Genomic DNA, 43,304 nt, shown 5'->3' with positions numbered 1-43,304 from the left:
TCGCGTTCGCGTTGATCACGGTGGACATCCGCGGTGGGGAGGACTCGCCCGTCGACGGTGCGCGGCAGGCCGCGGCCACGGTCTTCGGCCCGATCGAGAGCGGTGTGTCGGCCGCGGTCGACCCGGTCGGCAACGCGGTCTCCGCCATCCGTGACTCCGGCGAGCGGCACGACCGGCTCGCCGTGCTGGAGGAGGAGAACGCGGCCCTGAAGGCGCGGCTCGGCAGTGACGACCGCAGCCGCAGCCGCCTCAAGCAGCTCGACAAGATGCTGAAGGTCGCCGGGCAGGGCCAGTACGGCATCAAGGGCGCCGAGGTCATCGCCATAGGAGCGGCGCAGGGCTTCTCCTGGACCATCACGATCGATGTCGGCGCCAACGACGGCATCAAGCGCGACATGACCGTCCTGAACGGGGACGGGCTGGTCGGCCGGGTCACCACGGTGGGGCCCAACACCGCGACGGTCCTGCTGGCCAGCGACCCCGACTTCACGGTCGGCACCCGGATGGAGTCCAGCGACGAACTGGGCTTCGCCTCCGGGCAGGGCGACCGCCCGCTGCGCGTCGAACTCCTCAACGGCAAGGCCGAGGTGAAGAAGGGCGACCGCCTCGTCACCTTCGGCTCGCAGGCCGACCGGCCCTTCGTGCCCGGCGTGCCCGTCGGCGTGGTCTCCCGCGTCGACCCCTCCGGCGGCGGCCTGACCCGCACGCTGTACGTCACGCCGTACGCGAGCTTCACCAAGCTCGACATCGTCGGTGTCGTCGTCGACGCCCCGAAGAAGGACCCGCGCGACACGGTGCTCCCGCCCAAGCCCAAGCCCACCCCGAGGCCGACGGTGACGGTGACCGTGACGCCGTCCGCCGAGGCACCCGCAGACGGCCAGAACCAGCAAGAGCAGTAGGAGCTGTCACCCCATGCGCGTCAACCGGATCCTGCTCTCGTCCGCCCTGGTCGTCGTCGCCCTGGTGATCCAGGTGAGCGTCCTCGCCCGCCTCCATCTCCCGGGCGCGGTGCCCGACCTGATGCTGCTGACCGTCCTCGGCCTCGCGCTGGTCTACGGGCACGTCGGCGGCGCCCTCGTCGGCTTCGGCGCGGGCCTGCTCGCCGACCTGGCCCCGCCCGCCGACCACGCCGCCGGGCGGTACGCCCTCGTGCTGTGCGTCATCGGCTACCTCGCCGGCCTGGTCAAGCCGGAGACGGGCCAGCTGAAGTCCGCCACCGGCCCCATGGTCGTGGTGGTCGCCGCCGCGGTCGGCTCCACCCTGCTGTACGCCGGTGTCGGCGCCCTCGTCGGCGACACCGCCGCCCGCCATGTGGGCCTGGGCAGCCTGCTGTTCACGGCCGCCCTGTACGACCTGCTGCTCGCCCCGTTCGTCGTGCCGGGGATCATGGCCCTGGCACGGCGCGCCGAGAACGATCCGCTCGCCGAGACGGGCTCCGCCGCCAAGGCCACGGACATCTCCTCGGGCTGGCTCTCCGGCGGCACCGGCCTGAGGATCGGCAGCCAGCGCAACGGCCTGCGGGTGAAGGCGGCCCGGGCCCGGATGGCGCGGGCCGGGCGCATCAAGGGGGTCAAGCGGCTGTGAACGCGGCGAAGTTCACCCGAACGGAGCGGTCCGGTCGGAACGCCGGCTCGTGGGCCGACCGTTCACCACTCGTCACCGCCCGTCGACCACCCGTCGTCATCACTCATCCGAACGCGCACTGAGAGGGGGAGGCAGCCGCAGTGACCAACATTCCCGAGACCGGCCGGAACCCACGGGTCCAGATCCGGCTCGTCGTCATCCAGGTCCTCGTCCTCTCCCTGCTCCTCACCCTGGGCGGACGCCTGTGGTACCTGCAGATCCGTGAGGGCGCCGCGTACGCCAAGGAAGCGTCGGGGAACCACGTCCAGCAGGTCGTCCAGCCGGCCGTCCGCGGCTCGATCCTGGACGCGCGGGGAGTGGCCCTCGCCGACAACGAGACCCGGCTGGTCGTCTCCGCGTCCCGCACCGACCTGCTGAAGATGCCGGACGACGGCAAGGACGTCCTCACCAAGCTCGCCGCGGTCCTGGGCATGACCCCCAAGGAGGTCATGGAGAAGGTCCGGCTGTGCGACGCCGAGACGCCCCAGCCCTGCTGGAACGGCTCGCCCTACCAGCCCATCCCCATCACCGACGAGGCCACCCCCAAGCAGGCCCTGCAGATCCGCGAGCGCGCCGAGGACTTCCCCGGCATCACCGCCGAGCCGGAGGCCGTACGCCGCTACCCGAGCCCGGGCAAGGCCAACACCGCCCAGGTCCTCGGCTACCTCTCGCCGGTCACCGACGAGGAGATCAAGCAGGCGCAGAACACCAACTCGCCGTACCTGCGCTCGGACCAGGTAGGCCGCTCCGGCCTTGAGCGCCAGTACGACAAGCAGCTGCGCGGCAAGGCCGGCGTCACGCGCTACGAGGTCGACAACCTCGGCCGTGTCATCGGCCAGGCCGAGGCCGACCCGGCCCACCCCGGCGACAACCTCGTCACCAGCATCGACGCCCGCGTCCAGCGGATCGCCGAGTACCAGCTGAACGAGGCCATGAAGGAAGCCCGCAAGCAGCACGACCGGAACACCGGCACCAACTACAAGGCGGACTCCGGCGCCGTCGTCGTCATGGAGGCCAAGACGGGCCGCGTCGTCGCCATGGCCTCGAACCCGACGTACGACCCGAACGCCTGGGTGGGCGGCATCTCCGCCAAGGACTACGCGCGGCTCACGGGCAAGAAGTCCAACTACCCGCTGCTCAACCGCGCGATCCAGGGCCAGTCGGCACCCGGCTCCATCTTCAAGGTCATCCCGACGGCCGCCGCGGTCAACGCGGGCTACTCCTTCGACGGCCCCTACCAGTGCTCAAGCTCGTACTCCATCGGCGGCCAGGTCTTCAAGAACTTCGAGTCCAAGGGCTACGGCCCGATCAGTCTCGGCCGCGCCCTGGAGGTCTCCTGCGACACGGTCTTCTACCGCCTCTCCCACGAGGAGTGGAAGAGGGACGGCGGCACCAAGCCGAAGAAGAACGCCAACGACTGGTTCTACAAGACCGCCCACCAGTTCGGCCTCGGCAAGGAGACCGGCATCGACCTGCCCAACGAGGTCACCGGCCGCGTCCCCGACCGCAAGTGGAAGCTGGACTACTGGAAGGCCAACAAGGACGCCTGGTGCCGCACCGGCAAGCGCAACGGCAGCTACGCCGAGAAGATCGCCTACGAGAACTGCCTCGAAGGCAACCGCATGCGCGCCGGTGACTCCGTCAACTACTCCATCGGCCAGGGCGACACACTCGTCACGCCCATCCAGATGGCCACCATCTACTCCGCCATCTCCAACGGCGGCACGATGTACACCCCCTCGGTCGGCAAGGCCGTCATCAGCGCCGACGGCAAGACCGTCACGCCCATCAAGCCCCAGGCGCACGGCAAGCTGCCGATGAGCCAGAAGACGCGCAACGAGATAAGCGATGCCCTCGCGGGAGTCGCCACCCGCGGTACGGCCGCCTGGAGGTTCGGCGGCTGGCCGCAGGACAAGATCCCGATGCACGCCAAGACGGGTACCGCCGAGGTCTACGGCAAGCAGACGACCTCCTGGTTCGCCACGTACACCAAGGACTACTCGATCGTCATGACGATCTCCCAGGGCGGTACGGGCTCCGGCGCCTCGGGCCCCGCCGTCCGCAACATCTACAACGCGCTGTACGGCGTCTCCGAGGACGGCGACATCGACCCGAAGAAGGCGCTGCTGCCCGCTCCGGAGAAGGCCCTGCCGAAGGTCAAGACGGACGGCACCATCGCCTCCCCGAAGATCTCCAAGGACCCCGCCAAGGACCAGCAGGCGAAGAAGAAGGACCCGAACGCCCCGGCCGACCCGCTCCAGCCGGCCACGGCACCCCCGCCGACCCCGGAGAACCGTGACACCCGAAGGCGACGGCGCCGGCGGGGAAGCCGGAGGTTGCCGACATGACCGGCGGTGTGAACAGCTTCCAGGTCTCCGGCTACGGGCCCGAGCGCACCGGCTGGATGCGGCTCCTCGCCCGCGACTCGGTCACGCGGCGGCTCGACTGGCCGATACTGCTGTCGGCTATGGCCCTGTCGCTGCTCGGCACGCTCCTCGTCTACTCGGCGACCCGCAACCGCACGGAGCTCAACCAGGGCGACCCGTACTACTTCCTCGTCCGGCACCTGCTGAACACCGGCATCGGCCTCGCCCTGATGGCCGGCACGATCTGGCTCGGCCACCGCGCCCTGCGCACGGCCGTGCCGATCCTCTACGGCGTCTCGGTCCTGCTGATCCTGCTGGTGCTCACACCACTCGGCTCCACCATCAACGGCGCCCACTCCTGGATCAAGCTCCCGGGCGGCTTCTCCCTCCAGCCCTCGGAGTTCGTGAAGGTCACGATCATCCTGGGCATGGCGATGCTGCTGGCGGCCCGGGTCGACGCGGGGGACAAGCAGTACCCCGACCACCGCACGGTCGTGCAGGCCCTGGGCCTGGCCGCCGTGCCCATGCTGATCGTGATGCTCATGCCCGACCTCGGGTCGGTCATGGTCATGGTCATCATCGTGCTCGGCGTCCTGCTCGCCTCCGGCGCCACCAACCGGTGGGTGTTCGGCCTGCTCGGCGCGGGCGCCGCCGGCGCGATCACCGTCTGGCAGCTCGGAGTGCTCGACGACTACCAGATCGCCCGCTTCGCCGCCTTCGCCAACCCCGAGCTGGACCCGGCGGGCGTCGGCTACAACACCAACCAGGCCCGCATCGCCATCGGCTCCGGCGGACTGACCGGCGCCGGCCTCTTCCACGGCTCGCAGACCACCGGCCAGTTCGTCCCCGAGCAGCAGACGGACTTCGTCTTCACCGTGGCGGGGGAGGAACTGGGCTTCCTCGGCGGCGGCCTGATCATCCTGCTGCTCGGCATCGTCCTGTGGCGGGCCTGCCGGATCGCCCGGGAGACCAGCGACCTGTACGGCACGATCGTGGCCGCCGGCATCGTCGCCTGGTTCGCCTTCCAGACGTTCGAGAACATCGGCATGACCCTCGGCATCATGCCGGTCACCGGCCTGCCGCTGCCGTTCGTGTCCTACGGCGGTTCATCGATGTTCGCCGTGTGGATAGCGGTCGGGCTGCTGCAGTCGATCCGGGTGCAGAGACCGATGTCGGCGTGAACATCGGGCGGGGCGGCCCCCTGCCGCCCCGCCTTCCGGCCGACTAGATTCGGCTCATGGCGGACACCAAGCGTGAGATCGAGCGGAAGTACGAGTCGAACGACAGCGGGCTTCCGGACCTGACCGGTGTCGCCGGGGTCGCGGACGTCGTCGACAAGGGCGTCGCCCACCTCGACGCCACCTACTACGACACCGCCGACGAACGCCTCGCCGCCTCCTCCGTCACCCTGCGCCGCCGCACCGGCGGCTCCGACGCGGGCTGGCATCTGAAGTTCCCGGTCGCCCCGGGCGTCCGCGACGAGATCCACGCCCCGCTGTCCGACACCCTGCCCGACGACCTCGCCGGACTGGTCCGCTCCCGGGTCCGCGACAGCGAGCTGCTGCCCCTGGTCCGGCTCCGCTCCGAGCGGGACGTACGCCACCTCGTCGACGCCGACGGCCGGCTGCTCGCCGAGGTCAGCGTCGACGCCGTGCACGCCGCGCGGCTCACGACCGGCGGCGAGGCGCAGTGGACCGAGATCGAGGTGGAACTCGCCGACGGGGGCGACCCGGCCTTCCTCGACCAGGTGGACAAACGGCTGCGCAAGGCGGGCGTACGGCCGTCGAAGTCGCCGTCCAAGCTCGCACGCGCCCTCGCGGAGACCGCGCCCGGAAAGCGACGCGCGGCCGCGACCGCGGGGAAGCCGGTGACCGCCGGAGACCACGTGCTCGCCTACCTGCGCGCACAGCGGGACGCCATCGTCGAACTCGACCCGGCCGTCCGCCGCGACACCGAGGACTCCGTGCACCGCATGCGGGTGGCCACCCGCCGGCTGCGCAGCACCCTCAAGTCGTTCGGCGAGGTCCTCGACCGGACCGTCACCGACCCGGTCGCCGACGAGCTGAAGTGGCTGGCCGGCGAGCTGGGCCTGGACCGCGACCGCGAGGTGCTGACCGAGCGGCTGACGTCGGCCCTCGGCGAGGTGCCCGCCCCCCTGGTCCGCGGCCCGGTCGAAGAGCGGCTGCGCACCTGGGCCGGCGCCGAGCACGGCGGGGCAAGCGGCCGGCTCGTCGGCGTCCTCGACTCCCGCCGCCACCTCGCCCTGCTCGACACCCTGGACGCGCTGATCGCCCACCCGCCGCTGCGGAAGGCGGCCGGCAGGAAACCCGGCAAGACGATCACCAAGGCCGTGCGGAAGGACTTCCGCAAGGTCTCCGGGCTCGTCGAGCGGGCCCTGGAACTCGAACCCGGCACCGACCGGGACGTCGCCCTGCACGAGGCCCGCAAGAAGGCCAAGCGCACCCGCTACGCCGCCGAGGCCGCCGCCCCCGCCCTCGGCAAGCCGGCCAAGACCATGGTCAAGTCCATGAAGGCGCTGCAGAACCTGCTGGGCGAGCACCAGGACAGCGTCATGGCCCGCCAGGCCCTGCGCGAGCTGTCCGCCGTCGCCCACGCGGCGGGGGAGAGCGCCTTCACCTACGGCCTGCTCCACGAGCGCGAGGAGCAGCGGGCCGTGCGCGTGGAGGCCGAGCTGCCCGGGTTCTGGGACGGGATCAGGAGCAGGGCGAAGGCCCTGTGATCCCCGGGGCGTACGGAGGGGTGCCGCGGGCGCGTTAGTCTGGATGGTCACCCCTGCCAGCACACGAAGGTTCCGTGAGATGCCTGCCGAAGCCGCCGAGTCTGTGTTCCCGCAGCTCGAAGCTCTGCTCCCGCATGTGCAGAAGCCGATCCAGTACGTCGGCGGAGAGCTCAACTCCACGGTCAAGGACTGGGATTCCTGCGATGTCCGCTGGGCCCTCATGTACCCGGACGCGTACGAGGTCGGTCTGCCCAACCAGGGCGTCATGATCCTCTACGAGGTACTGAACGAACAGCAGGGCGTCCTCGCCGAGCGCACCTACAGCGTGTGGCCGGACCTGGAGGAGCTGATGCGGGAGCACGGCGTCCCGCAGTTCACGGTCGACAGCCACCGGCCGGTGAAGGCGTTCGACGTGCTCGGACTCTCCTTCTCCACGGAGCTCGGCTACACGAACATGCTCGCCGCCCTGGACCTGTCCGGCATCCCGCTGGAGTCCAAGGACCGCGGCCTGGACGACCCGATCGTCCTGGCCGGCGGCCACGCCGCGTTCAACCCCGAACCGATCGCGGACTTCATCGACTGCGCCGTGATCGGCGACGGCGAGCAGGCCGTCCTGGAGATCACCGCGATCATCCGCGCCTGGAAGGCGGAGGGCCGCCCCGGCGGCCGCGAGGAGCTGCTGTTCCGCCTGGCGAAGACGGGCGGCGTGTACGTGCCCGGCTTCTACGACGTCGAGTACCTGCCGGACGGCCGGATCGCCCGTGTCGTGCCCAAGCGCAGCGGCGTGCCGTGGCGCGTGTCCAAGCACACGGTCATGGATCTGGACGAGTGGCCCTACCCCAAGCAGCCCCTCGTCCCGCTCGCCGAGACGGTCCACGAGCGCATGTCGGTGGAGATCTTCCGCGGCTGCACGCGCGGCTGCCGCTTCTGCCAGGCCGGCATGATCACCCGCCCGGTCCGCGAGCGCTCCATCACGGGCATCGGCGACATGGTCGAGCAGGGCCTGAAGGCGACCGGCTTCGAGGAGGTCGGCCTGCTGTCGCTGTCGTCCGCGGACCACAGCGAGATCGGCGACATCGCCAAGGGCCTCGCGGACCGCTACGAGGACGACAAGATCGGCCTGTCGCTGCCGTCGACCCGCGTGGACGCCTTCAACATCGACCTGGCCAACGAGCTGACCCGCAACGGCCGCCGCTCGGGCCTCACCTTCGCCCCCGAGGGCGGCTCGGAGCGCATCCGCAAGGTCATCAACAAGATGGTCTCGGAAGAGGACCTGATCCGCACGGTCGCGACGGCGTACGGCAACGGCTGGCGCCAGGTGAAGCTGTACTTCATGTGCGGCCTGCCGACGGAGACCGACGACGACGTCCTCCAGATCGCCGACATGGCGACGAAGGTCATCGCCAAGGGCCGCGAGGTGTCGAAGTCCAACGACATCCGCTGCACGGTCTCGATCGGCGGCTTCGTCCCCAAGCCGCACACGCCCTTCCAGTGGGCCCCGCAGCTCTCCGCCGAGGAGACGGACGCCCGGCTGCAGAAGCTGCGGGACAAGATCCGCGGCGACAAGAAGTACGGCCGCTCGATCGGCTTCCGCTACCACGACGGCAAGCCCGGCATCGTCGAGGGCCTGCTCTCCCGTGGCGACCGCCGCATCGGCGCGGTCATCCGCGCGGTCTACGACGACGGTGGCCGTTTCGACGGCTGGCGTGAGCACTTCTCGTACGACCGCTGGATGGCCTGCGCGGACAAGGCCCTGGAGCCGTTCGGCGTGGACGTCGACTGGTACACCACCCGCGAGCGCACCTACGAGGAGGTCCTCCCCTGGGACCACCTCGACTCGGGCCTCGACAAGGACTGGCTCTGGGAGGACTGGCAGGACGCCCTCGACGAGACGGAGGTCGAGGACTGCCGCTGGACGCCGTGCTTCGACTGCGGGGTGTGCCCGCAGATGGACACCCACATCCAGATCGGCCCGACGGGCAAGAAGCTCCTGCCCCTGACGGTCAAGAACGCGGCGCCGGCGCCGAGCGGGCACGCCCACTGAGGTGACCTTCATCCGAGCCCCCCTCCGCCGCGGAGGGGGGCTCGGTGCTGCCTCCGAACGAGTGGACTCCTCGGCGGGCGGGTCCGGAAGGGGGCTCCGCCCCGGGGCCGGGTGGTGATCTTCCTACCATCAGCTCACCCTCCGGAAGAGGCCTCCCATGCGCCGTACTCCCTCCCGCCGTGTGCTCGCCGCAGCGCTGCTCGTGGCGTCCGTGCCGGCCCCGATGGCGGCGATGCCCGCCACGGCCGCCCCCGCCGCCTCCGCCACCGCCGGCGTCGCCCGGCACGACCGGGACCACTGCCCGCACGGCGGGCTCGACGCCGCGCTCACCGCCCGGCTGGACAGGACCGTCGAGGACGTCCGCGAGCAGGCCGGCATCCCCGGCGCCGTCGTCGGGCTGTGGATGCACGGCAAGGGCTGCTACGTCCGCGCGACCGGTGTGGCCGACACCGTCACCCGCGAGCCGATGTCCGTCGACTCCTCCGTCCGGATCGGCAGCGAGACCAAGACCTTCACCGTCACCGCCCTGCTCGAACTCGTGGACGACGGTCTGATCGGGCTCGACGACCCGATCTCCCGGTACGTCAAGGGCGTGCCCGACGGCCACCGGATCACCCTGCGTCACCTCGCCGAGATGCGCAGCGGCCTGTTCCCGTACACCTCCGACCCCGAGTTCGACCACACGCTGCTGAGTGAGCCGTGGCGTCACTTCTCCCCGCGCGAGGTGCTCGCCTACGGCTTCCGGCATCCGAACACCTTCGCGCCCGGCGAGGAGTTCCAGTACTCGAACAGCAACCTCGTCCTGCTCGGCCTGGTGATCGAGAAGGTCAGCGGTCAGCGGCTCGCCGACTTCATCCACGAGCGGGTGCTCCACCCGGCCGGCCTGCACCACACCCTGTTCCCGCGGGGCGACGAGTTCCCCGAACCGCACCCGCGCGGCTACACCGACCAGAGTCCGAGCGGCGAGATCGTGGACGCCACCGACTGGAACCCCAGCTGGGCCTGGGCCGCCGGTGCGATGATCTCGAACCTGCACGACCTGCGTCGCTGGGCCGGGATCCTCGCCACCGGGAGGCTGCTCAGCCCCGAGACCCAGGCGCAGCGGCTCCGGACACTGCCGACCGGACACCCCGGCACGAGCTACGGCCTGGGCATCTTCGAGACCAACGGATGGATCGGGCACAACGGCTCGATCCCGGGCTACGAGACGGTGACCGTCCAGCTGCCCGAGCGGAAGGCCACGCTGGTGATCATGATCAACACGGATGCCGTGGTCCAGGGGCAGGAGCCGTCCACGCTCCTCGCCCGGGCGGTCACGGCGGTCGCCACTCCGGAGAACGTCTACGACGGCTCGGTGGTCGCCCGATAGCGGCGTGCCGAATGTGCGGCGGACCGAGAGGTGAGAGGCGGGTCCCCGGGGGGACCCGCTGAAGAGGCCGGTTCGGTTGCGCTCCCCCCGGGGGGCCGGCCCGGCCAGGTTCCCCCAGTTCGGAATGTGTGCTGGGGGAGCCGCTGTGGGGGCGTGGTCAGCCGAGGCGTCCGTGTTCGCAGACCCGCCGGGCGACCTCGCGGAGCTTGACGTTGTGCTCCTGGGAGAAGCGGCGCAGCACGTCGAAGGCCTGGTCCTCGGTGAGGCGGTGGCTGCCCATGAGGATGCCCATGGCCTCTCCGATGACGTGCCGGGTGGCGACGGCCTGCTCCATCTGGGCCTGGCTGCGGGCGCTGGAGAAGGCGACGGCCGCGTGCGAGGCCAGCAGCCAGCCGGCGGTCTCGCTGTCCTCGGTGAAGGAGCCGGGGTGGCGGGAGTAGAGGTCGAGCGCGCCGAGGTCCTCGTCCTCGGTGAACAGCAGGAAGCCCATCATGCTGCCCACCCCGAGGTCGCGGGCCCGGGAGGCGTAGGCGGGCCAGCGCGGTTGTTCCCGGGTGAAGTCGGCGATGCGGAAGACGCGCTCCCCGGTGTCGCCGCGTGCCGCGTCGAAGCAGGGGCCCTGTCCGAGGCGTTCCTGGAGCCGGTCGCTCTCGATGACCAGGTCGTGGGTCGGGGCGACGGTCTCCACCCGTTTGCCGTGCAGCAGGAGGATGCCGGACGCGTCGCATCCCGGTACGAGTTCGACGGCCGAGGCGGTGATGCGGGCGAGGGTGGCGTCGACCGTGTCCTGTGCGAGCAGGTCACGGGCCAAGGAAGCCATCTTCCGCGCGAACACGCGCCAGTCCACTGTCGTCCTCCCTGGTGCCGCTCTTGGCGTGTCTTCTGCCCACGGTGCCATGGTGTGCACATCGGGGCCCGGGGACGCCCGCGCTCGGAGTGCAAGGGGACCTGCCGATGTCACGGGCGGGACTGGATCCGGACGGGGCGCTGAGGCGTCTACGTCGGTATGGATCTGGAGAAACCGTCCCGCGAGGGTGCCGAGCCGCGGGTCGATCTGCGCAAGCCGCCGGCCGGAGCGCCCGTCCTGCGGGAGCCGGAGGTGCCCGAGGGGTGTCTCGCCGTCGCGATCCGGGTCCCGGTGCGGATCGTGGTGCTCGTGCTGGTCGTCCCGGTGCGGATGGTGTGGGACGCGCTGGTCGTGGCCGGGCGGTTCCTGAACGACGCGCTGTTCCGGCCGCTCGGGCGGGCGCTGCTGTGGCTCGGGCGGGCGGTGTTCGTCTGGCCGTTCGTGGGGCTGTGGCGGTACGTGGTCGTTCCGGTGGGCAAGGCCCTCGGGTGGCTGGGGTACGTCCTCGTCGTGGTGCCCGCGGTGTGGCTGTACCGGTACGTGCTCACGCCGGTGGGGCACGCGATCGCCTGGGTGGGGCGGGGGACCGGTGCCGCCCTCGGCTGGGTGTACTCGTACGCGCTTACGCCCGTCGGGCACGCCGTGATGTGGGTGCTGAGGGGGCTCGGCGCCGTGCTCGCCGCGCTCGGGACCGGCGTGTACACGGCCGTGGCGTGGCTCGCGAGGTACCTCGTCGTGGTGCCCGCCGTGTGGCTGTACACGTGGGTGCTCGCGCCCGTCGGCCGGGCTCTCGTCTGGTGCGGTGAGGGGCTCATGTGGCTGGTGAGCACGGTCGTCACCGGCATCGGCACGGCTCTGTACTGGATCGCCAGGATCCTGCTCGTCCTGCCCGCCCTCGCCCTCTGGCGCTGGGTCCTGACGCCGGTCGGGCGCGTCCTGGCCGTCGTCGGACGGGAGGTCCTGGACGCCCTCGGGCACGCCTGGCGGATCGCCGGGCACATCTCGCTCGCCGTCGGGCGGTTCCTCGGCACCCTCTTCCGGTGGATCTTCGTCGAGCCGGTGCGGTGGGTGTACCGCAGCGTGCTCACGCCCGTCGGACACGTCGTCCGGGACACCGTCCTGCGGCCCGCCGCCGAGGCCGCCCGCAGCGTGGGACGGGCCACCCGGCAGGCCCTGGCCACCGCCCGGGAGACCGTACGGCAGGCGCGTGCCGACTTCCGGCGGATGCTCTTCGGAGGGCCCGGGCAGCCGCGGCCGCTCGACCGGAGGGAACCTTCCGGCCGCGAGGCACGTACTCTTGGTAGCAGTACGACCGCTCTCACGAAGGACTGAACGACACTGGGCAAGCGACAGCCCGAAGGCCCGCCGCCCGCACCCGCGGTGCAGCGCATCCGACTGCGCTACACCAAGCGCGGCCGCCTCCGGTTCACCAGCCACCGTGACTTCCAGCGCGCCTTCGAGCGTGCGTTGCGCCGTGCCGAGGTGCCGATGGCCTACTCGGCGGGCTTCACACCGCACCCGAAGGTGTCGTACGCCAATGCCGCACCCACCGGCACGGGCAGTGAGGCGGAGTACCTGGAGATCGCGCTCACCGCGCCGCGCGACCCGGAGCAGCTCAGGAACCTCCTCGACGAGTCGCTGCCCACCGGGCTGGACATCGTCGAGGCGGTCGAGGCCCGCACCTCGGGCCTCGCCGACCGGCTGACCGCTTCCGTCTGGGAGCTGCGGCTGGACGGCGTGTCGCAGGAGGAGGCCCGCCGAGCGGTGGACGCCTTCAACGCGGCCGAGTCGGTCGAGGTCCAGCGCCTCGCCAAGAACGGCGTCCGCACTTTCGACGCCCGCTCCGCCGTCGTGAGCCTGGAGTGCCGCGACCTCTCGGAAACGCACAGTTCGCAGGCTGATAGGCCGACCGACCAGCCCTGTGCGATACTGCGGCTGGTTGTTCGGCACGTGACGCCTGCCGTACGACCCGACGACGTCCTGTCCGGTCTCCGCGCCGTGGCCGACCTGGCGCCGCCGGTCCCCGCAGCGGTGACCAGGCTGGCGCAGGGGCTGTTCGATGAAGAGACCGGCACGGTGACCGACCCGCTCGCGCCCGACCGCGAGGCAGCTCCGGCCCACTCAACGGCCGAATCGACTGCCGCCGCGACGGCGCCGGCGTAAGGAAGGTCCCGCGTAGGGACGGACGTCGTAGCGCCGCCCTCGGACTCGGGAGCCACCTGGGTCGGGCAGCGCACCGACCAGAAGACTTTCGCCAGGCCGTACGCATTCGGCGTACGGAACCGGCGAGACAGGACACAGAGAGCTCCCGTGCGGCGCCCGCGCCCCGGACGGCGGCGACGCGCACAGCGCGAGCCGCGGACGTCACCGGCATCGCCGGACCAGGCGCGGCGCCCGGGAGCCTGACGGGAGAAAAGCCCGCATGCTCGAACCGACCGAACCCACAGAGGGTTCCGAACAGAACACTCCCAGCGACACCCTGCCGCCTCGCCGGCGGCGCCGTGCCGCGTCCCGCCCGGCCGGTCCGCCCGCCGGTGCCTCCTCCGACGCGCCCGTGGAGACCGTCGCGCCGGCCATACCGGCCGCCGAGCCCGATGAACTCGCGGCCGGCCTCGCCGAGAGCGACGAGGCCGAGGACGCCGCCGCGGAGGAGACCGCCGCGGAGGCGGCGGTGACCCCCGAGGCCGCGGTGAGCGCCGAGGAGCCTGCCGAGGCCGTGGCCGAGCAGGCCGAGCCCGCCGGCCGCAAGCGGCGCCGTGTGGTGCGCCGCGCCTCCGCGCCCGCCGGTGCCCCGGCCGCCGCGGAAGCCGCCGAGACCGTGGTGCCCACCGCCGCTCCGGCCGCCCCCGAGGCGTCGGAGCAGGCCGAGGCCCCCGCGGAGGCCACCGCCGAGGTGACCGAGGACGCCGCTCCCCGGCGTACCCGACGCCGTGCGACACGCACCGTGACCTCGCCCGCCGCGGCTCCGGCCGAGGCGGAGACGGGACAGGCCGCGCCGAGCGGCACCGAGCCCGCTGCCGCCGACGAAGGCACCGCAGCCGCCGCCGAAGCCGCCGCCTCCGAGGACGCGGCTCCGCGCCGGACCCGCCGGCGTGCCTCGCGCAAGGTGTCCGCGCCCGCCGGGACGCCCGTGGACGCGCCCGAAGGGAGCGCCGAGGAGGCGAAGAGCCCGGTGACCGAGACCCCCGCCGCAGCCCCTGCCGAGGCCGCCACCGAGACCCCTGCAGAAGCCGCCCCCGCCGCTCAGGCCGCCGAGACGGCCGGTGCCGCCGAGACTGCCGAGCCTGGCGAGGAAGCCGCACCGCGTCGGCGCCGGCGGGTCGTCCGCAGGGCCGCCGCCGGTTTCGCCGAGCCCGCTCAGCCCGCTCAGCCCGCGCAGCGCTCCTCGCGCGGCGCCGGTGCGGCGGCCGGAGAGAGTGAGTCGTCGGCGCGTCCGGCGCGGCCCGCCGTCGCGCTGTTCCAGGCGCCCGTGTTCACCGAGCCCCAGTTCCAGACGCCGGAGCGGGCCGCCGCCGCTGCCGCCGCCGAGGCGGCCGAGACCGAGGAGCCCGAGGAACTCGCCCAGGCGGAGGACGTCCGCGAGGAGCAGCCGTCCGGGGCGCGCCGCCGCCGTCGGCGCCGGGGCGCCGGCGAGGAGGCCGAGGCCCAGGCCGCCGAGGCCCCCGCCGCCGCGACCGCCGTCGACGAGACGGATGACGAGGCCGAGGACTCCGCCGAGGACCAGGCCGACGGCGACGACCAGGAGGAAGCCGAGGGGGCCGGCTCGCGCCGCCGCCGTCGCCGGGGCGGCCGCCGCCGTCGGCGTGGCGAGTCCGCCGAGTCCGACACCGAGGCCGGCGAAGCCACGGACGCCGAGTCCGAGCAGGTCGCCACCGCCCAGGCCGCGCAGGACGCCGAGGACACCGCCGAGCAGACCGAGGAGGACCGGGAGGAGGCCGACGAGGCCGACGACCGTGACGAGTCGGCCGGGGGCGGCTCCAGCAGCAGCCGCAGGCGCCGTCGCCGCCGTCGCCGCGCCGGCGACACCGCCACCGACGCCGAGCCCTCCGACGACGACCCGGAGCGCACGGTCGTCAAGGTCCGCGAGCCCCGCCCGAAGGCCGAACCGTCCGACGAGGTGCAGTCCATCAAGGGCTCGACCCGTCTGGAGGCCAAGAAGCAGCGCCGCCGCGAGGGCCGCGAGCAGGGCCGCCGCCGCGTCCCGATCATCACCGAGGCCGAGTTCCTGGCCCGGCGCGAGGCCGTCGAGCGCGTGATGGTCGTCCGGCAGAACGGCGACCGTACGCAGATCGGCGTCCTCGAGGACAACGTGCTCGTCGAGCACTACGTCAACAAGGAGCAGTCGACCTCGTACGTCGGCAACGTCTACCTCGGCAAGGTGCAGAACGTGCTGCCGTCGATGGAGGCCGCCTTCATCGACATCGGCAAGGGCCGCAACGCCGTGCTGTACGCCGGTGAGGTCAACTTCGAGGCGCTCGGCATGGCCAACGGGCCGCGCCGCATCGAGTCCGCCCTGAAGTCCGGGCAGTCCGTGCTCGTCCAGGTGACGAAGGACCCCATCGGGCACAAGGGCGCCCGCCTGACCAGCCAGGTCTCCCTGCCCGGCCGCTACCTGGTCTACGTCCCCGAGGGGTCGATGACCGGCATCAGCCGCAAGCTGCCCGACACCGAGCGGGCCCGGCTGAAGACCATCCTCAAGAAGATCGTCCCCGAGGACGCGGGCGTCATCGTGCGCACCGCCGCCGAGGGAGCGAGCGAGGAAGAGCTGCGCCGGGACGTCGAGCGGCTGCAGCAGCAGTGGGAGGACATCCAGAAGAAGGCCAAGAACGGCAACGCGCCGACGCTGCTGTACGGCGAGCCGGACATGACCGTCCGGGTCGTGCGCGACATCTTCAACGAGGACTTCTCCAAGGTCGTCGTCAGCGGCGACGAGGCCTGGTCGACCATCCACGGGTACGTCTCGCACGTCGCGCCGGACCTCGCCGAGCGGCTGCAGAAGTGGACCAGCGAGGTCGACGTCTTCGCCACCTACCGGATCGACGAGCAGCTCGCCAAGGCCCTGGACCGCAAGGTCTGGCTGCCCAGCGGCGGCTCGCTGGTGATCGACCGGACCGAGGCGATGGTCGTCGTCGACGTCAACACCGGCAAGTTCACCGGCCAGGGCGGCAACCTCGAAGAGACCGTCACCAGGAACAACCTGGAGGCGGCCGAGGAGATCGTGCGCCAGCTGCGACTGCGCGACCTCGGCGGCATCATCGTCATCGACTTCATCGACATGGTGCTGGAGTCCAACCGGGACCTGGTGCTGCGGCGCCTGCTGGAGTGCCTGGGCCGGGACCGCACGAAGCACCAGGTCGCCGAGGTGACGTCGCTGGGCCTCGTGCAGATGACCCGCAAGCGGGTGGGCCAGGGTCTGCTGGAGTCCTTCTCCGAGACCTGCGTCCACTGCAACGGCCGCGGTGTCATCGTGCACATGGAGCAGCCGACGGCCCCCGGAGGCGGCGGCAAGCGCAAGAAGCGTGCCCGTGCCGGTGCCGCCGAGCAGCCGCACGTGCACGAGGCCGCCGTCGAGACCGCCGAGCAGGAGGCCGAGACCGAGGCCGAGGTCGTGGCCGAGGTCGCCGAGCCGATCGCGCTGCCCGAGCCGTCCTTCGAGCCGGACGAGGAGCTGTACAGCAGCGCCGCCGAGGCGGAGGCCGCGGCCACCCGCGGTCGGTCGCGGCGCCGGGCGAGCCGGCGGGCGTCGGCCCCGGCGGGTTCGCCGCGCGGTGAGGCGGCCGAGCCGCGCAGGGACAAGGCCGAGCGGGCCAAGGACAGGGCCGGGCAGGACGAGCGCGGGGCCGAGCAGGCCGAGGCCGGGGTTCCCACGGCTCAGGACGTCACGGCCGCGCAGGAGGCCGCTCGCCCGGTGCAGCCGGAGCCGGCCGCCGAGGCGCAGGCCGAGCCGGTGGCCGTGGAGGACCCGGTGGTCGAGGCGGCGCAGGCCGAACAGCCCGCGCAGCCCGAGCAGGCCGCCGTGGCCGAGGAGGCCGCGCCGAAGGGCCGCACCCGGCGGCGGGCCACCCGCAAGGTGTCCGCTCCGGCCGGCTCGCCGGCGGGTGCCGAGGCGGCCGTGGTGACGGTCGCCGAGACCGCGCCAGCGGTGTCCGAGGCCCCGCAGGCGACCGAGCAGGCCGAGCAGCCTGAGCAGGCCGGGCAGCCCGCCGAGGCGACCGCCGAGAGCGCCGCCCCGGCCCGTCCGCGGCGCCGGGCCGTGCGCAAGTCCACGGCGCCCACCGCGTCGGACGAGGCGGCCGTCGTGGTCGTCCCGTCGGCCGCCGCGGAGGAGCCGTCGCAGGACGGCACTCCGGCCGCCGAGGCGGGCGAGCCCGCCGAGGAGGCGGCCCCGGCCAAGAAGACGGCCCGCAAGACGGCCAAGAAGGCCACGGCGAAGAAGGCCGCCACCAAGAAGACCGCGGCGAAGAAGACCACCGCGGCCAAGAAGACGACGGCCAAGAAGGCGGCGAAGACCACCAAGACGGCCGCCAAGAAGACCACGTCGAAGAAGACCGCGGCGGCCGAGCAGACGCTCTCCTCCGTCTCGGCCTCCACCGACGAGGACTGACCCGTATGCCGCCTGTGCGTCCGGAGTGACCGGACGCACAGGCGGGGGGCCCGGCTCGGTTTGACCCCCTCGGCCGCGGCCCCGTAACCTTGACCGTCGGCGTGTCGACTGACGCGTCACATCCCCGTAAACCTCATCCTCCGGGCGCCGGGCGCCCAGGAGAGGCCGCCCGCTGTGTCGGGCGGCTGGCCTGCGGGGGTGCCGTTTCCCGAGCGAGAGAGTGAGTTCCGCGTGTACGCCATCGTGCGCAGCGGTGGTCGCCAGCACAAGGTTGCTGTCGGCGACATCGTTGAGGTTGACAAGATTTCCACTGCCAAGGTTGGCGACACGGTCGAGCTCTCGACCCTGCTCGTTGTCGACGGCGACGCCGTGACCAGCGACCCGTGGGTGCTGGCCGGCATCAAGGTCCAGGCCGAGGTCGTGGACCACCACAAGGGGCAGAAGATCGACATTCTGCGCTACAAGAACAAGACCGGTTACCGCCGTCGCCAGGGCCACCGCCAGCAGTACACGGCGATCAAGGTCACCGAGATCCCCACGGCTGCGAAGTAAGGGACTGAGGAGAAATGGCACACAAGAAGGGCGCATCGTCCACTCGGAACGGTCGCGACTCCAATGCCCAGCGGCTCGGCGTGAAGCGCTTCGGCGGTCAGGTCGTCAACGCTGGTGAGATCCTGGTCCGTCAGCGCGGCACCCACTTCCACCCGGGTGCGGGCGTCGGCCGTGGCGGCGACGACACGCTGTTCGCGCTGCAGGCCGGTTCGGTGCAGTTCGGCACCCACCGTGGCCGCAAGGTCGTGAACATCGTTCCGGTCGCCTGATCGGACACTCTCGCGAGGCGGACCTCACTTCCCGTTGCGGGAAGGCGGGTCCGCCTTTCGCTTGTTGAACAAGTACATCTCGTTGAACAAGTAAATCTCGTACGTACTTCTGGAGGCACCCACCATGACCACCTTCGTGGACCGCGTCGAGCTGCACGTCGCCGCGGGTAACGGAGGCCACGGCTGTGCCTCCGTCCACCGCGAGAAGTTCAAGCCGCTGGGCGGCCCGGACGGCGGCAACGGCGGTCGCGGCGGGGACGTGATCCTCACCGTCGACCAGTCCGTCACCACGCTGCTCGACTACCACCACTCCCCGCACCGCAAGGCCACCAACGGCAAGCCCGGCGAGGGCGGCAACCGCTTCGGCAAGGACGGGCAGGACCTGGTCCTGCCGGTGCCGGACGGCACGGTCGTGCTGGACAAGGCGGGCAACGTCCTCGCGGACCTGGTCGGGCACGGCACGTCCTTCGTGGCCGCGCAGGGCGGCCGGGGCGGCCTCGGCAACGCGGCGCTGGCCTCCGCCCGGCGCAAGGCGCCCGGTTTCGCGCTGCTCGGCGAGCCCGGGGACCTGCGGGACGTCGTCCTGGAGCTGAAGACGGTCGCCGATGTCGCGCTCGTCGGGTATCCGAGCGCCGGCAAGTCGTCCCTGATCTCGGTGCTGAGCGCCGCCAAGCCGAAGATCGCCGACTACCCCTTCACCACGCTCGTGCCGAACCTCGGTGTCGTCACGGCCGGTTCGACGGTCTACACCATCGCCGACGTGCCCGGGCTCATCCCGGGAGCCAGCCAGGGCAAGGGCCTGGGGCTCGAGTTCCTGCGGCACGTGGAGCGGTGCAGTGTGCTGGTGCACGTCCTGGACACCGCCACGCTGGAGTCGGACCGCGACCCCGTCTCCGACCTCGACGTCATCGAGGAGGAGCTGCGGCAGTACGGCGGGCTGGACAACCGTCCGCGGATCGTCGTCCTGAACAAGATCGACGTACCGGACGGCAAGGACCTGGCCGACATGGTGCGACCCGACCTGGAGGCCCGCGGGTACCGCGTGTTCGAGGTGTCGGCCGTGGCACACATGGGGCTGAAGGAGCTGTCGTACGCGCTCGCGGAGCTCGTGGCGCAGGCGCGGGCCGCGAAGCCGAAGGAAGAGGCCACGCGGATCGTCATCCGGCCCAAGGCCGTGGACGACACCGGCTTCACCGTGACGCGCGAGGCCGACGGCCTGTTCCGGGTGCGCGGCGAGAAGCCCGAGCGCTGGGTGCGGCAGACCGACTTCAACAACGACGAGGCGGTCGGCTACCTGGCGGACCGGCTCAACCGCCTCGGGGTCGAGGAAGAGCTCGTGAAGGCGGGCGCCCGGGGCGGCGACGGCGTCGCCATCGGCCCCGAGGAGAACGCGGTCGTCTTCGACTGGGAGCCGTCGCTGACGGCCGGGGCGGAGATGCTCGGCCGGCGCGGCGAGGACCACCGGTTCGAAGGGGCGCGGCCGGCCGCGCAGCGCCGCAAGGACCGGCAGGCCGAGCGGGACGAGGCGCAGCGGGAGTTCGACGACTTCGAGCCGTTCTGAGCCTCCTGGGTTAACGGAAAGCAAATGCGCAACGGACTCCGGGGCAACCAAGTCGCCGTGTGGTGAGTCGTACTGGGCGGCGCGGAGCGGATCTTGTTCCGTTCCGCGTGGCAACTGCCAGCGGATCTCCGGAGTTCACGTGCCCCAGTCCATGAGCAAGCGCAGGCTCGGCCGAACGGTCGCGGCGGCCGTCGCCGTCGTCGCGGCCGTCACCACCCCGATGGCCGCGCACGCCGAGCCCGTCGCCGCGTCCACCGCGGCGAAGCTCCACGACGACTTCAACGGCGACGGCTACCCCGACCTCGCGGTGGCCGCCCCGAGCGCGACCGTCGGCGGCAAGGCGGGAGCCGGTTACGTCGCCGTCGTCTACGGCTCCGCGAACGGGCTGAACGTCACGACGCGGCAGGTCGTCAGCCAGAGCACGGCCGGTGTCCCCGGCAGTCCCGAGACGGACGACGCCTTCGGCAGCGCCCTCACCACCGCCGATCTCGACCGCGACGGATACGCGGACCTGGTCGTCGGCGTGGGCCGCGAGGACACCGCCGACGGCGGCGCCGAGTCCGGGCTCGTCGAGGTCCTGTGGGGCGGCCCGAAGGGCCTGTCCGGCAGTGCCGTCCTGGCCACCGGGAAGGCGTACGACGGGCTCGGCGCCCAGGGGCGGCTGACCGTCGGCGATGTGAACGGCGACGGCGCCGAGGACCTGGTGACCGTGGAGAACCAGTTCAACCTGCGCGTGCTCAACGGCCCGTTCTCCCGCGACGGTTCCTCGGACGCCGGTGAGCAGCTCGTGCGGGACGAGTTCGACAGCCGCGTCCTCGACCTGGCCACCGGTGACATCAACGGCGACGGGATCACCGACGTCGCCGCCACCGAGAACGACGGCGACGAGTACGACGCCCGCCGGGTCGTGTACTGGCCGGGCGGCAGGCAGGGACTCTCCCCGTACACCACCGTGCAGGGCGCCGACGGCTACCGGCTCCAGGGCGGCGAGAACCTCGACATCGGGGACATCGACCGGGACGGCTACGACGACATCGTGGTCGGCCGGGCCGTCGACGGGTACGACAGCGACCTCGACACCCCCGCGGCCAAGGGCGGCCGGGTCACCTGGATACCGGGCGGCGCGCAGGGGGCCGACGGCACCAGGGCCAGGTACCTCAACCAGGACAGCCCCGGCGTGCCCGGCTCCGCCGAGCGCGGCGACGGCTTCGGCACGGACGTGCAGATCGCCGACGTCACCGGCGACGGCCACCCGGACGTGGTGACCGGCCTGCCCGGCGAGGACCTGGGCACGGTCTCCGGCGCGGGCGCGGTCGTCGTACTGCGCGGCACGGCGGACGGGCTCACCGGCAGCGGGGCGCAGGTGGTCACGCAGGACACGCCCAACGTGCCGGGCGCCGCCGAGGCGGCCGACGCGTTCGGCAAGGCCGTGCACCTCGCGGACGCGAACGGCGACGGTCTGGCCGACCTGGCCGCCGGCGCGCCGGGGGAGAACGGCAACGCCGGGTCCGTGTGGTACTTCAAGTCCGGCCCCACGACCGTCGTCAGCCCCAACGGCACCACGACCTTCGGTAACACGCTCCTCGGGACGACCGCCTCAGGTGCCCGGCTCGGCACCGGCTTCGCTTACTGATCACCCGTCAGACCCGTCCCGGTAAAGGCTTGTTCCAGCGCTGGCGGCGGGTCTTCTTTTGTCTGCTTAGTTGTCATGTACGTGAACCCCGGCGTTCAGCGGGCGGACCGCCCGCGAGCGTGAAGCTTCCCAGTGTCCAAGTGGCCAGCGAGGTAAGGGAGTCAGCCGATGACCGGAGCAGTATCCCCCGACCGACGCCGCTTTCTGACCGCCGGTGCCGCGGTGCTCGGCGCCGCGGCCTCCGCCCAGCTGTGGCTTCCGGCCGCCGCCCACGCGGCCGAGACGCCGCTGCCCGACGGCGTGTTCAGCCTCGGCGTCGCCTCCGGGGACCCGCTGCCGGACGGCGTCGTGCTGTGGACCCGGCTCGCCCCGGACCCGCTGAACGGCGGCGGGATGCCCGACCGCGTGGTGCCGGTGGAGTGGCAGGTCGCGGAGGACTCCCGGTTCAGAAAGCTCGTCCGCCGGGGCACCGCCCAGGCCAGGCCCGAGTACGGGCACAGCGTTCACGTGGACGTACGCGGGCTCCGCGCGGACCGCGGCTACTGGTACCGCTTCCGCACCAGCGGACAGCTCTCGCCCGTCGGCCGCACCCGCACCGCCCCCCACCCCTACAGCGCCGGCGGCTCCCTGCGCGTGGCGCTGGCCTCCTGCCAGAACTGGCAGCACGGCTATTTCACGCCGTACGCCGACATGCTGGACCAGGACCCGGACGTCGTGGTGTTCGTCGGCGACTACATCTACGAGTCCACGCCCTCGGTGACGGCCCTGCGGCGGCACGAGGGCACCGGTGAGCCGTTCAGCCTCGTCCAGTACCGCAACCGGTACGCCCAGTACCGCACCGACCCGGACCTCGCGGCGATGCACGCGAACGCGCCGTTCGTGGTGAGCTTCGACGACCACGAGGTGGACAACGACTTCGCAGGCGAGATCCCGCAGGACCCGGACAAGCAGCCGCACGACGCGTTCGTGGCCCGCCTGACCGCGGCCTACCAGGCGTTCTACGAGCACATGCCGGTGCGCGCCACCGCCGTCCCGAACGGCCCGCACATCCGGATGTACCGCCGCCTGGAGTTCGGCCGCCTGGCCCGCCTCAACGTCCTGGACACCCGCCAGTACCGCAGCGACCAGGCCACCAGCCAGGAAGGCGCCCAGGACCCGTCGCTGACCATGCTCGGGGCCCGGCAGAAGCAGTGGCTGCTGAACGGCCTCCAGGACTCGCCCGCCCGCTGGAACCTCATCGCCTCCCAGATCATGATGGCCGAGACGGACCTCAAGGTCGGCGAGGGCAAGCTCTGGTTCTACGACGCCTGGGACGGCTACCAGGCGGAACGCAACCGGTTCATGGAGGAGTTCAAGCAGGTCCGCAACCCCGTCGTGCTCTCCGGCGACCGGCACCTGACGATGATCAGCGACCTCAAGGAGGACTACGCCGACCCGGACTCCGCGGTCGTCGGCGCCGAGTTCGTCGGCACCTCCATCTCCAGCAACGGCGACCAGGACCAGGCGGCCTTCCGCCGGGAGTGGGACCCGCGGCGGCCGGACAACCCGCACTGGAAGCTGCTCGACGCGCACCGCGGCTACCACCTCTTCGACATCCGCCGGGCCGGCATCGACGCACAGGTCAGGGTGGTCGACACGGTGCGGCAGCCGACGGCGACGCCCAGCACGCTGGCCCGCCTGCGGGTCGAGGCGGGCCGCCCGGGCGTCGAGGTCGTCTGACCCGGCCCACGACCCCCTGTGAGCCCGGGACTCCGAGGAGTCCCGGGCTCCTCGCCGTGCGCGACGGGCGAGCCGTGTGAGAAGTCCGACCCGGGCCTCGGGCGTATTGCTCTCGCCGAGACCGAATTGCTGCGGAATCTTGACCGGGAATTCCGCGGCAATGGGCGGCGGGGCGCGCCCAATTCGCGACCGGGTTCATGAAGAACGCGTGCAGCCCCCAGCCCCGGGGCGTGAAGATCCGCACACCGGGGCCCGGTCCGCGCCGCCTGCGGCGACGGGCGTGGTGCGCGGGACGCCGTCAAAGCGCGTACCGTGCACCGGACGTCGTCCAAGGAACTCGTGAAGGTCCTGGGTCACCGCTGCCGCAAGCGGCTCCGACGCCGCTGCGCTCCTGTGGAGTTACTCACAGCGCATTTCGCGCACGTCCTCGGAACCGTCTCACCAATCACCAGGAGTGGGAGGTGAATGGCAGGTTGCGCGCACATATGCGGCGGAGGTCGCTCACCTTGCACTGCGGTAACCACAAGTGGGACCATTTCCGAGTTCCCTGTCGCCCCAAGGTAGGTCACCTGTGTCCCAGCACATAGCCAAGCCCCGTACCACCGCAGTGATCCTGGCCGGTGGCACCGGTCAGCGGGTGGGTCTGTCGATCCCCAAGCAGCTGCTGAAGATCGCCGGCAAGGCAGTCATCGAGCACACGCTGACCACCTTCGAGAACGCCGACTCGATCGACGACGTCATCGTGCTGATGGCGCCGGGCTATGTGCCCGATGTCGAGAAGATTGTCGCGAAGGCCGGATTCAAGAAGGTCTCGAAGGTCATCGAGGGCGGCTCCACGCGGAACGAGACCACCGAGCGCGCCATCTCCGCCCTCGGTGAGGGCCTGGCCGAGGGCGAGGACGTCAACGTCCTCTTCCACGACGCCGTGCGCCCCCTGCTGTCGCAGCGCGTCATCGACGACTGTGTCGCGGCGCTGGAGCGCTACCAGGCGGTCGACGTCGCCATCCCGTCCGCGGACACCATCATCGTCACGCGCACGCACGGCGGGGACGGCGAGTTCATCACCGAGATCCCGGACCGCTCCCGGCTGCGCCGCGGCCAGACCCCGCAGGCGTTCAAGCTGTCCACGATCAAGCGGGCCTACGAGGTCGCGTCCGGCGACCCGAACTTCCAGGCGACCGACGACTGCTCCGTGGTGCTCAAGTACCTGCCCGACGTGCCGATCCACGTCGTCGCGGGTGACGAGTACAACATGAAGGTCACCCAGCCCGTCGACGTCTTCATCGCCGACAAGCTCTTCCAGCTCGCCTCCACCGCGGCGCCCGAGCAGGTCTCCGAGGAGGCCTACCGCGAGCTGCTGACCGGCAAGACGGTCGTCGTCTTCGGCGGCTCCTACGGCATCGGCAAGGACATCGCCGAGCTCGCCGAGTCCTACGGCGCCAAGGTCTACGCGCTGGGCCGCTCCACCACCGGCACCCACGTGGAGAACCCGGAGGAGGTCGACGACGCGCTGTCCAAGGCGTACGCCGAGACCGGCCGGATCGACTACGTGGTGAACACCGCGGGCGTGCTGCGCATCGGCAAGCTCGCCGAGACCGACAACGCCACCATCGAGGAGGCGCTGAAGGTCAACTACCTGGCCCCGGTGCAGATCGCCCGTTCGTCGTACAAGTACCTGTCCGAGACCAAGGGCCAGCTGCTCCTCTACACCTCCAGCAGCTACACCCGCGGCCGCGCCGAGTACAGCCTGTACTCCTCGACCAAGGCCGCGATGGTGAACCTCACCCAGGCCCTGTCCGACGAGTGGGCCGGCGACGGTGTCCGCGTCAACTGCATCAACCCCGAGCGCACCGCCACCCCGATGCGCACCAAGGCCTTCGGCCAGGAGCCGGCGGGCTCCCTGCTGTCCTCCGAGGCCGTGGCCCGCACCTCGCTCGACGTGCTGCTGTCCGAGCTGACCGGCCACGTCATCGACGTCCGCCAGCAGGACCCGACGGCCGGCGCGGCCCGGGCGTCCGGCTTCGAGCAGGCGCTGGCCTCGGTGCTGGACCGGCAGGACGGCGTGTAATAATTGGCGCCAAATAGACTTCAGTAATTCAGGCCTCTGCGCCCTCCTGTTAACGGTGTTCGTCATCAGGAGTGTTCGCAGGGGCCTGAATCCATACAGTCTCGCGAATATTCACAGACCAGCCGCATTTCAGAACAAGACCGGCACACCCCTCCCAAGAGCAGGTTTCTCCGTGATATCCACCGCTATTCGCGTCGCCCGGGTGGGCAGCGCGGCCGAGCTGGCCGCGGCGGTCCTCATGGTGGCGGGCTTCCCCGCTCTCATGCTGGCCGCGCTCGTCCCGAGCGTCCCCGCCTTCGCGGCAGCGGCCGCCGTGACGTACCTGGCGGACCACTATCTGCACCGCAAGGGCAGCTACCTGATCAACCGCCTCGGCAAGGTCCGGGCGGGCCTGTCGATCCGCTTCCTGATCCGGCAGCTGTTGCTCGTCCTGCTGCTGGCCCGGCTGTCCCTGGCGGACAACCTGATCTACTACGGGGCGATCGCCTGCTTCATCGCCTTCTACGGCCTGCAGGCCCCGCACGGCGCGCTGGTCCAGCTGATCCGCAACCGCCGCCGCATGCCGGTCGCCACGCGCAACGTCGACCTGAAGTCCCGGATCCGCATCCCGGACGCCCCGCCGCGCGGGCTGCTGCACCGCTCCGCCGAGAAGATGCTGCACCTCGACCTCGCGGCGGTCGTCGGCATCCTGGTCGCCGCACAGGTCAAGTCGGCCCTGGTCGGCTTCGTCGGCATCGGCATCACGGTCGCCCTCGGCACCCTGTACGTCCTGGCGCTCGTGCCGTACGTGCGCGGCCGGAAGATCCCGCCGAAGGCCGAGCGGGTCCTCGCCGCCGTCGACGACTGGCTGGGCGAGTACAAGCCGGAGACCGTCCTGTACTTCTCCGGTTCGAAGGACTCCGCCTACCAGGTCAACATGTGGCTGGACACCATGGAGAACCTGGACACCAAGCCGCTGATCATCCTGCGTGAACGGGCCATCCTGAACAACCTGGCGCCCACCACGGTCCCCGTCATCTGCGTGCCCGGAGGGGTGCACCTGATGAACCTGGACCTGTCCACGGTGCGCGTCGCGCTCTACGCGGCCAACGTCGGCAAGAACATCCACATGCTGCGCGTGCCCACCATGAAGCACGTCTTCATCGGCCACGGCGACAGCGACAAGCTCGCCAGCGTCAACCCGTTCAGCAAGGTCTACGACGAGGTGTGGACCGCCGGCCGCGCCGGCCGCGACCGCTACGCCATCGCCGACGTCGGTGTCCGCGACGACGACATCGTCGAGGTCGGCCGCCCGCAGCTCGCCCCCATCCAGACCTGGCAGGGCGTGCCCGACGGGCGCATCCCGACCGTCCTCTACGCGCCCACCTGGGAGGGCTGGGACGGCAACCCGGGCAACACCTCGATCGTGCTCGCCGGGGAGAACATCGTGAACCGGCTGGTCACGGCCGACCCGCCGGTCCGGGTGCTGTACAAGCCGCACCCGTTCACCGGCACCGTCAGCAAGGACGCCAAGGACGCCCACCAGCGCATCGCCGCCCTGGTCCGCAAGGCCGCCACCGAGCGTGCCGCCGACTCGCGCTTCGCCGCCGACAGCACCGCGCAGACGCAGGCCAAGGCCGAGCTGGCCCGGATCGAGGCCCGCATCGCCCAGCTGGCCGGCTCCGGCGGCGACAAGGGCCGCGACGAGGCCGAGGCCACCCGCGACGGGCAGGTCGACGTCGCGCGGCACGAGGAGGTCGCCCGGCTGCGCGCCGAGTGGAACGACGCCTACTGGCGCTCCTTCCCCGCCTGGGAGCACCGCGTCATCACCGGCGCCGAGCCGCGGCTGTACGACTGCTTCAACGTCTCCGACGCGATGGTCTCGGACATCTCCAGCGTGGTCTCCGACTTCATCGCGAGCGGCAAGCCGTACGCGGTCACGGACTCCGCGGAGGTGGGCGCCGAGGAGTTCAAGCGGAACAACACGGCGGTGCGTGCCGCGGTGATCCTGTCCAACAGCGCGACCGAGCTGGGCGAGCTGCTCGGCGCGGTCCGGGACCCGGCCGCCGACCCGCTGGCCGAGGACCGCAAGGAGCTCAAGCAGTACCTGCTGGGGCCGGACGAGCCGGCCTCCATCGACCAGTTCAACACCGCGGTCGCGAACCTCGCCATCAAGGCCGAGACGCGCAACGTCGGCCAGGAGTCAAGGGTCTCGGCCGCCGCCGAGAGCGAGCTGGCGAACGCCGTACCCGGGCAGCGGGTGTCCGCGGCCGGTGAGACGGACGGTGTCGGCACGGCCTGAACTGCCGCCGCCCGCTGAGAGGTTCGGCCCCCGAGGAGTCCTCCTCGGGGGCCGAACCTTTTCGTTTTCCCGATTCCTGTCGGTTCACCATGTGAGGTGTCTCACTAACACGTGTGTTTGAGGCAACCGCTTGCCTCGATCACTCGTCTACCAAGTAGCGAATGAGGCGATACGGGGGGAATATCCCATTGACTAGGGGGAAACGTGACCGTTGCGCAGCCTGATGTGAGTGTGATCATCGGGGCGTACGAAGCGATGCCGTACTTGATCGAGTGCCTCGCGTCCGTCGAGGCACAGACCCTCGATCCGGAGCGCATCGAGGTCATCGCGGTGGACGACGGCTCGACGGACGGCACGGGGGAGTACCTGGAGGAGTTCGCCGAGCGCGCTCCCATGCACGTCCTGGTGGTCCGTCAGGAGAACTCCGGGGGCCCCAGCGGCCCGCGCAACGTCGGCCTGAGCAAGGCGAGCGGACGTTACGTCTTCTTCCTCGACGCCGACGACCGGCTGGGCCCCGAGGCACTGGAGCGGATGGTCGCCATGGCCGACCGCGCCGGCACGGACGTCGTCCTCGGCAAGGTCGAGGGCGTCAACCGCTCCGCGCCGAAGTCCATGTGGGGGAAGACGGTGGAGCGGACGGACGTCTTCTCCTCCAACATCAAGTTCACGCTCAGCGCCCAGAAGCTGTTCCGCCGCGAGCTGTTGGAGCGGCACGGCATGCGGTTCGACGAGTCGCTGTTCACCGGCGAGGACGCGCTGTTCACCATGGAGGCGTACCTGCGGGCGGACGGCGTCTCGGTCGTCGCCGACCACACCTGCTACTACCTGGTGGGCCGTGACGACGGCAAGCACGTGACCAAGAGCGGCAGTTACACGCTGCGCTTCGACTCCGCGCGCGCCCTGATGAACCTCATCGCCGAGCACCTCCCGGCGGGCGGCCGGCGCGACCAGCTGATGGTCCGGCCCTTCCTCGTCACCCTGCTGCCGCAGTTCGGGCCCAAGTACCTCACGGACAGCGAGGAGATCCGCCGGCACAAGTTCGAGCTGGCCAAGCCGCTGATGGACGCCTACTGGACGGAGGGCGTCGCCCAGCGCCTGAAGGTCCACGAGCGGCTGCGCCTCCACCTGGTCGCCGAGCAGCGGCCCGAACTGCTGCTGGACGTCGTGAAGTTCGTCAAGGCCAAGAAGCAGGCGGCGGCCCTCCTGGAGAGGAAGGGCCGCCGGGTCTACCTCGTCTACCCGCACTTCCGCGACCGGGCCGCGGGCATCCCCGACTCGGTCTACCTCGCCGAGCCCCGCGAGGCCCGCGCCTTCCCGGGCTACCGCGAGGGCGGCGTGGACACGTTCATGCGGCGCGCGGTGCGCAAGGCGCGCCGGGTGCTGCACTCGCGCGAGGTGCGGCCGGCGGCGTGACCGCGGGCGGCGCCGACGCCACGTCTACAGCGGTGCGGGGCCACTGGATTCTTCCAGTGGCCCCGCGGTCGTCCGGTCGTCCCGTCCGTCAGCGCGGTGCGGTCGGAACCGCCGCCTCCGTGCGCTGCCCGGGCAGTTCCGCCGCCAGGCGTTCCGCCACCCGGGCCCGGTGGTCCCGGGCCTTCGCGCACAGCGCCCGCACGGCCTCGCCGAACCGCTCCTGCGACGACGGCTCGTCCGGCCCCAGCAGGCGCAGCTTCAACTCGGCCCGCGCCTCGGCCAGTCCGTCCTTCTCCGGGTGCCGGACGGTCTCCAGCAGGTCCGGCACGCCGGCCGCGTCCGGCGTCAGCACCGTCGCCGCCGCCACCGTCGGGAACGCCGTACGGAAGGCGTCCTCGGGCAGCCCGCTGGTGTTGGCCACCGCGTACGGCTTGCCGCTCGCCAGGAAGTCGCTGATCACGCTCGACACATCGCTGATCAGCAGGTCGGACACGTTGAAGCAGGAGTACAGCGTGGGCCGGGCGTCCGTGACGACCTGGTGCTCACCCTCCGGCAGCGAGGCCCAGTACGCCTCCTCCCACGCGGCCGTCGCCCGCGTCACCGCCGCCGCGCGGCCCGGCTCCGGCGCCGACTGCACCAGCATCCGCTCCACGGTGTCGGCCCCGGCCCGGAAGACGGACGTGGTGAGCCGGTCCAGCTCGGCGGCGCGGGCGGCCAGGTCCGCACCGGCCGGGGGACGCGCTTCGCCCCGCTCCCGGTTGGCCGCCCGGATCAGCTCCCGGATGCGCAGATCGGCGGCGCCCGCGCGCGGGTCCACCGACCCCGTCAGCGGATGCGGCTTGTACAGCAGCCGCACGCCCGGGTCGGCGAGCAGCGCCCGCACGAGGTTCTCGCCGGCCTCCACGACCGAGGTGTTGCCGGGGTTGCCGTCCCAGCCCTCCCAGGTCGGCGCGTACAGGACGGTCGTCCACGCCCCCGCCGGCGGACCCGCGTACGGCCTCACGCCGTCCAGCTGCGGGCGGCCCGTCTCCACCACGTCCTTGTCCTCGACACCGACCTCGGCCAGCGCGTACCGCTCGCGAGCCGCCGGGCCGGCCACCCACACCTCGTCGTACGCCTTCGCGTACGGGTTGCACGAGGACAGCTTGTCGCTCTCGCCGTGGTTGACGAAGGTGTGCTTGATCGTGGGGATGCGCAGCACCTGCGAGGTCTTGCCGGAGTTCGACGGGTGGATGAGGACCTGGAGCGTGGAGTGCTCCAGCCGCATCAGCGTGGACACCTTCGGCAGGCACACGATCGGGATGTCCGTCGCCGCGATCTTCTGCACCATGAACCGCTCCCGCAGGACGATGACCGGCCTGCCCTCCAGCTTCGCGAGCGGCTCCAGCCACATGTTCGCCTGGTAGGCCGAGGAGGCGCCGCCGGAGAAGTACAGGCCGACGGTCGGCCGGTACGAGGCCAGCCAGCCGTCGAGCCAGTCGAGCACCTCCTGCTCGCCGGCCGGACGGCGTCCCGGCAGCAGCCGGAGCAGCAGCGCGCCGAGGCCGGTGAGCGCGAGGGCGAGGGAGAGCGCGATGCCCGCCGCCGCGTACACCGGCCGGTCGCCCGGCACGGACGCCAGCAGCCCGGCCGTCGCCGGCAGGCCGAACACCAGCAGCCGGTGGCCGGGGCGGCGCAGCAGCACGGACGGGGCCGGGGACAGCCGCAGCGCCGAGGCGTCGATGTTCCGGGTCACCACGGGCAGGGTGCGGGTGCGGCGGACCAGCACGGAGACGGCCTGGATCGCGCAGTGCAGCACGTAGAACGCGAGCAGCCCGGCGACGAGCGGGGCGTACACCGTCTCCCGGTCCTGCTCGCCGAGCCGCAGCAGAGCCACGACCAGGAGCAGGTCCCGCAGGACGTGCCGCACGGTGATGTCCGCGTGCGACTTGGCGAACAGCGACAGCACCCCGCGCTGCCACCGGTACAGGGCCCCCTCGGTGGCCAGGGAGACGGCTGTCGCGGCGAGCAGCAGCGGGACGTGGGGCAGCAGCGCCGCGACCGCCTGGGCGGCGAACGCGGCAGCCAGGACGACGGCGACCAGCCCCTTCAACAGGGCCGGTGGGCGGGGGAGGGGTAGGGGCACTGCGGTCTCCAGGAGCGTCGGGTCGGCCCAGGTCGGCCGTCCGGGTTAACGCGCGGCGACCTCCTGACGACACGCGCGTGTCCGGGGGGCGGGGGAGGGCGGGGCCGGTACGTGCGGAGCCGCGAGGAAGCCCGGAGCTCGCGGGCATCCGGCGGGGCGTGCGGGTGCGGTTCGCGCGTGCGGCTGTCGGCACCCATGTGCGGCTGCCGGCACCGTGTGCGGAGTGCGGCGGCTCGCGTCCGTCCCGCCGCGCCACCCCACCGCGAGGGCGTGGCCGTCGCCCGTCACCGCGAGGGCATGACCGTCGTCCCGTGACGTGGGCCGTACTGTCCGTAGCGTGGACCGGGGCCGCGTCCCCTCCTGCCGTCCCGTAGATTGCCTGGTGAGCGACCGCATCGGAGTGAGGGGACGGACGGCGACGTGGCAGGGGCAAGACAGGCCGTGGGCGAGGCCCGCAGGATCGTCGTCAAGGTCGGATCCTCCTCGCTGACCACCGCCTCGGGCGGCCTGGACGCGGACCGCGTGGACGCGCTGGTCGACGTGCTCGCCAAGGTCCGCAGCGGCGGCGAACGCGAGATCGTCCTGGTCTCCTCCGGTGCCATCGCCGCCGGTCTCGCCCCGCTGGGCCTGCGCCGCCGCCCCAAGGACCTGGCCCGGCAGCAGGCCGCCGCCAGCGTCGGCCAGGGCCTGCTGGTCGCCCGCTACACCGCCTCCTTCGCCCGCTACGGCGTCCGCGTCGGCCAGGTGCTGCTGACCTCCGACGACATGAGCCGCCGCGCCCACCACCGCAACGCCTCGCGCACCCTCGACAAGCTGCTCGCGATGGGCGCCTTCCCGATCGTCAACGAGAACGACACCGTCGCCACGGACGAGATCCGCTTCGGCGACAACGACCGCCTCGCCGCCCTCGTCGCCCACCTCGTCCACGCCGACCTGCTGGTCCTGCTCTCCGACGTGGACGGCGTCTACGACGGGGACCCCGCGAAGCCCGGCACCTCCCGCATCGGCGAGGTGCGCGACCCGTCCGACCTCGCGCACGTCGAGATCGGCAGCGCGGGCAAGGCCGGTGTCGGCACCGGCGGCATGGTCACCAAGGTCGAGGCCGCCCGCATCGCCGCCGCCGCCGGCGTCCCCGTCGTCCTCACCAGCACCGTCCACGCGGCCGACGCCCTGACCGGCCAGGACACCGGCACCTACTTCCACCCCACCGGCAAGCGCTCCGCCGACCGGCTGCTGTGGCTCCAGCACGCCTCCACCCCGCAGGGCGCGCTCACCCTGGACGACGGCGCCGTACGGGCCGTCGTGGACCGCCGCAAGTCGCTGCTGCCGGCCGGGATCGCCGCCGTCGAGGGCGAGTTCAGCGCCGGCGACCCCGTCGAGCTGCGCGACACCGAAGGGCACGCGGTGGCCCGCGGGCTGGTCAACTTCGACGCCAAGGAGATCCCCCGGCTGATCGGCCGCTCGACCCGGGAACTCGCCCGCGAACTCGGACCCGCGTACGAACGCGAGGTCGTACACAGGGACGACCTGGTGGTCCTGCACCCGTAATGTGTCGAAACGTCCGCCCCCGGTGGTGGACGTTCCGCAAAACCGCCACGCGATCCCTTGCGGCCTGCTCAACTTTGTCTCAGGGAACTGTTCCGCAGCACCGCCGCTGAGCGAAGGAGGCCGTCGTGAGACGAGTGCGCCCTGGGACCCCGGCGTCCCGTGGTGGTACCGGCTCCCGCGCGGCCGGTGAGGAGCGCGCCCTGACCAGTGTGGCGGCCGGGGACCGGTTCGAGGGCGAGGAACCCGCGGACACCCCGCGCCTGTGGCACGTCACCCTCAGCGTCTCCGGCAAGGAGGCCCCGCTCCCCGAGGTGCGGCGCGCCCTGGAGCAGCTCGCCCACGACCACCCCTTCCTCCTGACCAGCCGCTACGCCGTCGACCACGCCGAGATCCGCTACTGGGAGGAGGCCCGCGACCTGCACGACGCGGCCGCCGTCGCCCTGCGCCTGTGGGGCGAGCACCGGCAGACCGCCGGGCTGCCGCCCTGGGAGATCGTCGGCCTTGAGGTCATCGACCGCGCGACCTACCACCAGCGCATCGCCGAGGGATACGGGCCGCCGCCGGCGTCACCGGTCGGCGTGCATCCCTTTTGATCCGGTCCGGCCGGTCCCGGTGAGTGCTTCGGTCAGTGTCTCGGGAAGTGTCTCGGGGTGTGGAACACGCCGTGAACGGACCCGCCGCGCGCACTACCCTTCCCTCATGACCACGCTCTCTCCGTACGACTCGATGTCCCCGGTCACCGAGGCCGCCTACCGCGCCAAGGCCGCCGCCGCGAGCCTCGCGCCGCTGCCGCGGGCCGAGAAGGACGACGCGCTGCTCGCCATCGCGGACGCGCTGGAGGTCCGTACGAGCGAGATCGTCGAGGCCAACGCCAAGGACGTCGCCAAGGCCCGCGAGGCCGGCATCAGCGAGGGCATGATCGACCGGCTCACGCTCACCCCGGAGCGGATCCGCGCCATCGCCTCCGACGTGCGCGACGTCGCCGCCCTGCCCGACCCGGTCGGCGAGGTCGTCCGCGGCTCCACGCTGCCCAACGGCATCGATCTGCGCCAGGTCCGGGTGCCGCTCGGCGTCGTCGGGATCATCTACGAGGGCCGGCCGAACGTCACCGTCGACGCCGCCGCCCTCTGCCTGAAGTCCGGCAACGCGGTCCTGCTGCGCGGCTCCTCATCGGCCTACCAGTCCAACACGGCCCTCGTGCGCGTCCTGCGCGACGCCGTGGGCGGGGCCGGGCTGCCCGCCGACGCCATCCAGCTCGTGCCCGGCGAGAGCCGCGAGAGCGTCCGCGAGCTGATGCGCGCCCGCGGCCTGGTCGACGTGCTCATCCCGCGCGGCGGCGCCTCCCTGATCAACACGGTCGTCCAGGAGTCCGTCGTCCCGGTCATCGAGACCGGCACCGGCAACTGCCACGTCTACGTCGACGCGGCGGCCGACCTCGACATGGCCGTCGAGATCCTGATCAACTCCAAGGCCCAGCGGGTCGGCGTCTGCAACGCCGCCGAGACCCTCCTCGTCCACCAGGACATCGCCGCCGAGTTCCTGCCGCGCGCACTGGACGCCCTCGCGGAGGCCGGGGTCACGGTCCACGCCGACGAGCGCGTGCAGGCCTACGCCAAGGACTCCAAGGCCACCGTCGTCGAGGCGACGGCCGAGGACTGGGAGACGGAGTACCTGTCGTACGACATCGCCGCGGCCGTGGTCGACTCCCTGGACAAGGCCGTCGAGCACATCCGGCTGTGGACCTCCGGCCACACCGAGGCCATCGTGACGACCTCCCAGCAGGCCGCCCGCCGCTTCACCCAACTGGTCGACTCGACCACGGTCGCCGTCAACGCCTCCACCCGCTTCACGGACGGCGGCCAGTTCGGCTTCGGCGCCGAGATCGGCATCTCCACGCAGAAGCTGCACGCCCGCGGCCCGATGGGCCTGCCGGAGCTGACCAGCACGAAGTACATCGTGACCGGGGACGGCCACGTACGGCGCTGAGCCACGTCCGGTGCTGAGCCACGTCCGGCGCTAGCCATGTACAGCGCTGAGCCACGTACAGCGCTGAGCCACGCCCGGCGCGCGGAGCCATGCCGGGCGGCGCATACACGTGCGGCAGGCGCGGGCAGGCTGGGCGCGCGCCGTCGCCGACCGCGTGGAAGCCGTCTCAACGGGCGGATGAATTTCCATACCGTCTGCCCAAATTGACCCCCCAGGTCTACTCTGGATCCGTGCCGGAGGACGTGGGGGGCACGCCGTTTCCCGACGGCTGGGAGCCCGACGACGACCACGACCGCGGGGTGTCGGACGAAGAGTTCGCCTCCGTGGTCTTCGACGAGGCCTTCGTACGCGCGGCCGTGGTGCACGAGCCGACCGCCGTGGAGCGCCTCCTGGCCGCCGCTCAGGCGAGAGCCGAGGCCTCCGAGGCGGAGGCCCGCCGCGCCCACACCGGAGGCGAGCGGTACGACGACGGGTACGGCCCGGACGGCCACCGCGATTTCGGCCATGATCCCGACCTCGACGAGTTCGACGACTCCGACATCCTCGAGGACCACTACGGGGGCTCGGGACCGTACTCCAAACAGGTCCGCTGGCACCGGCCCGTCGCCTGGCTGCTCGCCCTCGTGATGGGCGTCGGCATGGTCGCGCTGGCCTTCACGGCGGTCTACCGGGGCGCGTCCTCCAACCGCGAGGAACCCGCGCCGCCGCCCGCCTCGACCGGAGTGGAACAGGGCAGCGGGGCCACGCCCTCCGCCTCCGCCGACTACTCCCAGCCGGCCGTCTCGGTGATCCCCCGCACCCCCTGACCGGAACCCGCCCGCGTTGGTGAGAACCTGTCAGAACTTGTGGAGCAGCGCTGCGTTTACCCGGGCTTCCCGCGACCTACCCTGAAGATATGGGCGGGCCTGGAGACCCACCTGAGGGGACACCCGAGGGCGGTCCCGGAGGTGGCGAGGACGAGTACCGATCCGTCGTCTTCGACGAGTCGTTCGTCCGTGCTGCCCGCCTCCAGGAGTTCTCCGCGCAGGAGCGCATGGCCGACCACGCGCCCGCCGTGCGCCGCCGCCCGCCCCTGCGCCGGGGCCTGTCCCGGCAGGCACTGGTCCTGGTCCTGCTGATCGCCATCGCCTTCGGCACCGCGATCTACATGGGCGTACGGCACCCCTACCAGGCCCCCACGGCATCGGAGCCCGTCGAACCGCTGCGGATGACCGTCATCCCGCTCGCCCCCGAGGGCAAGGTGCCCGGTACGGCCGATCCGGCGTACCTGTACGAGCACAGCCCGGCCGCGCAGTTCAAGACCGGCGCGGAGGGCGTGCCGCTGCCCGCCTCGCGGCGCACCGCGCACTTCTCCGACAGCCAGGTCGTCTCCGCCCTGACCACCGCCAAGGACTACATCATCCGCTCCGCCCTCGACCCCGAGGTGCTCACCGGCGGTGAGGTCCGGGCCGTCCGCGTCCTGCTCGACCCCGACCAGCTGGACCAGTTCGACCAGAGCTTCGCCCGCCCCACCGCGGACGGACGCCACGCGCCCACCGGGTGGCTCGTCCGCTTCGACCCCTCCCGGGCCGAGCTGGCGGACCGCAGGGTCCGGGTCCAGGGCACGCTGCAGGCCGCCGAGGCCGACTCGTCGACGCTCGAGGTCACCGCTGACCACACGTTCGTGTACGCGCTACGGCCGGCCGGGGCCGGTGACAAGGCCGAGGTGTCCCTGTTCACCCTGCGGCGCGAGCTGCACTTCCGCTTCGACCGCGACGACCTGCGCCTGCACCAGGCCCAGCTCGTCGTCTCCTACGTCCAGGCCGGCCCGCTGTCCTGCGCCGAGGACTCCACGAACCACCTCCGCCCCCTGCTCGCCGGCCAGACGGCCAAGGAGGGCGGCCCCGCGGGCACGGACCCCTACGCCACGGGCAGCGCCACGGCCCTGTGCGGCTCCCTGGCGACGAGCGCACAGCCGAAGGTCTGAGACGCACTCCCGGAGTCCCTGCGCGGCACAGGGCTCGCGCAGAGCGCCCTGTCTGTCCTAGCGCGGCGGCTCGTCGTCCCCCGGAGTGTCCGACGAGCCCGGCGCTTCCGGGCCACGGGGCGGCTTCTGGGCCGGGTTGGTGAAGCCGCCGAAGCCCCGGCGGACCCGGTCGCCCAGGTCGCCGGCGCCGCCCGCGAGGTCGGTGACCAGCTTCATCAGCGGGTCCTTGGAACTCTTCACATGCGTCGTGTAGTGGTTGGCGGAATCCCGCCAGGAGTCCCGGACCGAGGTGTCCTGGTCCTCGTCGCGGCGCGGGTAGTGGCCGTCCATGATCCGCTGGTAGTCCCGCGACTCGGCCCACTTCTTCAGCTCGGCCGCCCGCACCGTGGTGAACGGGTGGGAGCGGGGCAGCACGTTCAGGATCTTCAGCACGGAGTCGCGCAGGTCGCCGCCCGCCTCGTACTCCTCGGCCTGCTCCAGGAACGCGTCCACGTTCATCTGGTGCAGGTGGTTGCCGCCCGCGATCTTCATCAGGCCGCGCATGGACGCCTGCAGGTCCTGCCCCACCAGCAGCCCCGCACGGTCCGCGGACAGCTCCGACTTGCGGAACCACTCGCGCAGCCCGGTCACGATCGCCATGATCGCGAGGTTGCCCAGGGGGATCCAGGCGACTCGGACGGCGAGGCTGGTCAGGAACAGCAGGATGGTCCGGTACACGGAGTGCCCGGACAGCGCGTGTCCCACCTCGTGGCCGATGACCGCCCGCATCTCCTCCTCGTCGAGCAGCTCGACGAGGCCGGTGGTGACGACGATGATCGGCTCGTCCAGGCCGATGCACATCGCGTTCGGCTGCGGGTCCTGGTTCACGTACATCGGCGGGACCTTCTCCAGGTCCAGGATGTAGCAGGCGTCCCGCAGCATCACGTTCAGGTGCGAGAACTGCTGGTCCGAGACCCGCACCGAGTCGGACAGGAACAGCAGTCGCAGACTGCGCTCGGGGAGCAGGCCGCTGAGGGCCTTGAACACCGTGTCGAAACCGCTCAGCTTGCGCAGCGCCACCAGGGCGGAGCGGTCGGCCGGGTGCTCGTAGGTACGCGAGGAGATTCCGGGGAAGCGCCTGCGCTGCCTGCTGGGCACATGCTCGTGCCCGTTGTGCTCGTGGCCGTCGGACATGTCTTCCCCCATGCGTCTGTGTGACCTTTTGCGGCCCCTTGTGCGGCCCTTTGCTTCCCCGAGGCTGAGCCCAGCCTAGGCGGAGTTACGGTGGTCGGGCAGTACAGCGAAGGGAACCACCGTCATGGAGCACCACCCCGCCGCCTGGGTCGCCGAGGCCGCCGGTGCAGCCGACCGGCAAGGGGGGCCGGGGATCCTCCGGATCGTGCTCCTCGTGATGATCGTGGGGTGTGCGCTGACCGCGTGGTTCCTGCTGCGCGGTTACAGACGGAAGGACGACTGAGGCAGCGCGAAGGTTCCCCGCCGGGCCCCGGGACCGGGTCCGGCGGCAGCGCGTGCGACCTCCGCGGCACGAAGAGGCGGAGTCGGGGTGATCGCGGCCGAGGGGCCCGCTTACGATGAGCCGACGTCTTTAACCCGCCCACACGCGATAGGTCCTGCCGAAGATGAGCTTCCACAGCACCGCTGCCCAGTTGGTCACCCTCGCCGCCGAGGGCCAGGAGCACGGCGGAAACCACGAGAGCCTCAGCCCCTACCTCACCGGTGGCGCCGCCCTCTTCATCCTGCTGCTCCTGCTGTGGATCACCACCCGCTTCAACCGCGACCGCTGAGCCCCGGCAGGGCGCCCCGCGCGGCTGCCCCGGGGAGCACGGGGGCGACCGGAGCCCTCAGGCGGGGCCGGTAGGGTCTGCACGCATGGGAGAGCAGGACATGCCTACCGGTCCGGCGAACGAGACGCCGTACGACCCGGCACAGGACACGGCGAGCGGCACCGAGCGACACTCGGAGCCCCGCCGTGCCGCCACGGCGCCCCGCCAGATCGACGGCCCCGGCAAGAGTCCGTCGCAGCCGGGCAAGCGCCGCCTCGGCGTCATGGGCGGCACCTTCGACCCGATCCACCACGGACACCTGGTGGCGGCCAGTGAGGTCGCCGCGGCGTTCCACCTCGACGAGGTGGTCTTCGTCCCGACCGGCCAGCCCTGGCAGAAGAGCGACCGCAGCGTCTCCCCGGCCGAGGACCGCTACCTGATGACGGTCATCGCGACCGCCGAGAACCCGCAGTTCTCCGTGAGCCGCATCGACATCGACCGCGGCGGCCCCACCTACACCGTGGACACGCTGCGCGACCTGCGCGCGCTCAACCCCGACACGGACCTCTTCTTCATCACCGGCGCCGACGCGCTCGCCCAGATCCTCACCTGGCGGGACTCGGCGGAGCTGTTCTCCCTCGCGCACTTCATCGGGGTGACCCGGCCGGGCCACCACCTCGACGACACCGGACTCCCCGAGGGCGGCGTCTCGCTCGTGGAGGTCCCCGCCCTCGCCATCTCCTCCACTGACTGCCGTGCGAGAGTCGCCAAGGGCGATCCCATCTGGTACCTGGTGCCGGACGGAGTCGTGCGCTATATCGACAAGCGCGAGCTGTACCGCGGCGAGTGAGCCGAGAGGGGCACCGGTGAACGACCGATACGACCCGGGGTACGGGGGCGACCAGTACGAGCTCGTCGGCTACGACGAGTACGGACAGCCTGTCTACCGGCAGGTCCAGACCCAGCAGACCCAGCAGCAGGCCTACGACCCGTACGCCCAGCAAGGGCAGCAGCAACAGCAGGGGCAGCAGCAGGGCTACGGCTACGACCCCTACGGCACGCCCGGGCAGCAGCCCCCGCAGCCGTACGACTACGGCACGGGCGCGCAGCAGTCCGGCCCCGCCTACGGCTACGACCCCTACGGCTCCGCGCAGGGCGCTCCCCACGACCCCTACGGGCACGCCACGGGCGGCGCTGGCGCGCAGCCCCGCGTCGCCGAGCAGACCGCCCAGCAGACCCAGCAGACCGCCCACATCCCGCAGCAGGCCGGCCCGGCCGAGGGCGAGCGGACGCCCGACCGCGAGTACCACACCGAGCAGTTCGCCTTCGTCGAGGAGCCGGACGGCGACTCCGAAGACGTCATCGACTGGCTGAAGTTCACCGAGAACCGCACCGAGCGCCGCGAGGAGGCCCGGCGTCGCGCCCGCAGCCGGATCGTCGCCCTGGTCGTCGTCCTCGCGCTCGCCGCGGTCGGCGGCGTCGGTTACCTCTGGTACGCCGGGAAGCTGCCCGGCCTGTCCTCCGGCGACTCCGCGACGGGTACCACGACCGCCACGGGCGCCCAGAAGCGCGACGTGATCGTCGTCCACCTGCACGACACCAAGGGCGGCGGCACCGCCACCGCCCTCCTCGTCGACAACACCACCACCAAGCGGGGCACCACCGTCCTGCTGCCCAACTCCCTCGCCCTGACCAGCGACGACGGCTCCACGACGACACTCGCCAAGTCGGTCGAGGACGACGGCTCCGACGGCACCCGCGACGCCCTCGACACCGTCCTCGGCACCGACATCCAGGGCACCTGGCGCCTGGACACCCCCTACCTGCAGAACCTCGTCGACCTTGTCGGCAACATCGACGTCGACACGAACACCGACGTGCCCGACCCCGCTGCCAAGAAGAAGGGCACGGCCCCCCTGGTCAACAAGGGCCAGGACCAGACCCTCAGCGGCAAGATGGCCGTCGCCTACGCCACCTACCGCGCCCCCGGCGAGGCCCAGAACGCCCAGCTGGAGCGCTTCGGGCAGGTCATGCAGGGCGTCCTGCGCAAGCTGTCCTCCGACCCGCAGGCCGCGACGGTCACCATCCAGACGCTGAACCAGATCCTCGACCCGTCCCTGACCGACAAGGACCTCGGCACCTTCCTCGCCGGGCTCTCCGACCTCGCCAAGGGCGGCGACTACAAGACGGACCTGCTGCCCGTCCAGAGCGACGGCACGCTCAGCGCCCGGACCGGCGCGGGGATCGTCAAGAACGTCCTCGGCGGCACCGCCAAGAGCCCCGACAAGGACGCCGCCGTCAGCGTCTCCGTGCAGAACGCCACCGGCGTCAAGGACAACACCGGCAAGGCCCGCGTCGTGCTCCTCAACGGCGGCTTCACCTTCCTGGAGGGCGGCACGGCCGGCGCCCGGGCCACGTCCCAGGTCGTCTACGGCGACGCGGCCGACAAGGCGAACGCCGCCGAGGTCGCCAAGACCCTCGGCCTGCCCGCGAGCGCCGTCACCCAGGGCAAACTCTCCGGGAGCGCCGACGTCTCCGTGGTCCTCGGCCAGGACTACAAGCCCTCGTCCGACTAGGCGGCCGGGTTGCGCTCCCCACGTGATCACCGTAATCGCGTGGGGGGCGCACGGCGGTCCGTGAGACCCTGGGGGACAAGTGACCGCCGATCGAAAGCCTTGTAGTGACCGTGACCGACCGCTCCCAGGAGCTCATCAACACCGCCGCCCAGGCGGCCGCCGACAAGCTGGCGCACGACATCGTCGCCTACGACGTCAGTGACGTGCTCTCCATCACGGACGCCTTCCTGCTGGCCTCCGCGCCCAACGACCGCCAGGTGAAGGCGATCGTCGACGAGATCGAGGAGCGCCTCTCGAAGGAACTCGGCGCCAAGCCGGTGCGCCGCGAGGGCGACCGCGAGGCCCGCTGGGTCCTGCTCGACTACGTCGACATCGTCGTCCACGTCCAGCACAGCGAGGAGCGCGTCTTCTACGCCCTGGAGCGGCTGTGGAAGGACTGCCCCGAGCTGGAGCTCCCCGAGGACGCCAAGGCCACCCGCGGCAAGGCCGAGGAGCACGCCAAGCTGCAGGCGGCCGAGGAGGCGGCGGAGCTGGACGGAGACTGGCGGTGAGCGCCTTCAGTGAGGCCGGCAAGCCCGGCCGGGGCCGCCGCATCATCCTCTGGCGGCACGGCCAGACCTCGTGGAACGTGGAGCGCCGCTTCCAGGGCACCACGGACGTCGAGCTCACCGAGACCGGCGTCGCCCAGGCCCGCCGCGCCGCCCGGCTGCTGGCCTCCCTGAGGCCGGACGCGATCGTCGCCTCCGACCTGAGGCGGGCCGCGCTGACGGCCGCCGAGCTCGCCACGCTCACCGGCCTCGACGTCACCCACGACGAGGCGCTGCGCGAGACCTACGCGGGCGTCTGGCAGGGCCTGACGCACGAGGAGATCATCGCCCGGCACGGCGAGGAGTACGCCGCCTGGAAGCGCGGCGAGCCCGTGCGCCGGGGCGGCGGCGAACTGGAGACCGAGGTCGCCGACCGCGCCGCCCCCGTGGTGCTCCGGCACGCCGAGAAGCTCCCCGAGGGCGGCACGCTCGTCGTGGCCAGCCACGGCGGCACCATCCGCACCACCATCGGCCGCCTCCTGGGCCTCGACCCGCACCACTGGGAGAGCCTCGGCGGGCTCTCCAACTGCTGCTGGTCCGTCCTCGGCGAAGGCGCCCGCGGCTGGCGGCTGCTGGAGCACAACGCCGGCACGCTGCCGGAACCGGTGCTCGGCGACGACGACTGACCCCGGATTTCACTTTCCGGCAGGTCGCAGGCTAAAGTTCTTCTTGTTCGCCCGGCCCGCCGGAGCGAAACACCAGGCGGCTCCGCCGCGTGGCACGAGGGGCTATAGCTCAGTTGGTAGAGCGCCTGCATGGCATGCAGGAGGTCAGGAGTTCAATTCTCCTTAGCTCCACGTCAAGATCCCGTTCCCGTCCAGGGGGCGGGATTTTTCGTGCCCCGGGTTGAGTCACTCGGGCCTGCTGAGGCGTATACCTCTACGGTCGCGACGCGTGCCGTGTCCGGACTGGTACTGAGGCGTCGCTGACCGTATTGGTCCGGCCGTGGCAGAATCAAACGGCCGGAAGGGGGCGCGGCCCGACGGGAGGGAGTAGCGATGCCTGCGAGCATCCTCGAGGAGGTCGACCACCTCCTCGGAGCAGCATTGACACGGGACATGTCCACCCGCCTCAGCTGCCCTTCCTGCGGATCCGCGCACGTGGCCCAGATGCTCGGCGACAACGGCGGGATCTCCTACGTGTGCACGGCCTGCGGCCACAGCTGGAGCTGATCGATGGGTGCACACAGGCGGAAGTGCGACTGGTGTGGCAGCGGGACGCCGATCGTCCGCGACATGGAGCCGATCAATCCCGACTACCAATACTGGTGCGAGGAGTGCGCGCGGGCGCTGATCATAAAAGGCGACCCGATCGAGACGTACCGCGAGCTGGAGGGCGAGCCGATCTACGGCCGGCTCCTGGAGGAGCACTGCACGCTCAAGCGGTTCTATTCGTTCGTGACGGCCTGACGCCCGAAGGACCGGTATGACGGACATAACGGTCATATCGGGCAAGCGGAAACCGATTTGGTGTTGGGCCCGATGGACCAGTAATGTTGGCGTCGCCGCCGGGGAAACCGGGCGGAGCACAACAAGGGGCTATAGCTCAGTTGGTAGAGCGCCTGCATGGCATGCAGGAGGTCAGGAGTTCAATTCTCCTTAGCTCCACAGAAGATGAAGAAGGCGGGGCATCCGATCCGATGGCCCGCCTTAATTTGTGCACAG

The 43,304-nt window shown here is 71.5% G+C and carries 34 protein-coding genes and 2 tRNA genes; 33 read left to right on the top strand and 3 right to left on the bottom strand.

The window, feature by feature from the left end; translation table 11 throughout:
- The 7 genes from mreC to ABZ948_RS33675 form a co-directional block, all read left to right on the top strand.
- Nucleotides 1-899, top strand: an 899-nt coding sequence (gene mreC, locus ABZ948_RS33705) for a rod shape-determining protein MreC (protein ID WP_359766038.1), incomplete at its 5' end; no start/stop codon positions are given.
- A gap of 13 nt (nucleotides 900-912) precedes the next feature.
- Complete coding sequence (mreD, locus tag ABZ948_RS33700) at nucleotides 913-1,584, top strand: rod shape-determining protein MreD (protein ID WP_359766036.1); 672 nt, start codon at nucleotides 913-915, stop codon at nucleotides 1,582-1,584.
- Nucleotides 1,585-1,724: 140 nt separating this feature from the next.
- Nucleotides 1,725-3,971, top strand: coding sequence for a penicillin-binding protein 2 (gene mrdA, locus ABZ948_RS33695; protein WP_359766034.1), 2,247 nt, complete (start codon nucleotides 1,725-1,727; stop codon nucleotides 3,969-3,971).
- The gene (rodA, locus tag ABZ948_RS33690) at nucleotides 3,968-5,170 is read left to right on the top strand and encodes a rod shape-determining protein RodA (RefSeq protein WP_359766032.1); all 1,203 of its coding nucleotides are present in this window, start codon (nucleotides 3,968-3,970) and stop codon (nucleotides 5,168-5,170) included. Before mrdA ends, rodA begins: the two co-directional genes overlap by 4 nt.
- 56 nt (nucleotides 5,171-5,226) lie before the next feature.
- Entirely contained in the window at nucleotides 5,227-6,729 is a 1,503-nt protein-coding gene (locus tag ABZ948_RS33685) for a CYTH and CHAD domain-containing protein (RefSeq protein ID WP_359766030.1), read from the top strand.
- A 79-nt stretch (nucleotides 6,730-6,808) separates the two neighbouring features.
- The gene (locus tag ABZ948_RS33680) at nucleotides 6,809-8,773 is read left to right on the top strand and encodes a TIGR03960 family B12-binding radical SAM protein (RefSeq protein WP_359766028.1); all 1,965 of its coding nucleotides are present in this window, start codon (nucleotides 6,809-6,811) and stop codon (nucleotides 8,771-8,773) included.
- Nucleotides 8,774-8,930: 157 nt separating this feature from the next.
- On the top strand, nucleotides 8,931-10,142 hold the full coding sequence (locus ABZ948_RS33675) for a serine hydrolase domain-containing protein (RefSeq protein ID WP_359766026.1): 1,212 nt from the start codon (nucleotides 8,931-8,933) through the stop codon (nucleotides 10,140-10,142).
- A gap of 157 nt (nucleotides 10,143-10,299) precedes the next feature.
- Here ABZ948_RS33675 and ABZ948_RS33670 read toward each other — a convergent pair whose 3' ends face one another.
- Nucleotides 10,300-10,989, bottom strand: coding sequence for a GAF and ANTAR domain-containing protein (locus ABZ948_RS33670; protein ID WP_359766024.1), 690 nt, complete (start codon nucleotides 10,987-10,989; stop codon nucleotides 10,300-10,302).
- A 159-nt stretch (nucleotides 10,990-11,148) separates the two neighbouring features.
- Between ABZ948_RS33670 and ABZ948_RS33665 the strand changes: the two genes are divergently transcribed.
- The 11 genes from ABZ948_RS33665 (at nucleotide 11,149) to ABZ948_RS33615 (ending at nucleotide 29,089) form a co-directional block, all read left to right on the top strand.
- Nucleotides 11,149-12,321: a phage tail tape measure protein gene (locus tag ABZ948_RS33665; RefSeq protein WP_359766022.1), complete on the top strand. Its 1,173-nt coding sequence runs from the start codon at nucleotides 11,149-11,151 to the stop codon at nucleotides 12,319-12,321.
- A gap of 48 nt (nucleotides 12,322-12,369) precedes the next feature.
- Complete coding sequence (locus tag ABZ948_RS33660) at nucleotides 12,370-13,152, top strand: TIGR03936 family radical SAM-associated protein (protein WP_359766020.1); 783 nt, start codon at nucleotides 12,370-12,372, stop codon at nucleotides 13,150-13,152.
- A 259-nt stretch (nucleotides 13,153-13,411) separates the two neighbouring features.
- A complete protein-coding gene (locus tag ABZ948_RS33655) occupies nucleotides 13,412-17,593 on the top strand; it encodes an Rne/Rng family ribonuclease (protein WP_359766018.1) in 4,182 nt (1,393 codons plus the stop codon).
- Nucleotides 17,594-17,824: 231 nt separating this feature from the next.
- Nucleotides 17,825-18,145 (top strand): 50S ribosomal protein L21, encoded by a 321-nt coding sequence (rplU, locus tag ABZ948_RS33650; protein ID WP_003990208.1) that lies wholly within the window; start codon nucleotides 17,825-17,827, stop codon nucleotides 18,143-18,145.
- A gap of 14 nt (nucleotides 18,146-18,159) precedes the next feature.
- Complete coding sequence (gene rpmA / locus ABZ948_RS33645) at nucleotides 18,160-18,414, top strand: 50S ribosomal protein L27 (protein WP_010041940.1); 255 nt, start codon at nucleotides 18,160-18,162, stop codon at nucleotides 18,412-18,414.
- A 124-nt stretch (nucleotides 18,415-18,538) separates the two neighbouring features.
- The gene (obgE, locus tag ABZ948_RS33640) at nucleotides 18,539-19,975 is read left to right on the top strand and encodes a GTPase ObgE (RefSeq protein WP_359766015.1); all 1,437 of its coding nucleotides are present in this window, start codon (nucleotides 18,539-18,541) and stop codon (nucleotides 19,973-19,975) included.
- A gap of 151 nt (nucleotides 19,976-20,126) precedes the next feature.
- Nucleotides 20,127-21,608 carry an FG-GAP-like repeat-containing protein gene (locus ABZ948_RS33635; RefSeq protein WP_359766013.1) on the top strand — a complete coding sequence of 494 codons (1,482 nt, stop codon included), beginning with the start codon at nucleotides 20,127-20,129 and terminating at the stop codon, nucleotides 21,606-21,608.
- Between the two features lie 168 nt (nucleotides 21,609-21,776).
- The gene (locus ABZ948_RS33630; protein ID WP_359766011.1) at nucleotides 21,777-23,327 is read left to right on the top strand and encodes an alkaline phosphatase D family protein; all 1,551 of its coding nucleotides are present in this window, start codon (nucleotides 21,777-21,779) and stop codon (nucleotides 23,325-23,327) included.
- Nucleotides 23,328-23,898: 571 nt separating this feature from the next.
- On the top strand, nucleotides 23,899-25,395 hold the full coding sequence (locus tag ABZ948_RS33625) for a D-ribitol-5-phosphate cytidylyltransferase (protein WP_359766009.1): 1,497 nt from the start codon (nucleotides 23,899-23,901) through the stop codon (nucleotides 25,393-25,395).
- 202 nt (nucleotides 25,396-25,597) lie between these two features.
- The gene (locus ABZ948_RS33620) at nucleotides 25,598-27,676 is read left to right on the top strand and encodes a CDP-glycerol glycerophosphotransferase family protein (RefSeq protein WP_359766046.1); all 2,079 of its coding nucleotides are present in this window, start codon (nucleotides 25,598-25,600) and stop codon (nucleotides 27,674-27,676) included.
- A 204-nt stretch (nucleotides 27,677-27,880) separates the two neighbouring features.
- The gene (locus ABZ948_RS33615) at nucleotides 27,881-29,089 is read left to right on the top strand and encodes a glycosyltransferase family 2 protein (RefSeq protein WP_359766007.1); all 1,209 of its coding nucleotides are present in this window, start codon (nucleotides 27,881-27,883) and stop codon (nucleotides 29,087-29,089) included.
- Between the two features lie 88 nt (nucleotides 29,090-29,177).
- Here ABZ948_RS33615 and ABZ948_RS33610 read toward each other — a convergent pair whose 3' ends face one another.
- Nucleotides 29,178-31,214, bottom strand: a complete 2,037-nt coding sequence (locus ABZ948_RS33610; protein ID WP_359766005.1) for a CDP-glycerol glycerophosphotransferase family protein — start codon at nucleotides 31,212-31,214, stop codon at nucleotides 29,178-29,180.
- Nucleotides 31,215-31,655: 441 nt separating this feature from the next.
- Here ABZ948_RS33610 and proB point away from each other — a divergent pair, with 441 nt between their 5' ends.
- The 5 genes from proB to ABZ948_RS33585 all read left to right on the top strand — a co-directional run bounded on the left by proB (nucleotide 31,656) and on the right by ABZ948_RS33585 (nucleotide 36,714).
- Nucleotides 31,656-32,762, top strand: a complete 1,107-nt coding sequence (gene proB, locus ABZ948_RS33605) for a glutamate 5-kinase (protein ID WP_359766044.1) — start codon at nucleotides 31,656-31,658, stop codon at nucleotides 32,760-32,762.
- Nucleotides 32,763-32,896: 134 nt separating this feature from the next.
- Entirely contained in the window at nucleotides 32,897-33,355 is a 459-nt protein-coding gene (locus tag ABZ948_RS33600) for a DUF8830 family protein (RefSeq protein WP_359766042.1), read from the top strand.
- Nucleotides 33,356-33,461: 106 nt separating this feature from the next.
- Nucleotides 33,462-34,748, top strand: a complete 1,287-nt coding sequence (locus ABZ948_RS33595; protein ID WP_359766003.1) for a glutamate-5-semialdehyde dehydrogenase — start codon at nucleotides 33,462-33,464, stop codon at nucleotides 34,746-34,748.
- A gap of 230 nt (nucleotides 34,749-34,978) precedes the next feature.
- Nucleotides 34,979-35,554 (top strand): SCO2584 family spore wall biosynthesis protein, encoded by a 576-nt coding sequence (locus tag ABZ948_RS33590; RefSeq protein WP_494487299.1) that lies wholly within the window; start codon nucleotides 34,979-34,981, stop codon nucleotides 35,552-35,554.
- A gap of 89 nt (nucleotides 35,555-35,643) precedes the next feature.
- Complete coding sequence (locus tag ABZ948_RS33585) at nucleotides 35,644-36,714, top strand: SCO2583 family membrane protein (RefSeq protein ID WP_359765998.1); 1,071 nt, start codon at nucleotides 35,644-35,646, stop codon at nucleotides 36,712-36,714.
- Between the two features lie 57 nt (nucleotides 36,715-36,771).
- On the opposite strand, the gene ABZ948_RS33580 is transcribed toward ABZ948_RS33585, so the two are convergent.
- Nucleotides 36,772-37,887, bottom strand: a complete 1,116-nt coding sequence (locus tag ABZ948_RS33580) for a M48 family metallopeptidase (RefSeq protein WP_359766040.1) — start codon at nucleotides 37,885-37,887, stop codon at nucleotides 36,772-36,774.
- A 124-nt stretch (nucleotides 37,888-38,011) separates the two neighbouring features.
- Between ABZ948_RS33580 and ABZ948_RS33575 the strand changes: the two genes are divergently transcribed.
- The 10 genes from ABZ948_RS33575 (at nucleotide 38,012) to ABZ948_RS33530 (ending at nucleotide 43,247) form a co-directional block, all read left to right on the top strand.
- On the top strand, nucleotides 38,012-38,170 hold the full coding sequence (locus ABZ948_RS33575) for a hypothetical protein (protein ID WP_359765996.1): 159 nt from the start codon (nucleotides 38,012-38,014) through the stop codon (nucleotides 38,168-38,170).
- Between the two features lie 163 nt (nucleotides 38,171-38,333).
- Nucleotides 38,334-38,498, top strand: a complete 165-nt coding sequence (locus ABZ948_RS33570) for a hypothetical protein (RefSeq protein WP_031114075.1) — start codon at nucleotides 38,334-38,336, stop codon at nucleotides 38,496-38,498.
- A gap of 85 nt (nucleotides 38,499-38,583) precedes the next feature.
- Nucleotides 38,584-39,327 (top strand): nicotinate-nucleotide adenylyltransferase, encoded by a 744-nt coding sequence (nadD, locus tag ABZ948_RS33565; RefSeq protein ID WP_359765993.1) that lies wholly within the window; start codon nucleotides 38,584-38,586, stop codon nucleotides 39,325-39,327.
- Between the two features lie 16 nt (nucleotides 39,328-39,343).
- Nucleotides 39,344-41,053, top strand: coding sequence for an LCP family protein (locus ABZ948_RS33560; RefSeq protein ID WP_359765991.1), 1,710 nt, complete (start codon nucleotides 39,344-39,346; stop codon nucleotides 41,051-41,053).
- 104 nt (nucleotides 41,054-41,157) lie between these two features.
- On the top strand, nucleotides 41,158-41,604 hold the full coding sequence (rsfS, locus tag ABZ948_RS33555) for a ribosome silencing factor (RefSeq protein ID WP_359765989.1): 447 nt from the start codon (nucleotides 41,158-41,160) through the stop codon (nucleotides 41,602-41,604).
- Nucleotides 41,595-42,266, top strand: a complete 672-nt coding sequence (locus ABZ948_RS33550) for a histidine phosphatase family protein (protein ID WP_389621351.1) — start codon at nucleotides 41,595-41,597, stop codon at nucleotides 42,264-42,266. Before rsfS ends, ABZ948_RS33550 begins: the two co-directional genes overlap by 10 nt.
- Before the next feature lie 98 nt (nucleotides 42,267-42,364).
- Nucleotides 42,365-42,437, top strand: a tRNA-Ala gene (locus tag ABZ948_RS33545).
- A 201-nt stretch (nucleotides 42,438-42,638) separates the two neighbouring features.
- Complete coding sequence (locus tag ABZ948_RS33540; protein ID WP_114252414.1) at nucleotides 42,639-42,812, top strand: hypothetical protein; 174 nt, start codon at nucleotides 42,639-42,641, stop codon at nucleotides 42,810-42,812.
- 3 nt (nucleotides 42,813-42,815) lie between these two features.
- Complete coding sequence (locus tag ABZ948_RS33535) at nucleotides 42,816-43,049, top strand: hypothetical protein (RefSeq protein WP_006136074.1); 234 nt, start codon at nucleotides 42,816-42,818, stop codon at nucleotides 43,047-43,049.
- 125 nt (nucleotides 43,050-43,174) lie between these two features.
- Nucleotides 43,175-43,247, top strand: a tRNA-Ala gene (locus ABZ948_RS33530).
- Nucleotides 43,248-43,304: the final 57 nt, after the last annotated feature.

The sequence above is a fragment of the Streptomyces olindensis genome, from assembly GCF_040645895.1.
Lineage (GTDB): Bacteria > Actinomycetota > Actinomycetes > Streptomycetales > Streptomycetaceae > Streptomyces > Streptomyces olindensis.
The sequence above is the reverse complement of the archived record's forward strand: the minus strand, read 5'-3'. Positions and strand labels throughout refer to the sequence as shown.

Bases quoted from the DNA above. Each gene is read 5' to 3' on its own strand.
- mreD (WP_359766036.1), top strand. From the start codon at position 913: ATGCGCGTCAACCGGATCCTGCTCTCGTCCGCCCTGGTCGTCGTCGCC.
- rodA (WP_359766032.1), top strand. From the start codon at position 3,968: ATGACCGGCGGTGTGAACAGCTTCCAGGTCTCCGGCTACGGGCCCGAG.
- ABZ948_RS33685 (WP_359766030.1), top strand. From the start codon at position 5,227: ATGGCGGACACCAAGCGTGAGATCGAGCGGAAGTACGAGTCGAACGAC.
- ABZ948_RS33680 (WP_359766028.1), top strand. From the start codon at position 6,809: ATGCCTGCCGAAGCCGCCGAGTCTGTGTTCCCGCAGCTCGAAGCTCTG.
- ABZ948_RS33675 (WP_359766026.1), top strand. From the start codon at position 8,931: ATGCGCCGTACTCCCTCCCGCCGTGTGCTCGCCGCAGCGCTGCTCGTG.
- ABZ948_RS33665 (WP_359766022.1), top strand. From the start codon at position 11,149: ATGGATCTGGAGAAACCGTCCCGCGAGGGTGCCGAGCCGCGGGTCGAT.
- ABZ948_RS33655 (WP_359766018.1), top strand. From the start codon at position 13,412: ATGCTCGAACCGACCGAACCCACAGAGGGTTCCGAACAGAACACTCCC.
- rpmA (WP_010041940.1), top strand. From the start codon at position 18,160: ATGGCACACAAGAAGGGCGCATCGTCCACTCGGAACGGTCGCGACTCC.
- obgE (WP_359766015.1), top strand. From the start codon at position 18,539: ATGACCACCTTCGTGGACCGCGTCGAGCTGCACGTCGCCGCGGGTAAC.
- ABZ948_RS33635 (WP_359766013.1), top strand. From the start codon at position 20,127: ATGAGCAAGCGCAGGCTCGGCCGAACGGTCGCGGCGGCCGTCGCCGTC.
- ABZ948_RS33630 (WP_359766011.1), top strand. From the start codon at position 21,777: ATGACCGGAGCAGTATCCCCCGACCGACGCCGCTTTCTGACCGCCGGT.
- ABZ948_RS33595 (WP_359766003.1), top strand. From the start codon at position 33,462: ATGACCACGCTCTCTCCGTACGACTCGATGTCCCCGGTCACCGAGGCC.
- ABZ948_RS33585 (WP_359765998.1), top strand. From the start codon at position 35,644: ATGGGCGGGCCTGGAGACCCACCTGAGGGGACACCCGAGGGCGGTCCC.
- ABZ948_RS33580 (WP_359766040.1), bottom strand. From the start codon at position 37,887: ATGTCCGACGGCCACGAGCACAACGGGCACGAGCATGTGCCCAGCAGG.
- ABZ948_RS33575 (WP_359765996.1), top strand. From the start codon at position 38,012: ATGGAGCACCACCCCGCCGCCTGGGTCGCCGAGGCCGCCGGTGCAGCC.
- ABZ948_RS33570 (WP_031114075.1), top strand. From the start codon at position 38,334: ATGAGCTTCCACAGCACCGCTGCCCAGTTGGTCACCCTCGCCGCCGAG.
- nadD (WP_359765993.1), top strand. From the start codon at position 38,584: ATGGGAGAGCAGGACATGCCTACCGGTCCGGCGAACGAGACGCCGTAC.
- ABZ948_RS33540 (WP_114252414.1), top strand. From the start codon at position 42,639: ATGCCTGCGAGCATCCTCGAGGAGGTCGACCACCTCCTCGGAGCAGCA.
- ABZ948_RS33535 (WP_006136074.1), top strand. From the start codon at position 42,816: ATGGGTGCACACAGGCGGAAGTGCGACTGGTGTGGCAGCGGGACGCCG.